Origin of the sequence: Pedobacter zeaxanthinifaciens, from assembly GCF_003313335.1 — a bacterium.
Taxonomy (GTDB): domain Bacteria; phylum Bacteroidota; class Bacteroidia; order Sphingobacteriales; family Sphingobacteriaceae; genus Pedobacter; species Pedobacter zeaxanthinifaciens.
Genome location: NZ_QMHP01000008.1, coordinates 148,725 through 201,652 on the forward strand (window position 1 = coordinate 148,725; position 52,928 = coordinate 201,652).

Here is a 52,928-nt window from a genome sequence, read left to right on the forward strand (position 1 = left end):
GGTAAGGGTTACTTGAAATTTGCTGATAGTTTTTCCCCGTTTCGCGGCCTACCATTTTATTGGGGTCATAACCTGGGCTGCTTACAAACGCCAAAATTTCGCCAGTGCTGGGCTCAATGGCAACAATACTTCCCAATTTATTGGCTAATAGTTGTTCGCCCAATTTTTGCAATTCTACATCAATTGTAGTGGTAAGTTGTTCACCTGCAACGGCTAGGGAATCAAAGCGGCCTTCGGCATAACTGCCCTGGGCAACGTTATGTACGTTGTATAAAATTCGTTTAATTCCTTTTTGACCTCTCAAATCAACTTCATATTGTTTTTCCAAGCCAGATTTTCCAATATAATCACCGGGACGGTAGTAACCTTGGTACTTTTCAATTTCACGTTGATTAACCTCTTTGATATAGCCCAAAAGCTGGCCGCTAATGCTATCTGGATAGTACCTGATTGTTCTCTTTTGTACATCAAAACCCTTATAATTAGCCATTCGCTCTTGTAGGGTAGCATAAGTTTCTACGGAAAGCAACTTTTGAAAAATCGATGCCTGATATCGGGAATAAACCTTTGCTTTTCTAAATTTCTCCCTAAATTCAGTCATATCAATGCCGATAATGCGGCAAAGTGAAAGGGTGTCAAATGGCTTCACCTCATTTGGCGTTACCATTAAGTCGTAGGTGGGTTGGTTTTGAGCCAAAACTTTACCGTTACGATCTACAATTACGCCTCGGGCGGGGTAAATGAACTGTTTTTTTAAAGCATTGTTGTTAGCATCCAAAAAATATTTATCACTGGCAACTTGGATATAAAATAGCCTGCCCAGCAGTATTAGTGCCAGCAAAACAAACAGTCCCTGAATGATATATTTTCTGTTAAACAGTTGATCCATTTATGCCGATTTTCTATTATGGAAAATAAACTCCACAAGTATTACAGTAAATAGCGTAAAAACAACACTTAATAAAGTTCTACCCAAGGTATAGCTCCACGAGCTTATTTTAAAAGCTTCAAGGAAAAATAAAATTAAGTGATGCGCAAAAATACACAATACTGCATACAAAGAAAACCATCTGAGCCCCATGTTACCTAAAGTAGGTTCCGGTTCATCAATGGAATCACGGTTTAAACTAATCGAGATAAATATGGTACGAACAAAAGCTAAGGCCACACATGCACTGGTGTGTACGCCTAAGGTATCATAAAACGCATCTAGCGTGATGCCCGTCATAAATGCAATGAGGTAGAGAAGTAGATTAGGCGTTCGGAAAGGTAACAACAAAATCACCAACACGTAGATAAAAGGGGTTGATAGATTATAGAAAGCCATGTTACGCAGTAGGAAGATTTGAATGAATAGGAGCGCCATCCATCTCAATAAATTGACAATTATGGTTCTGCTGTTCATCGTTTTACCTCCTGTTGCAAAGCCTTAATTTCATTAGCCAACTTGTCTTTCACCACGTAAACATATTGTAACGTGCTAAAATTGTTAAATAACGAAATTTCTAAGGTCATAAAGTTATCACCTGTACTAACTCCTGTTTTAGTTACTTTACCAACTTCAATTCCTCTAGGAAAACCACTTGATCCTGAGGTAACGATGGTATCTCCAACGTTAACTTTATAATGATTTGGTATTTCTTTTACAAGTGCTTTACGGTAGTCAAAATTATTATCGCCCCAAACTAAGCTTCCAAATGCGTTATCTTTTTTAAGCACTACGCTAATAAAGGTTTCTTGGTTTAATAAAGGTCTAATGGTTGCAAAATTTTCCGACACGTTTTGTACGAAACCAACTACACCTTTTCCTGGAGATATCACCGCCATTTCTTTTTCAATACCATCTTTTAAACCTTTATTGATTGTAATGATATTGTTGGTGAGTGTTACCGAATTTTTAATCACTTTGGCAGCTATTAACGTGTATTGCACTTGGTTAATGCTGTCTTTAACCTTGATGAGTTTCGTACTGTCGACATTTAAAACGGCCATTAATTGCGTTTTTAATAGCGCATTTTCAGTAGCTAGGCTATCGTTTACTTGGCCCAAATTAAGGTAACGTTTAATAACGTTCAGTCGTTTATAGGCAGTGCCCACAACTTCGTTGGTAGAATTGAATACCGTGCTGCGTTGATAGGCGTTATTTCGTATGGCTAAAATAATACCTACAGTAAAAAATATAATGAAAAAGAAAAATGCGTTGTATCTGCTAAGAAAAATCCAAAGGTTACGCATTCTGATTTACGATTTTAGAGTTACGATTTACGATTAATTTACAACTTTTGATCTTTTTTGCGAATGGTAACTATCGAAGATACCATAATGGACAGTAATTCGTTTGCTTCTCGCCAATTTTCTTGGATAACTTGCTTTCTATCCGTGTTAAACTCTGCTAATAATTCGAGAAAGAACATCGTCTCATCTAGTTCTTCTTCAACAATTTTAAGTTTATTCAAAAAATCAGCTGTAGATTTAGCTCGGCAGGCGGCTCTATAGTTTGCACCAACAGAGCTCGAGCATCTTATCAACTGATTTGAATAATTCTTATTTATTACATTATGGGGAAGTTCGATTATTAATTTTGCAATTGATATCGAATATGCTTTAGTTCTTGCTTTTAAGGTTTCGCTATTCATCAATCGTAAATCTAATATCTACATTCGTAAATCCCCTTATTGCATTAAAAATTTAAAGTTGCCGATGTTTTTTAGCGCAATGCCAGTGCCGCGTACTACAGCACGTAAAGGATCTTCAGCAACGTGAACAGGCAATTTAGTTTTAGCTGCCACACGTTTATCTAATCCTCTTAATAAGGCACCGCCACCGGTTAAATAAATACCAGTTTGGTAAATATCTGCCGAAAGTTCAGGCGGTGTAATCTCTAAAGCTTTTAAAATAGCTTCTTCAATTTTTGAGATTGATTTATCCAAGCAATGTGCAATTTCAGTATATGAAACCGTAATTTGTTTAGGTACACCAGTCATCAAATCCCTTCCTTGTACCGCAAAATCAGCAGGTGGATCGCTTAATTCAGGCAACGCAGCACCAACTTCAATCTTAATCTTCTCTGCAGTACGGTCACCAATCATAATATTGTGCTGTCTGCGGATGTAGTTTACAATATCCGAGTCAAAGTTATCACCCGCTACACGAATAGATTGATCGCAAACAATACCCGAAAGTGCAATAACGGCAATCTCGGTAGTACCACCGCCAATATCAATAATCATGTTCCCCATAGGTTCTTCCACATCAATACCAATACCTACTGCAGCAGCCATTGGCTCATGGATCAAATAAACTTCTTTGGCTCCGGCAATTTCAGCGCTATCACGTACGGCACGTTTTTCAACTTCAGTAATACCTGATGGAATGCAAATTACCATTCTCAACGAAGGGAACATCCAGCCTTTGCCACCGTTCAGCATTCTAATCATGCCTTTAATCATGGCTTCAGCAGCGTTAAAATCTGCAATTACACCGTCTTTCAAAGGTCTAACAGTTCTAATGTTATCGTGGGTTTTACCTTCCATTTGCATGGCTTGGCGCCCTATGGCAATAATTTTATTCGTTTGTCTGTCGAAAGCAACAATTGAAGGCTCATCAACAACAACTTTATCGTTATGTATAATTAGGGTATTCGCAGTGCCAAGATCAATGGCAACTTCTTGCGTAAACCAGTTAAATAATCCCATGTAAAAGGTATGTTATCGTTTGTATTAACAAATATGTCTAATATCCTAAATGTAAAATTAGGTAAATTATTATATTAAGTGTGTTTTTTCTCCTTGAAAATCACAACCTGTAGGTTTTTTTAAAGTTAGTCCCGCTTTCCGCTGCAATCTTTTTGCTGGCTTCCTGCTGTCATTCCGAGTTCCGAGGAATCTATTTTTGGCATTGCTTGTCGATAGATCCTTCTCCCGAAACTTCGGGATCCGGATGACAGGTAAGCAAAAAGTATTTCCGCTTCAATCGGGTTTAATTAACTTAGGTCTTTGCTAAAAACTCACCACTTAACAATCGCTTTAAGATTGCCTCGTCGTTCCTTCTCGCAATGACGAGACGTTTAAGCCCTCTCTGCCTGTCGGCATCTCTCCCCGAGGGAGAGAAAAGCTTTTGGGTAAGGTTGTGCGCTTTAACTGACCCCTGATGCCTGACCCCTGATACCTAATCTCTTAAAAACTCACCACTTAACAATCGCTTTAAGATTGCTTCGTCGTTCCTCCTCGCAATGACGAGAGGTTTAAGCCCTCTCTGCCTGTCGGCATCTCTCCCTCGGGAGAGAAAAGCTTTTGGGTAAGGTTGTGCGCTTTAACCGACCCCTGACTCCTGATCCCTAATCCCTAACTCCTAATCCCTAACCCCTAGCTAGTGCTTAAAATGTCTTACACCTGTAGTTACCATTGCAATGCCTTTTTCGTTAGCCTTCGCTACAGAGTCAGCATCTTTAATAGAACCACCTGGCTGCAGTACCGAAGTGATGCCAGCATCAGCGGCAATTTCCACACAGTCAGGGAACGGGAAGAAAGCATCAGAAGCCATAGCAGCGCCTTTTACGCTGAAACCAAATGATGCCGCTTTTTCAATGGCCTGTCTCAAGGCATCTACCCTTGAAGTTTGACCAACGCCACTTGCAATTAAAACATCATCCTTAACCAAAACAATGGTGTTAGATTTAGTGTGTTTCACAATTTTATTAGCGAAGTGTAGGTCTTTTAATTCTTGTGCAGTTGGCGCTTTTTCAGTTACCGTGGTCATTTGTTCAGGACCTTCAATAATTAAATCTTTGTCCTGCTCAATTACACCATTTAATAAAGTTTTGAATTGCTTTTTGTTCAATTCAACGTAGTTACGTTTTAAAATAACTCTGTTTTTCTTTGTTTTAAATAGCTCAACAGCAGCTTCCTCATAGCTTGGGGCAATTAATACCTCAAAAAACAAGTTGTTTATTTCTTGTGCTGTAGCCAAATCAATTTCCCTGTTCGCAATCAATACACCACCAAATGCCGAAACCGGATCGCAAGCCAAAGCATCAATCCAAGCTTGCTTAATGCTGCTTCTAGAAGCCACGCCGCAAGCATTGGTGTGTTTTAAAATAGCAAATGTTGGTTCCTCAAACTCATCGATTAAACTTACTGCAGCATCTACGTCAACCAAGTTGTTGTAGCTTAGTTCTTTTCCGTTTAGTTTGGTGAACATTTCGTCTAAGTTGCCGTAAAATGTTCCTTTTTGATGAGGGTTTTCGCCGTAACGTAAAGTTTGTGCCGACGCAATACTCTCTTTAAATACGTTTAAAGGTTCTTCGTTATTGAAGTAGTTAAAAATGGCGGTGTCGTAATGTGACGAAGTATGGAATGCTTTTTTAGCGTAAGCCTTACGTTGTGCTAGCGTAGTTGCACCATCTTGTGCTTGCAATTGTTCTAACAAAGTAGAATAATCGTCTTTAGAAGCGATGATTACAACATCATTAAAGTTTTTTGCTGCAGCTCTAATTAAAGAAATACCACCGATATCAATTTTTTCAATGATTTCTTCATCGGTGCCACCATTTTTTACTGTTTCCTCAAACGGATATAAATCAACAATTACCAAATCAATTTCTGGGATTTCGTATTGCGCAATCTGCTCTTGATCACCCGCCAAGTTTCTGCGGTTTAAAATGCCTCCAAAAACTTTTGGGTGCAACGTTTTTACACGTCCGCCTAAAATAGATGGGTAGCTAGTTAAGTCTTCCACAGCGGTAACTGGAACGTTCAAGTCTTTAATAAACTGTTCGGTTCCGCCGGTGCTAAATAAGGTTACACCTTGTTGGCCTAAATACTCAACCAATGGCGCTAAACCATCTTTATAATAAACTGAAATTAAGGCATTTTTGATCTTTACTGATTGGCTCATTTTGAGGGTATTGTTTTGAGCCGCAAAGGTATGAAAAAATAGAGGCTTTGTAAAAGCTTGTTTCGATTTTTTGGTTTAAAATTTAAAGGTTTAAACCAATGCAGGCAAATAGCCGCTTAAAGATAGATAAAAAGAATAAAGGGCGCTGTAAATTAGTACAGCGCCCTTGTAGTTTTAAAAGCCTAATCCAACTGTAAAAGCTCTTACAGGAGTGGCTATAATGCCCAATTGACTTGCTGCGCCGGTAGTTAAGTTTACCGTGTAAATGCGTTGGGTAGTTCCTACGGTAAATACGCCATAAGCTATGCCCGTAGCACCTCCAATATCAAAACCATTGCTGCTTTCTACGTCAATTCCCAGCGGACCAACATCAACCAAAGTCCCATTGTTAGGTGGGTCTTGTTTGTACAATCGGTTGGCGGTAGCGTCAATATCAAACAGAACAGTTGTTGTGGCACCAGCAAAATTATTGGTGTAAGCTGCGCCAGTTACTGCTGTATTGGCCAAAGTAATTGCGCCATCTACGGTTAAGGTAGCATCCATAGGGTTCACTCTTAGGTTTTGGCCCAAATTGCTAACAATCCTAATTCTGTCTACAGTTGGGTTAAAATCGAAACCAAAATGCGTTCCTGATAACAAAGTGCTTAACGGATTAGCGCTTATAGCCGTAGCTGCACCAGATGATGCATTAATAGTGTAAATCCTGCTAGTGCTACCCAATGCGTACAGTTGTCCGTTCAGTGGGCGCATGTCTAAGCCAACAATACTTTCGCCGGTTTGTATGCCGGTAATGGTTTTAACTACAATGCTAGGATTTGCACTGGTATGGTTGAAAATCAAAAGCTCATTATTGTTCGATACCGCATATGCTACCGGAGCTGTTGGAATGGCAAGTCCTATTACTTGTTGGCCAAAATCACCAATTTTACCTGCTTTGCCAGTGGTTACATCAATAGTATATAAACCATATTTGCCATTGTTTACTAAAGCGGCAAGTGCAACACCTTCTGAGCTAATGTCAAAACCTCCAGCTTCATCAATGTCGTAGCCTAAATCACCAACTTCAACTAATTTTCCGTCGTTTGGCGGATCTTGTTTGTACAGTTTGTTGGTAGTAGCATCAATATCAAAAAGTACAGTGGTAGCTGCACCAGCTTTGTTTTCTGTATAGGCTACGCTACCAATTTTTACGTTGCTTATGCCGTTAATGTTCATGTCGGTAGCGGCTACCGTTCCTGTTTCTGGATTCAAACGTAAGTTTTGGCCGTTAGCGCTTACCAACCTAATTCTATCTACCGTCGGGTTGAAATCAAAACCGAAAGCAGTGCCAGTTATAGCAGGACTAAAAGGTGTGCTGTTAATTGCTCTCGCTGTACCAGTTTTTGGGTCAATTACATAAACCCTACTGCTATTGCCTAGTCCGTAAAGTTGTCCGGTAGCGGGTCTGAAATCAATGCCAACAATTTGCTCACTCGCTTGTAGGCCGGTGATGCTCACTTGGGCATTAACAATTTGCGGGTTTTGGGCGTTAACCATCAATAATTTGTTATCATTAGTTAATAGGTAAACATTAACGTTTGGTCCCATTACCAAACTTTCGCCAGATTTGTCTTTTTTGCAGGAGGTTAGGGCGAATAAAATAGAAAGTAGCAGTGTCGCAATAAGCGAAACTTTTTTGTCGTTCATCATGATTTTAAGAGTTAAGATTAATTAAACTGGTGAGTGTTTTCCGGGCGATGTTTTGGCCCTATACAAGCGGTGGCCGTTGGGGAATTTCTAAGAAAGTATCGCAAAGCGAAGGCGTTACCGATCTAAAAACGTGTGCTAGCATTGTTTTAAAGAAAAGTACGCTGGTGGAGGCTACCATCAAATCCTCGCTCTTGCCAAGCTTAATAGAAGTATAAATTTCGTCGATGTCGCAAGCGTCAATGCTCATGGCGTATGCTGAGCTGATACTAGCTGCGGGCAGTCGCTTGCTTTGTGGTGTTGCGCTTTCTTGCGTGTAACGTGCAAAACCCAATAGCAAAAAGAAAAATACGAAATAGGTAATGGTTCTTCCCATAAGCTTGAGCCTCTGTTCGTTTTTATTGAACTAAGCTCATTTACGAGGCAGTGGGAAATTTGGTTTTATCTTTTTTTAATTTTTTTGTGGAACGGTTTATTCTTCCGCCAAAATCATTGAAAAGCTAAATAGTTAGATGGTACAAATACTTATTTTTTAATTTTTCTAATTAACATTTCTACCACTCGGGGGTAATGTAAATGCTCCAATTGCTGGCCTTTAAACTTGATCATCTCTAAGTTGTCGTCTTTTTCTATACGGTATTTGGCCTGATAAATGAACTCACCTTCGTCGTAATGTTCGTTAACATAATGTATAGTAATTCCGCCTTCCGTTTCGCCTGCCGCAATAACCGCTTTATGTACATTATCGCCATACATGCCCTTTCCGCCAAATTTAGGCAGCAAAGCTGGATGGATGTTGATGATTCTCCCAGGATATTCCTTTAACAAATTTTGTGGGATAAGCCATAAAAACCCCGCTAGTACAATTAAATCAATATCCAAATTTTTAAGCAGGTCTAATACTTCATCAGTTTGGTAAAACTCTTGCCTGTCAAAAATATGAGATGGAATTTCAAAGCTGTCGGCCCTCTGTAGCACATAAGATTCGGGATTATTAGTAAGCACTAGTGCAACTTCGGCTTCGGTACTACGTTTGAAATGCTCCATTATCTTTTGGGCGTTTGAGCCTGAACCTGAAGCAAAAATGGCGATACGTTTCTTCACAAATTTTATGTTTTTTTCAAAAATAACATTTTAGCTGTTTTTGCACTAATTTCGAGCCAAAAAACCTAAATTTGCACCGCTGGAATTACACAGTATAAATAATTAGTGTTCAAAACCTTCGGGCTTAAACCGTTGCGAGAAAATTTTTTTAAAAAGCATTTTGCAATTAAAAATATTACCTCTATATTTGCAGTCCGAAAATAAAAACAGAGAAGAAATAAAAGGCTAAACAATGGCAAATCATAAATCAGCATTAAAAAGAATTAGAGCAAACGCTGCAAAACGTTTACGTAACAGATATCAAGCTAAAACTACACGTACTTTTATTAAAAGATTGCGTGCTGCTGAAGATAAAAAAACAGGATTAGAATTGCTTCCGAAAGTAATTTCTATGTTAGATCGTTTAGCTAAGAAAAACGTAATCCACAAAAACAAAGCTTCTAACAATAAAGCTAAGTTGACGAAATTCGTTAACAACTTGAAATAGTCGCTTTTTTTAACGATATTAGGAACGGTGTCATCGAAAGATGATGCCGTTTTTTTGTTCTAAAAAAATGCGATGAAAAAAATAACTCTCTTTCTGGCTGCTTTCTTATTAAGCGGCCTTGCTTTCAGCCAATCAAAATTTGAAATTTCTGGTAAATACAAAACTCCCGTAGATGGAATGATGAAGATTTCCTATGGAGATGGAAAATCAGATTTCATACCTATCACAAATGGGAGCTTTAAATATCAGGGCAAAGTAGAAGCTCCATACGCTATAACGCTATTTGCTGAGTTGAAAAATATCCCATCGGAACTAACAGTCTCAGGTGTGAGTTTTTTTGTGGATAGTAAGCCTACAATTGTAGAGTTGGATACCCTGACAAGAAAAACCGCTAGATTTAATTATATAGAGACTAAAACAACATTTCTTCAGAGAAGTATCTTCCAAGAAAAACTTGATTTGCTTAAAAACGAATTAAGCGGTTTAAGCGCTTCCAAAGATGAGGATAAAAAGAAAGGTGAGGAAATTGTTTTGGCCAACATAGCGAAAAATAAATCTGAAAAAGAGCGGAGTATCCTTATTAACTGGAATTCAAAATTTTTATCGAATGAAAAAATTCTGGAGTTGTACAATGGCTTTAGCGATAAAGCCAAAACATCTTCTTACGGCATTCAAATCAAAAATGCGGCGCTAAAAAAGTATACCCTCAAGGTTGGGGACATGCTGCCATTGTTTTCTCAAAAAGATACTAAAGGAAACATTCTAAAAAGTTCCGACCTAAGAGGTAAATATATTTTGATTGATTTTTGGGCCTCTTGGTGTGTTCCGTGTAGAGAAGAAAATCCAAATTTGGTAAATGCATTTGCTAAATTTAAAGATAAAAACTTTGATATTTTGGGTGTTTCCCTAGATACCAAAAAAAGTAATTGGATAGAGGCAATTACGGCTGATGGTTTAGCTTGGAAGCATGTTTCCGACCTCAATGGTTGGGAAAATGAAGTTTCTCGAATGTTTAACATCAAATCGGTTCCTTCAAGTATCCTTATCGACAAAGAAGGGAAGATAATTGCCATGAATTTAAGAGGTGAGGCTTTGAATAAAAAGCTCGAAGAAATCCTCCTCTAAGTGAAAATCTACATCTATGCACCACTATGAAAACAAACTCGGCATTAAAGCTTGGGCGGAGGCCGATCGCCCCAGAGAAAAATTATTACAGCAGGGCCGCCGGCAGCTTACCGATGCAGAACTTATCGCTATTTTAATTGGTTCGGGCAGTAGAAACGAAACTGCTGTTGACCTGAGCAAGCGTATTTTGAGCTCTTGCCAAAATGATTTACAACGTTTGGCACAATTGGGCGTTAAAGAACTTTCTAAATTTAAGGGCATAGGGGGGGCTAAAGCAATTACCATTGTGGCCGCTTTGGAGTTAGGGCGACGAAGAAAAGACTCAGACAAACCCCAATTGGAAAAACTGATTTCTTCGAAAGATGCCCATGATATCATCAAGGCTGATTTGGCAGATTTGCCACATGAAGAATTTTGGATACTGTTGCTAAATAGAGCCAACATCTTAATAGGAAAGCATTTGCTGAGTAAGGGAGGGCAATCAGGAACGGTAGTTGATCCTAAAATGATTTTTAAAACGGCAATTGAACACGGTGCAGCGGCACTAATTTTGGTGCACAACCATCCCTCTGGTAGTTTAAAGCCTAGCAGCGCCGATATCAATATCACCAAAAAACTAATGGAATTGGGCAAAATGATGGAGATTGCCGTACATGATCATCTCATTGTTTACAACGATACATTTTTAAGTTTGGCCGATGAAGGGCATGTTTAAGCGCTCAAATGCTATATTCAATCGTTTCAATTCTTTACATTTGAAAACAAAAAATAGAAAATGAAAAATATCATCGTAATTCTTTTGCTTTTCGTTGCTGGCTTTCAAGCGCAGGCGCAAAAAAATCCATCTATCAATATTATTACTTACAATATCAGGTACGCAACCGAAAATGATGGTATTAATGCATGGAGTAAGCGAAAAGATAATGTAAAGGCTTTGGTGAAATTTCATGAAGCTGACATTCTTTGCACACAGGAAGCCTTAGCGGAACAGTTCGATTTTCTGTTAGAAAATTCGGATTTCGAAGCAGTTGGTGCGGGCAGGGATGATGGTAAACGTAAAGGTGAATTCTCCCCAATTTATTACAACAAAAACAGGTTCAGCAAAAAAGATGGAGGTGTTTTCTGGTTGTCGCAAACGCCAAACGTGCCTAGCAAAGGCTGGGATGCCATGTTCAATAGAGTTTGTACTTGGGTGCGCTTATACGATAAGTTGAATAAAAATGAATTTTTGGTGTTTAACACTCATTATGATCATGTTGGCGTACAGGCCAGAATAGAATCGGCTAAATTAATTAAGCAAAAAATTCAAGAAATTGCTCCTAAACTCCCAGTAGTTTATACCGGCGATTTAAACGTAACTCCAGAAACGGAAGCCATCGCAACAATTAAGTCTTTTTTGAGCGACAGTAAGGAAATAAGCAGGCAAGCGCCATACGGTCCAGATGGCACTTTTAACGGTTTCAAGTTTGATAGCCCGTTAAAAGATAGGATTGACTATATTTTCGTAAACAAGGGGTTTAAAGTACAAAAATATGCCGTGCTATCTGATAGTAAAGACCAGCGCTATTTTTCGGATCATCTCCCGGTTTTTGCACAAATAAAATTCTAAACGCTTGACTTTTCCGGTTCAATTTGAATTTGCGGGGCAACTGTATCATTGGCATTTTTTGTTAGAAACATTAGCCTTTTTGATAGGTGTGCGCTTGTATTATTTCATGCGTAAGGGTGTTGATGATCCAATATCTAGCCAAAACCGACTTTGGATTATGTTGGGCGCTATGCTTGGGGCTTTAATAGGCTCCAGGTTGTTTGCTATTTTAGAAGATCCCGCCAATGTAAGTCAACTCAATTTTCAGGTGCTCTATGCAAGTAAAACTATTGCAGGAGGTTTGTTGGGCGGCTTGTTTGGAGTGGAGCTCATTAAGAAAATAATAGGTGTACATGTTGCTTCCGGAGATATTTACGTGATCCCCATCTTGGTAGCTTTAATTATTGGCAGGTGGGGCTGTTTCTTTATGGGGGTGGCCGAGCCAACCTACGGAACGCCTACCAATTTGTTATGGGGCATGGATTTGGGCGATGGCTTACAACGTCATCCGGTTATGCTTTATGAAATATTGTTTGCATCCTGTTTGTTGTTGTTTTTTATCCTGATAAGGAAAAAGAAATTACGCAACGGCGAAAGATTCAAACTTTTTATGGTGCTATATTTTCTATTTAGGTTTTTAATTGAGTTTTTAAAGCCCTACCAGTCGTTGTTTTTAAATTTAAGTAGCATTCATTGGTCGGCAATAATTATATTTATCTATTACTATAAATTTTTATGGCGATTATTAAGCGGCAAGCTTTTTCGTCAAACAGCTTATGAAGACTAGAGATTACGTTTATTACGATTATACGAAGAGCCTTTGCCCAGAATGTTTGATGCTTTGCGATGCGAAGATTGTATTTCAGGATGCCAAAGTTTGGATGCTGAAACGTTGCGCTACGCATGGTGAAAGTAAAGTGATGATTGCCGATGATGTAGAATATTACAAGCAAATCAGGAACTACAACAAACAATCAGAAATGCCATTGAAGTTTAATACGAAAGTGCATTATGGTTGCCCTTATGATTGTGGTTTGTGTACCGACCACGAACAGCATTCATGTCTTACTGTGGTAGAAGTTACTGATCGTTGTAACTTAGCTTGCCCAACCTGCTACGCAATGTCATCGCCGCATTATGGTAGGCACCGCACGCTGGACGAAATCAATAAAATGCTGGATACCGTGGTAGCCAACGAGGGCGAACCAGATGTAGTTCAGCTTTCTGGAGGGGAGCCAACAGTACACCCCGATTTTTTTGCAATACTGGATTTGGCAAAGCAGAAACCTATCAAGCATTTGATGGTCAACACCAATGGTATTCGTATTGCTAAGGATGTGGCTTTTGTGGAACGTTTAGCATCGTACATGCCTGACTTCGAAATTTACTTGCAGTTTGATAGTTTCAGTCCGGAGGTGCTCACTAAAATGAGGGGAGAAGATTTGACTGAAGTGAGAAAGAAAGCCATCGCAAACCTGAATCAGTTTAACCTATCTACTACGTTGGTGGTAACCTTACAAAAAGGGCTTAACGACCATGAAATTGGAGATATCATTGATTTTGCGTTGAAGCAAAAATGTGTGAGAGGGGTTACTTTTCAGCCTACGCAAGTTGCTGGAAGAAACGATAATTACAGTGATCAGCAGGGAAGGATAACGTTAACGGAAGTAAGGCGCAAAATTTACGAGCAATCTATATTTACACCGCAGGATCTGATTCCGGTTCCTTGCAATCCGGATGCGCTGTGTATGGCCTACGCATTAAAGGTAGATGATGAGGTAATTCCAATGACTAACTTGATTAACCCAGAAGATTTACTGAATAATTCCAAAAACACCATTGTTTTTGAACATGATGAAAGATTAAAACAACACATGCTTAACCTTTTTAGTACAGGTGTTTCTGTAGATTGTGCTGAAGGAACTTTTGGTGAGTTGATGTGTTGTTTGCCACGGGTGCAGTCGGACGGATTGAAATACGATAACTTGTTTCGGATCATCATCATGAACTTCATGGATCCACTTGATTTTGATGTGCGTGCCGTTAAAAAATCCTGTGTTCACATTGTAAGCGATAAGATGAAGATGATTCCATTTGAAACGATGAACATCTTTTATCGAGACAGTAAAATTGATCAAATAAGAAAAAATATTCACCCAGTAAGTTAATTGTTATGGAAATAGTTGCTTTATCTGTATTGTACTGGATTGCAGTAGGAATTATGCTTTTAGTGGGCTTAATTAAACTTATTTTTGGTAAACGAACGGAGCAAAATCAAAATCCCGGACTAAAGTTGGTTATTGCTTCAGTCATCATGTTTGTTATTGGCGGCGGTGCCTGTGCGCTTATCCTTAGTGGACTGGGCAGCATGCACTAATTTTATTCATCAAACTCTTCTGCTCGTTTTTTGCTTTCCGCATTAAATAATATCTTTGCGTTTTTAAAATCGTAATGCGTATAGCAATATGCGTAGTGAAACTGTCGCAATACGCAATACGTCCTACTCAATACCCAAAATGAAAATATCATATAGCTGGCTAAAGCAAATACTAAAAACAGACAAAACTCCGCAAGAACTTTCGTTGATTTTAACCAATATTGGTTTAGAAGTAGAAAGTTTGGAGAAGGTACAAACTATTCCGGGTGGATTAGAAGGTTTAGTAATTGGCTTTGTAGAGGAGCGAACTCAACATCCAAATGCAGATAGATTGAGCGTAACAAAAGTAAATGTTGGCGGTGCTGAACTGTTGCAAATTGTTTGTGGTGCGCCAAATGTGGCAGCTGGTCAAAAAGTAGTAGTGGCTACGGTTGGTACAACGGTACATCCTAACGAGGGCGAACCTTTTAAGATCAACAAATCTAAAATTAGGGGAGAAGTTTCTGAAGGAATGATTTGTGCTGAAGATGAAATTGGCTTGGGTAATTCGCATGCCGGTATTATGGTGTTGGCCGAAGATGCACCTATTGGCTTAGAAGCGAAAAAATATTTCAACGTTGATGATGATTATTTGTTTGAGATAGGCTTAACGCCAAACCGTGCTGATGCTGCTTCGCATTTAGGGGTAGCTAGAGATTTGGCCGCATATTTACGTAGCAACTATGAACTGCCAGATGTAAGCGCATTTAAAATAGATAATGAAAAGCTGAAAGTTGAGGTACAAGTGGAAGCTGCCGATGCTTGTCCGCGTTACAGCAGTGTGAGCATTAGTGGGGTTACTGTAAAGCCATCGCCTGATTGGCTAACAGCTAAATTGAAAGTAATTGGCGTTCGTCCAATTAACAATGTGGTTGATGTTACCAATTATGTGTTGCATGAGTTGGGTCAGCCTTTACATGCTTTTGATGCTGATCAAATTGCAGGCAAGAAAATCATCGTTAAAAAATGTGCAGAAGGAACTCCTTTCGTTACTTTAGATGAGGTAGAGCGAAAGCTTTCTGCGGAAGACTTAATGATTTGCGATGCAGAGAAACCGTTGTGTATTGCTGGTGTTTTTGGTGGTATTGGCTCTGGTGTAACTGATCAAACTACCAATATATTTTTAGAAAGTGCTTATTTCAATGCAGTTTCGGTACGTAAAACTTCTAAAAGACATGGCTTAAAAACTGATGCTTCTTTCAGGTTTGAACGTGGCACTGATCCTGAAATTACAGTACTGGCTTTACAAAGGGCTGCTTTATTGATTAGAGAGGTAGCTGGTGGCGAAATTTCTTCTGCGGTATCAGATATTTATCCCGTAAAAACAAAACCATTTGAAGTATCGGTCAATTATCAAAACATTGTTGATTTAATTGGTAAAGATATCCCTTCAACTGAAATCAAAGAAATCATTACTTCTTTAGGAATTAGCGTTGCTAAAGAAACCTCAGCGGGCTTAGATTTATTAGTGCCTGCTTATAAGGTAGATGTAACTCGAGAATGCGATATAACAGAAGAAGTTTTACGTATTTACGGATACGACAACATCGAAATTCCTTCGAAAGTTAACGCTTCATTAGCTTACACGGTTAAGCCAAATAAAGAAAACATTCAAAATTTAGTGGCTGATTTGTTAACATCAAATGGTTTCGTAGAGATTTGGTGCAACTCGTTAACACGTTTGGCCAATTCAAAAAACGAAGCTGAGGCTGTGCAAATTTTAAATCCTTTAAGTTCTGATTTAAATGCCATGCGACAAACTTTGTTGCAGCCAGCTTTAGAAAGTGTAGCGTACAACATCAACCGAAAAAATAGTGATATTAAGTTTTACGAGTTTGGTAAAACCTATCACTTAATTGAGGATAAATATGTAGAACGCCCACGTTTATTGCTATTACTTAGCGGTGCAAAGCATAGTGAGCAATGGAACCAGCAATCTACACCTGCTACGTTCTATAATTTAAAGGCTGCAGTAGATGCCATTATCAAACGTTTGGGTTTAAGTGGCTTCCAAACAGCTGAGATAAACAACGAGAGTGTTCAAAACTTTGCCTATGGACTAAAGTATTTCAGAGGTGATAAAACTTTGGTGAGTTTTGGCGCAGCAACTAACGCTGATAAAAAAGCGGCAGGTTTAAAGCAAGATGTTTTTTATGCTGATTTTGATTGGGCTTTTGTGTTGGATGCGTTGAAGAAAAACAAAATCATCAATAAAGAGGTGCCTAAATATCCTTCGGTAAGGAGAGATTTATCCCTACTGGTTGATACTGCAGTTACTTTCGATGAATTGAAAACCATTGCGTTTAAAACTGATAAAAAATTGGTGAAGCAGGTACAGGTTTTTGACGTTTACCAAGGCGATAAATTGCCCGAAGGTAAAAAATCTTATGCCTTAAGCTTTACTTTGCAGGATGAGGAGCAAACCCTAACTGATAAGCAGATTGATGCGATAATGCAAAAGATTATTAGTAACTTAGCCCAAACTGCAAAAGCGGAAATAAGATAAAAAAAGTTAAAAGTAAAAAGTCAAAAGTGCCAGGTTATCAAGGTTGAAAAACTTAACACCTATAACCTTAACTTATAACCTGTTAAAAAAAAAATGGCTGCAGTAGCTGAACAACTTAATAGCGTGATGCAAAAAACAACTCGTTTAATCGAATTGTGTAATGCCTTACAAGAAGAAAATCAACTGCTACAAGCTGAAAATAAACACCAAAAACAGGCTTTAGCGCAAGCGCAAGCTACGCAAGCCGAGTTAGATGAAAAGATAAGAGTACTCAAGCTAGCCAAGAGTATTGAAGGAACAAGTGAAAAGACACTTGATATAAAGCAAAAAATTAACGAATTTGTGCGGGAAATTGATAAGTGTGTGGTATTGCTTAAAAAATAGGCAATCAGGATTAATTGAAACAAAGCTAAAATGGGAGAAATCTCGATTAAAATAACTATCGCCGACCGTATTTACCCCTTAAAGGTAAGCATGGAAGAGGAGGAAATTGTGAGACGTGCGGCAAAAATTATCAACGAACGTATAAAAGACTATCAGGAGAATTATGCGGTTAGAGATAAGCAAGATTTGTTATCAATGGCTGTTTTACACTATGCTACGGCAGTTTTAAAAACTGAGCATAAGGTGCAACACCAAGATACAACTGTTGCCGATAAAGTTGAAGAGTTGGATAGTTTATTGAACGGGTTTTTCGCTAAGTAATACGTTCTTTATTACCTCATCATCAGATGGGTATACCTAGCTATAAATTTGGCCGTGGCTAAATTTTTATGTTTCAGTTAATGGATTGTGGCAACACACATGACGCATAAAGATTTAGTTACGGTTTTTTTATACAACAAACAATGGAGATACTAGGAATAGTAGGATGCGTACTTGCCAGCTTGGTAGCTGGTATAGTAATTGGCAGATACCTGCTGCGTAACCTGTTAAAACAACAGGAAATAGCGGCTCAAGCAAAAGCAAAGAAAATTTTAAAGGATGCTGAAAATAATGCTGAGATTCTAAAAAAGAACAAGCTATTAGAAGCTAAAGAGAAGTTTTTACAGCTAAAAGCAGAGCATGAACAACAAGTGCAAACTAGAAATAGCGAGGTAGCGCAACGTGAGAATAGCATTAAACAAAAAGAACAATCTTTAAATGCTAAACTAGAAAATGCAAATAGAAAAGAGCAGGAGTTAGATAAGCATAAAGATAACTTAGAGAAGCAAACCGCTTTGGCTGTTAAGAAGCAAGAAGAGGTTGAAGTGCTTAAAAACCAACACGTAAAACAGTTGGAAACTATTGCAGGCTTAAGTGCCGAAGAAGCAAAAGCGCAATTGGTTGAAAATATGAAGTCTGAAGCTCGTTCGCAGGCATTGATGCAAGTGAAAGATATTGTGGACGAAGCTAAACTAACTGCTAGCAAAGAAGCTAAAAAAGTAGTTATCCAAACCATTCAACGTACAGCTGCGGAAGCTGCCATTGAAAACTCTGTTTCTATTTTCCATATTGATAATGACGAAATTAAAGGTCGTGTAATTGGTAGGGAAGGACGTAACATCCGAGCTTTGGAAGCGGCAACTGGCATCGAAATTATTGTTGATGACACACCTGAAGCAATTATTTTATCTGGTTTTGATCCTGTAAGAAGGGAAATTGCCCGATTGGCTTTACACCGATTGGTAACAGATGGTCGTATTCACCCAGCACGTATTGAAGAAATCGTAGCAAAAACCAAAAAGCAAATTGAAGACGAAATCATTGAAATTGGTGAACGTACAGTAATTGATTTAGGAATCCACGGTTTGCATCCAGAATTGATCAGAATGGTAGGACGTATGCGTTACCGTTCATCTTATGGACAAAATTTATTGCACCACTCTCGTGAGGTAGCAAATTTCTGTGCTACAATGGCGGCCGAGTTGGGCTTAAATGCCAAGTTGGCTAAGCGTGCTGGTTTGTTACATGATATCGGTAAAGTGCCAGATGATAATCCAGAATTGCCACACGCTATTTTGGGTATGCAATTGGCTGAAAAATATAAGGAACACCCGGATGTTTGCAATGCGATAGGTGCCCACCACGACGAAATTGAAATGACTTCGTTAATTGCGCCAATTGTTCAAGCTTGCGATTCTATTTCAGGAGCTCGTCCAGGTGCCCGTAGGGAAGTGGTGGAAAGCTACATCAAACGCTTGAAAGAGTTGGAAGAGTTAGCAATGTCATACCCAGGTGTGGAGAAAACTTTTGCTATACAGGCAGGTAGGGAATTACGCGTAGTGGTAGAAAGCGAGAGGGTAACCGACCAACAGGCGGAGTTACTAGCAGCTGATATCTCTAACCGTATCCAAACTGAAATGACCTATCCAGGCCAAATTAAGGTTACTGTAATTAGAGAAACCCGCTCAGTAGCATTTGCGAAGTAATTTAATGATTACACTGATTTCAGGATTACACTAATTAATAACTGCGTCATTGCGAGGCACGAAGCAATCTCTAGAATGAAATTAGGATACCGCTTTAAGATTGCTTGGTGACTCGCAATGACGACTTCTAATGATACTAAAACTAAAAGCGATAGATTTCTATCGCTTTTCTTATTTTTACAATCTAAAATTAACCTGCAAGGTCATAAGTTTACAAAGAGAATAGCTTAGCTTAATGTCTTTGTGGTTAAATTAAAATAACCAATATGAAACAACTAGAAAGAAAGTCTGTAGATATCTTATTTGATAAATACGCAGAAAGCCATCAAAATGGAACTAATAAATTGATCCACTGGATTTGTGTGCCTTTAATCGTTTTCAGTTTGTTGGGTTTGGTTTGGTTAATCCCATTTCCTCAGTTGTCATTTTTAGGGAAGTATCAAAGTTATTTCAACTGGGCTTCATTCTTATTGGCTTTTGCACTCTACTATTATTTTACCTTATCTCCAACTTTGTTTTTCTTAATGATTTGGGTAGTTGGAGGAATGAGCTATGGCATTGTGCAGTTAGAAATGTGGGAAAAATATCATAATGGTCCGGCAGCTTGGATGATTTTCTTAAGCATCTTTGTGCTTACTTGGGTTGGTCAATTCATTGGTCATAAAATAGAAGGAAAAAAGCCTTCATTTTTAGAAGATGTTAAGTTTTTGTTAATTGGCCCAATTTGGTTATTACACTTTATCTGTAAAAAAATCGGCTTAAAATATTAATTCAAAAGCCGTTTATAAACGCTTTAACAATTTGTTAACCTGCGGGTAAACAAATGGTAATTTCAAGCTAACATCAAGCTAACATTGTGGTAATAGTTTTGCCCTAATTAAAAATAAGGCAAATTGAAATCACAATTAACTCTAAAAAAAGCATTACTAACTTTCATTTTCTTGTTAGGTAGTGTACTTGTTTTCGCACAGGGAACCGGAAAAATTGCAGGAACTGTAACCGATAAAAAAACTGGCGAAACATTAATCGGCGTGTCGGTACGAATTGCAGGTACTACTAAAGGAGTAGGTACCGATGTAGACGGAAAATACGTTCTTCCAGGACTTACACCAGGCAAGCACATCATCGAAATCTCCTACGTAAGCTACGCCACCAAAAAAATTACCGATGTGGAGGTTAAAGCGGGTGCTGTAACTACATTGAACGTAGTGATGGAAGAAGCTTCTTCTCAAACCTTAAATCAGGTGGTTATTACTGGCAGTTACAAGCAAGAGTCAGTAAATGCATTATATGCACGTCAAAAAAATAGTGCGGTTATTTCCGATGGTGTATCATCAGAGTCTATCAAAAAATCTCCAGATAGAAATACTTCAGATGTATTAAAAAGGGTAAGCGGCGCTACAATTCAAGATAACAAATTTGTAGTGATTAGAGGGTTAAGTGATAGGTATAACAATGCTACTTTAGACGGGGCTTCTTTGCCTAGTACGGAGCCTAACCGTAAGGCTTTTTCTTTTGATATTGTTCCTTCAAATTTAGTGGACAATTTAATGGTGAGCAAAACAGCTACACCAGATTTGCCAGCAGATTTTACTGGAGGTTCCATTCAAATTATCACTAAAGACATTCCAGATAATAATTTTGTTTCCTTTGGTATTGGAGCTGGTTACAATACAGCATCAACGTTTAAAGATTTTAATACGGGAGTTAGAAATGCAACAGATTATTTAGGGTTTGATAATGGTGATAAGGCGTTGCCTGCCAATTTTCCATCGCGTAATAGAATTATTAGTGGTAACTTAACTAATGATCAGGGTATTTCGGCAATGAAAAGCTTGTCGTCTGATTGGAAAATCTATAACAATACAGCCTTGCCTACTCAAAACTATCAGTTTACTTTAGGCAGGGTTAAAAACTTTAAAGATAGCGGAAATAAATTCGGTGCATTGGTTTCGCTTACTTACAGAAATGCGCAAAATATACAACAAGATGTAATTCGTGACTACGTAAACTTCGATTATCACGATAACATTTATAAATTTTCTACCAATTTAGGTGCCATAGCCAACTTTGCTTATAGTTTCGGTAAAAGTAAAATCACCTTCAAAAATATTTATAACAGAACTTATGATGATCTTTTCTTAACAAGAAGTGGATTTAACAGCGATAGAAATCGCGATATCAGGTTCTATGCTTTTGATTTAATGCAAAAAGGCTTATTCAAGTCAACTCTTGAGGGTACTCATCCATTAGGTGAAAACAACTCGAAAATCAATTGGTCCGTGAGCTATGCCAACATTGTGAATGACCAGCCTGACCAAAAGAAAATCTCGTACCAAAGAAATCCATCTGATGCCGGTACCGCTGACTACGTTTTTGTAGGAAGTACAGGTACGGTGAGTAAGGAAAATTCAAGATTGTTTTCTAAGTTGAATGAAGATAACTTCAGCGGCGGTTTGAATTATACCTTGCCGGTTAAAATGTTCAGCCAAACATCTACTTTTAAAGCGGGATTAAACTCAATTTATCGTAACCGTACTTTTGATGCTAGGTTTATTGGTTTTAGAGCAAATACTAGTGCGCCAAATGCGGATGAAATTAGCAGAAGGCCGTTAAGTGCCATTTATGGAAGAGATGCGATCAATAGCGGAGCTTATTTCTTAGATGATATTTCTTCAGATGCTGATAGCTATACCGCACATTCTATGACTAATGCTGGATATGCAATGTTAGATAATAAGTTTGGTCAGAAATCAAGGTTAGTTTGGGGCGTTAGGGTAGAGCAATTTAATGTGGTATTGGATGCCAAGGTGCCAACAAAAGAAACCTCTGTTGACGATAACTATGTTGATGTTTTGCCTTCCGTAAACTATACCTACAGTCTTACTCCAAAAGTAAATTTGAGGGCATCTTATTACCGTACTTTAGCTCGTCCTGAATTTAGGGAATTGTCATCAGCTGCTATTTACGATTACGAATTGCTAGCATTGCAACAAGGTAATCCTAATCTAAAGGAAGCAAAAATCGACAATGCTGATATCCGTTTCGAGTTTTATCCACAAGCTGGCCAAATTTTTTCGGTATCTGCATTCTATAAAAAATTCCGTAATGCAATCGAGTCGTTCAATGCTGATGGTGGATCCTCAAGGATAATTACTTACATCAACTCTGATAATGTATCGGTTTATGGGATAGAGTTGGAGTTCCGTAAAAGCTTGGATTTCATTTCAAAAACAGATTTCTTAAAAAGAACTACATTCTACACCAACCTATCATTGATTAAATCTAATGTTGAAACTTCAAACACTGGCTTGAATTTGATTGATACGAAACGACCGTTAGTTGGACAAGCGCCTTATATTATCAACGCTGGTTTGCAACACAGTTTCTTGGGTGATAAACTAAGTTTCAATGCTTTATACAACAGAGTGGGAAGGAAATTAAACGTTGCTTCTGGTGTGTTGTTTCCATCAATTTGGGAGGCACCAAGAAACGTTGTTGATTTACAGTTGGCGTTGAAAGTGATTAAAAACAGAGGTGAGTTGAAATTCAATGCAGGCGATATTTTAAATAATCGCATTACACAATACTACGATAACAACCGCAATAAAAAATACGATACGGCAAATGGCGATGAAACTATCAGCAGCTTTAAACCGGGTAGCAATTACGGATTGTCTTTCTCTTACACTTTTTAATGTTAAATAATTGTAACTGTAAGTGGCTGATTTTTAACAATAAGTTAAAGCTTTTTTAATAGCCAAATTATATCGGTATTACACCTTTGTGGTAAGTAAAAAATAAAAAATAAAGATGAAAAAACATTTATTGCTTTACGCTCTTAGCGTACTAGTTTTCTTGGCAAGTTGTTCTAAAAGCACTGTTGATGAGGATTTAAATCCAACAACGCCAGCAAACACTGTTGAGGTTTCTGGAGATTTAACTGCAAATACAACTTGGTCTGCAGATAAAATCTATTTGTTAAAAGGAAACGTTTTCGTTACCAACAATGCAACATTAACTATCCAACCTGGTACCATTGTTAAGGGTGATAAGGCTACTAAAGGTGCATTAATTATTACTAGAGGTGCTAAAATTATGGCTGTTGGCACCGTGGAGAAGCCAATTGTATTTACTTCAAGCATTGCTGCTGGCGCACGTAAAGAAGGCGACTGGGGCGGCGTAATTTTATTAGGTAAAGCGCAAAATAACATCGGTACTTCGGTAGCTATCGAAGGTATTTCTGATGCTACTGATAAAGGCAAGCATGGTGGAAATGATAATACAGATAACTCAGGTACAATGAAATATGTGCGTATTGAGTATGCTGGTATCGCTTTAAGCCCTGATAACGAAATCAACGGTTTAACTTTTGGTTCAGTGGGTTCTGGCACTACTATCGACTACGTTGAGGTTTATCGTTCTGGTGACGATGCTTTCGAATGGTTTGGCGGTGCAGTTAACTGTTCACATTTGTTAGCTATCGATAGCTGGGATGATGATTTTGACACTGATAATGGTTTCTCAGGTAAGGTTCAGTTTGGTTTGGCTCAACGCTTAGCTAACACTGCCGACGTATCTGGCTCAAATGGTTTCGAATCTGATAATAACTCTGCGGGTAGTACTGCAACACCACAAACATCAGCTGTGTTTTCAAACATGACGATTTTAGGTCCAGTAGGTTCAGGATCGTCAAGCATCAACGCAAACTTCCAACATGGCGCTCAAATCCGTCGTAACTCAGCAATGAGCTTGTTTAACTCGGTAATTGTTGGCTATACTGAAGGTGTTTTCATTGATGATGCATTACCTAACACTACAACTTCGGTAGCAACTTCACCTAATTTAACTTCAGGTGCAATTGTAGTTGCTAATAACTTAATCTATAACAGCAACGGTAAAGGAAATCAAATCAAAGCTTCTAATGCTACTGCATTAACTGCAATAACTGCTTTATTAACTGGAACTTTAGCAGCAAATACATTTGATCCAGCTACTTTGGCTTCAGCTATTTTTACTGATCCTTACAAATATGCTGCAGATTTAGTTTCAGGTACTAGAATTGGAACACCTAACTTTACTTTAGTGGCAGGTTCTGCTGCAGCTTCAGGGGCTTCATTCACAAATTCAAAAGTTGCTACAGGTTTTACCAACGTAGCTTACAGAGGTGCATTTGGTGCTGATAACTGGGCAGCAGGTTGGGCTCATTTTGATCCTCAATCATTACCTTACACTACGCCAGGTGCTGTAAAGTAATTTCAATTTAAAAATAAAAGTCAAAGGCCCCGGAGATGATACTCTGGGGCCTTTGGTTTTACATTATATTTTATTTTTTTATAGGCTGATAAGCATAAACCACCTCATATTTTTGTTGTTTCAGGGGTTCAGCCAACTCGCCAATTTTCAATCTCTTTTTTTGTGGAGTGGGTTCGCAAACTGAGTAAACCTTGCCATTGTATAAAATGCCATCACCAACAGGCTTATCAAAAGCAACGGCCATGGTAATATGCGTTGGATACAGCAAAGCAATCATAGGTAGGTCGTAAATTTCCTTCACCAAGTAAAAAAACAAGGCTGCTCTATCATCGCAATCGCTTTGCTCATTAAGCAGAGTAAGCTCAGGCGAAAAGCGTTTTTCTTTACCCATTAATCGTTCATCGTCCTCGTACAAGAACGCATATCGTGTAAACTGCATTAAATAATCCACACCTTTTTTAGCTGTCATCCCTTTGAGGTTATCTTTCAAAATTGGAATTAATGATTGATAAGTGGCTTTGCTCAAAGGAATATTGAAATAGGTCTCAAAATCCACAACAGGGTAGTTCGCAAAAATCTGTGAAACCTCATCTGTAACCTTTACATTAAAGTGGTAGGATTTGTGTTTATAATTAAAAGCAATCTGTTTTTCTTGGTACGATTCAGGTTTAAAATCAGGCATTTTAGTCACCTTATAGCTAAAAGTATTTCTTGCTTCAGCAATTGCTAAATCAACTGGCAAGTAGGTGTCAGCTTGTTTAAATAGTTTTTGATAATCGTGGTAATTTAAACATATGTACTTTTTACCTTCAAGTACAAAATAGGGAATATCCGAAATATCTTCCTCGCATTTGACATAAAAAATGATTTGGTTATCGCCAATAGCTACTCTAGCATCATAACCCGATTTAGTCATTAAAAACCATTTGTACAACGTATAGCTATGGTAATTTTTCGCTTTGGGGCTCAGTTGTTCCGCAACTTTACGCACCAGTTGGTAATAAAGCCAATCATTAAGCTGGTGTTCCGTTTGATATGTTTTTAAGGATGAGATAAGTGCCGCTGCCTTGCTGGAATTATCAAGTTGCTGATAAAATTGCTTTACATTATTGGCGTTTAGGTCCTTGTTGAAATTTTGCTGTAGTGAGTTGTCTGCACCGAAATTAAAAGTGCCTTCATAAAAATCAATACTATATAATTGGGCCTTTGCGCTTGTAAAAGCACATAAATTGATCATCAAAAATGATAAGCAATATAAGCTGTATTTTTTGAAACGGCACATTTGTTAATATTGGCTTAACATTAAATTTAAGAAATGTTAACATAAAAGTGCAAGCTTTTCAAGATAAAAAAAGAGGAAAGTTCAGATAATACATTTTTCCTGTTAAGAAAATATAAAATAACCTAGGTTTTACATCCGCTTAACATAGCCCTGCTACATTTGTCTTGTAAATATTTGGTTAGTATTTATCATACAGTTTAGGTTAGTTGATGCAAAAAGCCCCGATGGATGTCGAGGCTTTTGCTTTTTTACCTGTGCTGTCATTTCGAACAGCGTGAGAAATCTAATTGTTAAAGTATTTACAAATTCTTTCCAATTTTTTCTAAAATATCTGCCGGAATTTTATGAGTGTCCACCACTAAGAAACCATCTAAACAGTCGGAAAACTTAGGGTCTATATTAAAACAAATGATTTTTGCATTCAAATTCATATACTGTCTTAGCAGTACTGGAATTTTAATGTGATTGTTCTCGATATCGCCAATTAGGCTATCTAAATCTTTCAAACTTTCACTTTGTTCAATTAACAAGTCGGTGTCAATAGGAGTAAGGTCGGCTTTAAATTTATTCCTCGGCTTAACATAGTGAGCTAGTTCGTAGTCAAAATGATTCTTCGTAATAAAATCCACAATCAACGATTTGCTAAACTTCGAAAAACTGTTGCTGATACTCACCGGACCAAACATGTATCGGTATTGCGGGTTCAACATCAGGTATTTCAAAATTCCCTTCCAAAGCAAAAACAGGGGTAATGGCTTTTGCTGATATTCCTTGCGTATCCACGAGCGACCCAACTCAATACCTTGACGCAACACCGGATAAAAAGGTTCCTTAATTTTGAAGAGTTCCGAGATATAAAAACCTCTTTTGCCCATCGTATTTAAAATTTCGTCACCTTTGCCAATACGATAAGCCCCTACAATCATTTGTGCCTCCTTGTCCCATATAAAAAGGTGGTTGTAGTAAATGTCGTAATTGTCAAGATCGATTTTTTTGTTTGTGCCTTCACCAACCTGCCTAAAAGTAATTTCACGCAAACGACCAATTTCTCTTAAAATATTAGGGATAGAAGAAGTGGGAACGATAAATACTTCATAATTTTTCTCCTCCCAAACTCTGAAATCTTCTAAGCCGGCAACTTCTTGCGCCATAAGCTCTTTCGAGGTTTCCTCTACAATTTCAGCTGGTTTTTTCTTGATTTTAAAAAGATTGATGGGGTTAAAGAGTTTTCTTTCCTGCTCAATGCTGGTACCTAAAGCATAAGTTCTTGCTCGTAAAAAGTCAAGCAGTTTGTTAGTGTCTTTATTGTAGTTAATGTCCTCAATTTTGATGGGCTTACCTATGCGCACCTTAATTTTTAGCCCTTGCTTATTCAAAAATTCAGAAGGTAACTTGGCCGTACGCAAAGTTGGATGTATAAAACTCAAAATGTTGAATAAAACACCGTTATTGCCGTGAAAGTAAATAGGCACCACTGGCAATTTAGCCTTTGCAACCAATTTACCTACTACCGGATGCCACAATCTGTCGGTAATTTCCTGTTTCTCTAAGTTAAAAGTAGAAACTTCCCCCGCCGGAAAAATACCAATTGGAATGCCGCTTTGTAAAAGATCAAAAGTAGTTTTTAGTCCGCTGATGCTTGATGAATGTTGTACATTTTCAAAAGGGTTTACTGCAACAAAAAACTCACTTAGGTTAGGTATTTTTTTCAAAATGAAGTTAACCATCACCTTTGCTTCGGGGCGTACGGTGCAAAGTAATTTTACCAAAGCTAAGCCCTCAACACCACCATAAGGATGGTTGGCAATGGCAATGAAACCGCCAGTTTTAGGAATGTGTTTCAAGTCGTCCTCATCAAAATCAATGGATACACCAATGGTTTCCAGTATTTTATCTACAAACTCTAATCCCTCAAAATGTTGGTTCATGGAAAATACCTTATTAATGTCGTTTAATTTCATCACTTCCATTAATAAGGCTGCCAAGCCAGGTACGCCCAACTTATCAATTTTTGTGGCTTGTGCAAATTCCTTGGTGGTAATAATCTTCATATCAAAAAGTGTAAAGCAAATTCAAAATTAAGATTTATATTTATAGTACCTATCTATTCTATGAAAAATTGGTTCATCAATAACTTCGGTTTTAGCAAACGCGAGTATAACGGACTTTTGGCGCTGCTAGTACTTTTGTTGGCACTTACGCTTACACCAACTGCTTACAGGTATTATTTCAATAAGCATGAGGCAATAAGCCAATATGAGAAGTTGGCTCTGCAAAAGTTGATCTTGACGGATAGATATGATCGAAAAAGGAATGGCAGCGGCAATGAGGATTTCGAAGATCGTTTTTCCAAAATAAATAAGAAACCCAACTATCATGTTTTTGATCCTAACACCATTGGTGAAAAGGAATGGCAGCAGTTTGGACTTTCACCAAAACAGGCGATGTCTATCGTAAATTATGTAAAAAAGGGAGGACATTTTTATAAACCCGAAGATCTGCAGAAAATGTACACCATTTCTCCCGATAAATATCAGGCCTTATTGCCTTATGTGGAAATAAAGCAATTAAATAAACCTAATGCTAAACCGCTATACACTTTTATTAAGAAGGCCCCGATAATAGTAGAAATCAATACTGCTGATACCATTGTGCTGGATGAAATTAAAGGAGTAGGGGCGGCATTTGCCAGAAGAATTGTCAAATATCGTGAGCGTTTGGGTGGTTTTTACGCTAAAGAGCAATTGTTAGAAGTTTTTGGTGTAGATACGGCTAAATTCATCGAAATTAAAGACCAAATAAAAATAGATCCAGAAGCGATCAAGAAAATCGAAATTAACTCGGCTGAATTCGACGATTTGAAAAAACATCCTTACCTAAATTTTAAACAAATGAATGCAATTGTTCAATACCGAAAACAGCATGGGCCTTACAAGTCTGTAAGCGATTTAAGTAAAGTAATGATACTGAAACCAGAGACAATAGCTAAAATAGCCCCTTACTTAGATTTTAAATAAGATGCGAGTTAGAAATCATTTTATTTTTACATTTGAACATCAGGATTATCCCATTAATTTAACTAACCCAAATGCTGTCCAACCAAATCAAACAAATTATTAGAGACGTTCCAGATTTTCCAAAGCCCGGAATTATTTTTAAAGATATTACGCCGATATTAAAAGACGCTGCACTATGTAAGGAAATCACCGCTGCGCTAGCTGAACAATTAAAAGATGTAAAAATAGATGTGGTAGCAGGCATAGAAAGTCGAGGGTTTTTGTTTGGATTGGCCTTGGCACAACAGCTTAATTTACCCTTTGTTCCTATTAGAAAGGCCGGAAAATTGCCTTACAAAACCATTCAGCAATCGTACGATTTGGAGTATGGAAGCGCTACCTTAGAAGTGCATGAAGATGCATTTGAAGCTGGCCAGCAGGTGCTAATTCACGATGATTTACTTGCCACCGGAGGAACGGTAGTGGCCGCTTCCAATTTGGTGCAAAAATTGGGTGCAGCTGTTGCGGCCTATTCTTTTTTAATCAACCTTGATTTTTTAAATGGTAAAGATCGGTTAACGCCTTATGCTGACAAAGTGTTTGCCTTAGCTACTTATTAAGATAAATTTTAGCAAAAATTTAATTTTCAAACTGGCGCTTAATTTTAAGCCATTAAAAGCATTAAGCCCAATAATTGAACTGTTTACCGATTCGTTCGCTTAGAAAAACTGTTAAATTGCTTTGAAACTATAATTAAATTTGCTTAATATTGTCCTCAACCAAATATAAATCTTACTAAACTGTTTAAGTGCGAAAGCTCCAAGCCCAAGTATTTAAGCAGTTTTTTTCTTTTAAGGGAAATATGATACAAACAGGAATCAGTTTTAACGAGGCCGAAAATAGCACTATGATCAAAAGTATGGTGCGTGATTTCGCAGAGAAAAATATTCGTAAAAATGTAATGGATTGGGATGAGGCACAGCATTTCCCAGTGCCGTTATTTAAAGAATTAGGCCAAATTGGCTTAATGGGCGTATTGGTGCCTGAAGCCTACGGCGGGTCGGGATTTGGCTATCACGACTATGTGGATGTGATTGTGGAAATAGCAAAGGTATGTGGCTCCATAGGGCTATCCGTTGCTGCTCATAATTCACTGTGTACCGGGCACATCTTAACCTTCGGAAACGAAGAACAAAAAGCCAAATGGTTGCCAAAATTAGCTACTGCCGAGTGGATAGGTGCTTGGGGATTAACAGAAGCAAATACCGGTTCCGATGCATTACGCATGCGTACCACTGCTATTTTAGACGGGGATCATTACGTAATTAATGGCGCTAAAAACTGGATAACACATGGTAAATCTGGCGATGTAGCTGTGGTAATGGTGCGCACAGGAGAGGCTGGTAGTTCCAAAGGGATATCTGCCATTGTAGTTGAACGAGGCACTCCTGGCTTTAGTGCAGGTAAAAAAGAAAATAAATTAGGCATGCGTGCATCGGAAACTACAGAAATGATTTTCGATAACTGTAGAGTGCCAAAAGAAAATTTGTTGGGTGCTGAAGGCGATGGTTTTAAGCAGGCAATGAAAATACTTGATGGCGGTAGGATTTCTATCGCAGCCCTAAGTTTGGGCATTGCTAAAGGCGCTTATGAGGCTGCTTTGGCCTACTCCAAAGAAAGGCAGCAATTTGGTCAGCCTATCGCTAATTTCCAGGGTATTAGCTTTAAACTGGCAGATATGGCTACTGAAATTGAAGCTGCCGAGTTGTTGATCCGACAAGCCTCAGATTTGAAAAATCGCCACCAATCGGTAAGTAAGGAATCTGCAATGGCCAAATATTACGCCTCGGAAGTGGCTGTAAGATGTGCCACGGAAGCAGTTCAGATTTTTGGTGGCTATGGTTATACAAAGGATTTTCCTGTAGAGAAATTTTACAGAGATGCCAAACTGTGCACCATTGGCGAAGGTACATCGGAAATTCAAAAAATTGTAATTGCTCGTGAAATCATGAAGTAGCATTGTATTAAGCGTATACGATAAGTCATTACATTTAATGAGGATGAGGTATCTAACGTGTATTTTTATTGAGAAACTGTTTAAATTTCAGTTAAACTTTTTACTTGTCAGTCTGAACTTGTCGAAGACTACTTGCTAAAAAATGTTTCGACGAGTTCAACATGACGCCTTTATGTTAGTCAACAGAATTTAAACAGTTTCTCAATAATTTAATAAAAAGATAAAAAACTTTCTGTTTTTCAAATAATTGCCTACATTTGCAGCCCCAAGCGTAAGCTGGTTTTAAAAACACGAGAGGAGGTATTTTCAACGTTATGATTATTATTAATATTAAAGATGGTGAATCGTTAGACAAAGCGTTAAAGCGTTTCAAGAAGAAATTCGAAAAAACTGGTGTATTGAGAGAACTACGTAGCCGTCAAGCATACGAGAAAAAATCTGTAGCTCGTCGTACCGAAGTTAAGAAAGCAAGATATATCCAAGGTTTACAACAAGAAGGAACAATATAGTTTATTCTGCTGGATATCATTGATATACGTGCCTCCAAGAAATTGGGGGCATTTTTTTTGTCAAAAAAACTTGTTTAGCTAAACTTTTTTCCTAAATTCACTTAACCACGTAATCAACTAAATGTAAATGCCTATCAACGATTTTCTGACATATTTGAAGCATGAAAAACGTTGCTCTCCGCATACGTTAACCTCTTATCAAAAAGATTTGATGCAGTTTACGGAATTCTTGGCTGGTGAGCAAGTGGCAAACTTAGTAGACGCAAAAACGGCAAACATTAAAAACTTCTTAGTTCACCTATTGCAACATCATTTATCGGAAGCTGCAGTAAATAGAAAACTATCTTGCATAAAGAGTTATTATCGTTTCTTGCAGCGTGAAGGCGCTATTGAAACTAACCCTGCCAGCGTAATAAAAACGCTAAAAACACCAAAAAGGCTACCTGTTTTTATTGAAGAAGTAAAAATGGATCAGTTATTGGATAACGAAAATATATTTGATGATTCGTTTTCAGGTAAAAGAAATAAGCTAATTGTAGAAGTGTTGTTTGGTACAGGGCTGCGTTTAGCAGAGCTTATCAGTCTAAAAGATAAGGATGTAAATCTCTATGAGGGTGTAATTAAAGTGCTGGGTAAGAGAAACAAAGAGCGTATCATCCCTTTGCATCAAACGTTGCTAAAAGAGATAGAAGAATTTATATCGTTGAAAACTTTGCAAAATTTCGACAACAAAAGCCCTTATTTAATCGTTACAAATAAAGGCGAACAAGCCTATCCTAAATTAATTTATAGGGTAGTTACTAGCTGTTTAAATGAAATTTCTACCAAGGAAAAGAAAAGCCCGCATGTATTGAGGCATTCTTTTGCAAGTAGTTTGTTGAACAGGGGTGCCGATTTAAATGCTATAAAGGAGCTGCTAGGGCATGCTAGTTTGGCGGCAACACAAGTTTATACGCATAGTTCAATTGAAAGATTAAAATCCATTTATAAACAAGCCCATCCAAGGGCGTAAAAAAGGAGGAAAAATGAAAATCAGAGTGCAGTCTATCCATTTCAATGCAGACAAAAAGTTGTTGGACTTTATTCAGAAGAAAGTAGATAAGTTAGATCAGTTTTTTGACCAAATCATAAGTGGCGAAGTATATTTAAAATTAGAAAATGTGGAAGACGAAGCCAATAAAATTAGTGAAGTCAAGTTGATTGTGCCGGGCGGGACGATGTTTGCGAAGGAGCAATGCAAATCATTTGAAGAAGCTACAGATTTGGCCATTGAATCATTGAGGAAACAAATCACTAAACATAAAGATAAAACTAGAGCAAAATTAAGCGAACATAAAACCATTTTAGCTAATGGTGAAGTGGCTGATTATTAGATTACTATTGTAGTACATCATTAACTAAATATGTTGGCGGGCAAAAGCTCGCCAATTTTTTTTTAAAAAATATTTGCAGCTAAAGATAATGAGTGTATATTTGCATTCCATTTCGGAAACGGGGTAGTTAGCCCAAATGAAATGGTCGTTCTGTGAAGAGTTAGAAAAAACAAAAAAATATTAATTAATGTGTGCGAAAAGATAAAAATTTCTATATTTGCGCCACGTTGAAAAAAGATAAAAGCCTCCTTAGCTCAGCTGGTAGAGTCCCGTACATACGGGATAATCAGCAGGTCAAAAAAGATCAAGACTACGGAGGTGAGAAATAAAAGCCTCCTTAGCTCAGCTGGTAGAGCAACTGACTTGTAATCAGTAGGTCATTGGTTCGATTCCGATAGGAGGCTCTTTTTATTTTGAAGCTTTGCGTTTTGAAGTAGAAGGGGGGAGATACCAGAGTGGCCAAATGGGACAGACTGTAACTCTGTTGTCGCAAGACTTCGAAGGTTCGAATCCTTCTCTCCCCACCAATCAATTTTAGGTTAAAAGATTTTAGATTGACGATTTAATAATCGTAACTCGTAATCTTCAATCGTAAATTGAAAAGCGGAAGTAGCTCAGTTGGTAGAGCGATAGCCTTCCAAGCTATAGGTCGCGAGTTCGAACCTCGTCTTCCGCTCCTAGCTTTCATTACAAGTTGTTCATTGGTTCATTAGTGGTCGATGAATAAATAACGGATGGACTAGTGAGCTAAGGGTAAAAGCCGAAGTAGCTCAGCGGTAGAGCACTTCCTTGGTAAGGAAGAGGTCGTGGGTTCAAGTCCCATCTTTGGCTCAAAACAACTAAATAACTTTGTTTAGTCTGTTAACACAGAAAAAACAAGGTTTTTTGTATTGAAATTGTATCAAAACAATAATAAATAAAAAATTTAACCTACTAATAAGTATAAAAAATGGCAAAAGAAAAGTTTGACCGCAGTAAGCCGCACTTAAACATCGGTACAATCGGTCACGTTGACCACGGTAAAACAACCTTAACAGCAGCAATTACTAAAGTATTGGCTGATGCTGGTTTATCTGAGGCACGTTCATTCGATTCAATTGACTCTGCTCCAGAGGAAAAAGAAAGAGGTATCACTATCAATACTGCTCACGTTGAGTATTCAACTGCTAACCGTCACTATGCACACGTTGACTGTCCAGGTCACGCGGATTACGTGAAAAACATGGTTACTGGTGCTGCTCAAATGGACGGTGCTATCATCGTAGTAGCTGCAACTGATGGTCCTATGCCTCAAACTCGTGAGCACATCCTTTTGGCTCGTCAAGTAGGTGTACCTGCGTTAGTAGTATTCATGAACAAAGTTGACATGGTTGATGACCCTGAGTTATTAGAGCTTGTTGAAATGGAAGTTCGTGAATTATTATCATTCTATGAATTCCCTGGTGATGATATCCCTGTAATCCAAGGTTCTGCACTAGGTGGTTTAAATGGTGATGCTAAATGGGTTGGTAAAATCCTTGAGTTAATGGAAGCTGTAGATAACTACATTCCAATCCCTCCACGTTTGACAGATCTTCCTTTCTTGATGCCTGTTGAAGACGTATTCTCAATTACTGGTCGTGGTACTGTTGCTACTGGTCGTATTGAGCGTGGTGTAATCAACTCTGGTGATCCAGTTGAAATCTTAGGTATGGGTGCTGAGAACTTAAAATCTACAGTAACTGGTGTTGAGATGTTCCGTAAAATCTTAGATTACGGTGAAGCTGGTGATAACGTAGGTTTATTGTTACGTGGTATTGAGAAAACTGATATCCGTCGTGGTATGGTAATCTGTAAACCAGGTTCAGTAACTCCTCACACTGATTTCAAAGCAGAGGTTTACGTATTGTCAAAAGCAGAAGGTGGTCGTCACACTCCATTCTTCAACAAATATCGTCCTCAGTTCTATTTCCGTACTACAGACGTAACTGGTGAAATTTCACTAGCTGAAGGTACTGAAATGGTGATGCCAGGTGATAACGTTACAATCACTGTGAAGTTGATCAACGCTATCGCAATGGAAAAAGGTCTACGTTTCGCTATCCGTGAAGGTGGTAGAACTGTAGGTGCTGGTCAGGTAACTGAAATCTTAGCTTAATTATAGCTATAATATAAAAATTAGCTAATTGGCTCACACGCCGATTAGCTAATTTCATCCACGGGAATAGTTCAATGGTAGAATAGAGGTCTCCAAAACCTTTGATCAGGGTTCGAATCCTTGTTCCCGTGCCAATTACTCAAATGATAAAATGATTGAGTTATTGAATGATTAAATACGAAGTATTATTTTCGAGAAGATTTTCATTCAATCATTCACTCATTTCTTCATTCAATCATTAAAAATATGGCTAAGCTAGTTCAATTTATAAAAGAATCGTACGAAGAAATGACCCAAAAGGTAACTTGGCCTACATGGGGAGAGTTGCAAAACTCTGCTGTGCTGGTTTTGGTTGCTTCTGCTATCATTTCCTTGGTGATTTTAGCGATGGATAAAGGCGCTAATTTCATTCTTGAGACTTTTTACAATTCACTTTAAAAATTAGATTATTAGATGAACGATCAGCTAAAATGGTACGTTGTTAGAGCGGTAAGTGGTAAAGAGAAGAAGGTAAAACAGTACATCGATGCGGAAATTAGCCGCTTAGGTGTATCTCATCTAGTTCCTCAGGTTTTGATTCCTACCGAGAAGTATTATCAAATGAAAGATGGTAAGAAAATCGCTAAGGAACGTAACTATTATCCTGGATACGTATTAATGGAAGCTGCTTTGGATGGTGAGTTAGAGCACGTTATTAAAGGTATCAATAGTGTAATTGGATTTTTAGGTGATAAAGCAGGAAATCCAATTCCAATGAGGCAGGCTGAAGTTAACCGTATTTTAGGTAAGGTTGATGAAATGAGCCAACAGAGCGAAACTATGAACGTTGCTTACTACGTTGGCGAAAATGTAAAAGTAATGGATGGTCCTTTCAATGGTTTTACTGGTGTAATTGAAGAGGTAAACGAAGAGAAGAAAAAATTGAAAGTAATGGTTAAAATCTTCGGACGTAAAACTCCACTTGAGCTTAACTACATGCAAGTTGAAAAAGAGTAAAATTCATAAAAAGTATTTCGAAGCTGTTCAAATTGAGCAGCTTTTTTTTTGGTCTAATTTAAGCGAGTTGATAAAGTATTTTATTTAATCTTAGTTTGCTTAGTTCCTCTAGTAATTCTCTTGTTAGATATAAACTTGATTTCTTTTTAACGGATATTTAGATCATCACCGAAATTTTGAAATATTCAGTTTGTACTAATAAATTTGTATATTGTACCTTATTATTCTACCTAATGATAAGTAACCATGAAAAACAACATTTGTCACCCACTTTGTACCCAAGCATCAAATCAGCTGCCGGTCAATCGAGTTATCTGTTCCATCAAGTTAATATACCCATCTATTTCTTAAACGTAAAGTAGTTATTGTTTACAACTAGTTTTTGCGAGTTTAATTTGTGCGATAATTTGAAGTCTTATTCAGGATTTTAGCAATATATTTTTCGTCACTTTTTGCTGCGCTCTAACGGCTAACCACTTTATGTAGTTTGTTTATGCTTTTTTATTGCTGATTAGCAGTTATGCTGAAGTGATAGGAGGCTATATGCAAGGTGCAATGTTATTGAAGTTGTTGTTAGCTATAAGTTAAATAATTGCGATAGATATACTGCGCTATATGAGACGCCTTACGATATTGTTTTTGCTTTTGCATGTCATAGCTTTTGTACATGCTGAAATTCCTTTAACCACGAAACAGCAACTTGACGATGAAATTACAGTTTTGAGAAATGAACTGGGAGATTTGCCGGCAGTTGATTATATTAAAAATGCTTATAGAATAAATCAATTGGAGGCCCGTGTTTTATCTACCAAAAATGAGTCGTTAATCATCTATTTCTATTGTTATTATAATCAAATGTGCTTTTATGGTGGCTATAATTCAGGAGATGTCGAGAGGATCCAGTATGGGTTATCCAAGTTGAAGAAATATATTAAAAAAAACAAAGTAGCATTAGGTTATTATTATATCACATTAGGAGGTATACATGGCTTGCAAGGCAGATACAATGATAGAGATAAGGAAACGATCAAAGCCCATAACGTCTTTTTAAAATATGGCGCAAACCAAGATTTAGTAAGATCATATTATCTTCTATCTTATATTTATTTGGGAAAAAATAAATTGGAAGAAGGTTTATCCTTGGCTAAAAATGCCATTGCTTGTTATAATGCCATCCCCCCAAATCAACAACGAAAATCACTTTATGTAATCTATTCTCTTGCTAACCTTTTGTGTTTCAGGTCATATGTTGATCTTAAGCAGTATGATAAGGCCACGCCATTTTTACATATTTTAGAAAACAATACCTTTTTCAGCCCACAAAAGAAAACACGCTACCATCTTAATTACTACATGGCGCTGTATTTCAACCACTACAATAATCGCAAGCAAACAGAAAAGCTGTTGAACATGTCCTATACGCTTTGGAAAGATATGCTTAAAGAAGTGGAAATGTTTGGGAATGAAAAGGCAGAATTGAAAAGGAAGACAATAGAGGGGCTTAAAATTTCTCAAAAATATGAGATACAACGAAAAGATGCTGAAAATAAAAACATAATGTTGGCATTCGGGTGTTTTATCATCTTGGTTTTAAGTGTGTTGGTATATTATCAAAACTGGATACAAAAGAAGATTAAGAAATTAAATGACGCCCTATCAGATAAAAATACAGTGCTTTCGGAAGCCTTAAATTCGAGGTCTGTTTTCTTTAATACAGTATCTCATGAGTTTAAAACACCGCTGCATACTATAAAGAACGTTTTACAAGATACTTCATTGGCCGTAAATATACCGGCGGAACTTTTGGAAACGCTTCACAGCTCAATAAATAGCCTTAATAATTTAATTAATAATGTAATTCATGTTCACAAATTAGAAGATGGATCTCACAATGTTACCAATGAGCACAGCTATGATTTAAAGCGTTGTATCGTTGAGGCATTTGAATCTAAATTTTTGTCGGATAGCAATTTTATAAAGCTGACCATTGACGCAAATATTGATTCTAGCTTGTTTCTCGACTATCTAAAAATTACTCAACTTTTTGAGAATATTTTTTTGATTCCGCAAATGTTTCCAAATTTGGGAGATGTGGGTGTAAAGGTAACCATCAAAAAAGATACTTTTGAATCACAGGAAATACAGATAGCCTGTTCTTGTGAACGAAACATAGAACGGCTAGTAAATCTCAATGAAAGCTACCTTTCTGCATTTAATACACCTATAAACGAGAGTCTCCAGTTTGAAAGTGGGAAAAAACTAGGTTTATCAGTAATCAAAAAAATCGTCAGCCAATACCGCGGCAATGTCATTTTAAAAGAGAATACGATGCTGATATCCATGGTTTTTAAAAAGGCCGTAAAATATAAATTTGAAATAGAGTTAAAGGACGGGAATCAATCGAAGCACCTTTTGTTAGTTGAAGATGAAAAGTTAAACCAAATGTTAACTAAAAAACTGATTGAGGAGAATGGATTTATATGTGATGTAGCCAATAATGGAAAGGAGGCCGTAGAAAAAGCTTTGTCCTTTAATTATGATCTCATATTAATGGATATTATGATGCCGGTAATGGATGGTTTTGAGGCTTCGAAAATTATAAAAGAGAAAACTAAAAATCCGCTAATTGTCGCTTTATCTGCTATTGATCAAGCGTTAAATAATGAAAAAATCGTGTCTTCTGGAATCAAGTACTTTATGGGCAAGCCTATAGAAAAGGGTGATTTCATTAAAAAAATCAACACCTATATCTCAGAGGCAAATTTGAATGTGGGCTAAGATATCTTGCATTGCTTACAATTATTATGTTTTAAATAGTAATTTTTTTATTACAAACCGTATGGTGAAAATCGTATATTGTTGCCTATTATTCTGAAACCTAATGATAAACAACAATTATGAAGAGAAAAATTCTATTTTTCATCCTGCACTTATGTGTAGGCCTCGGTGCTTATGCTCAAAGCATTAAAGGTAAAGTGGCGGATGCCACTGGAGCAGGTTTACCAGGGGTGGTAGTATCGCTAGTAAACGCAAACAAAAGTGTTACCACAGATGCAAATGGTAACTACACCATTAATTCGGGCAAGGGCCAATTCAATGTTAAAACAAGCTTTGTAGGCTTTGAATCCCAAACGCTACCGGTTACAGTTGGCGACAATGGGGCGGTGTTGAATTTTACACTGAAAGAATCGGTAGGGGCACTTACCGAAATCGTGGTAACTGGTACGAGAAGTAGTGGCAGATCTAAAATCGACACTCCGGTTCCTGTGGATTTAATCCCGCTGGCGCAAGTAACCAATAATGTCGGGCAAGTGGATATTAACCAAATCCTTACTTTTGTAGCACCATCTTTCCAATCTTCACGTCAAGCTATTTCAGATGGAACTGACCACGTTGACCCAGCACAGTTGAGAGGTTTAGGGCCAGATCAGGTATTGGTTTTGGTGAACGGAAAACGTAGGCATCAATCGGCTTTGGTTAACGTAAATGGCACAGTTAACAGAGGTACAGTTGGAACAGACATGAACGCTATTCCGGCTACGGCAGTTGAGAAAATTGAAATTCTTAGGGATGGCGCTGCAGCCCAATATGGTTCAGACGCAATTGCTGGTGTAATCAATATTGTGCTGAAACGTAAAGAAGGACTGAGCGGAAACGTATCTACTGGCGAGTATATCACTTCGTACGATAAAAACTATGCAGTAAACTTCTCCAACGGCAAGGAGAAAAGTGTAAACGTACATGATGGTTTAACAGCACAATTCGGTCTTAATTATGGGGTTAAACTTGGTGGAAAAGGATTTTTGAATGTAACAGGAGAATTCGTTTCTAGAGGTCAAACTAACCGTACTGGAACCTACACTGGTCAGGTTTTTCCTGCCGTTTTAGGTCAAACCGATGATCAAGTAATAGCGAGTAAAGGACTTACCCGTAACGATTTTGACATGCGCATTGGAAACTCGAAGGTTAAAGGAGGTGGCTTAGTGGTAAATGCTGCCTATCCTGTAAACGATAACTTAGAGATTTATGCGTTTGGTGGCTGGAACAACAAAAAAGGAAATTCTGCGGGTGTATACAGATATCCCAACGTGGTTCCACTTTTAAGTGCTGCCGCTTCTACTGCTACTGGCTTAGCAACGACTGCCGTTAGAGATAACGTTTTCAAAGTATATCCAAATGGTTTCCTGCCAGAAATTAATACTAACGTAACTGACATTTCTTTTGCTACTGGTATCAGAGGTAAAATGTTTAACAATTGGCATTACGATTTGAGCAATGTTTACGGAAAGAATATTTTTGATTACGGAGTTGATAACTCGGTGAACTATAATCAGGCTGTTACCACATCAAATTTTCAACGCAAGTTCGATGCCGGAGGAAATTCATTCGCTCAAAACACGACAAATTTTGATGTTAGCAGAAAATACGAGAACGTATTTAGCGGTTTGAATTTAGCTTTTGGTGCTGAATTTAAAATAGACAATTTTGGAACGAAAGCTGGAGAAGAAGCTTCTTGGAAAAATTATAATCCGCAATCAGCCATCCAAGTTGGCTCTCAAGTTTTTCCAGGCTTTCTTCCTAAGGATGCTGGTAATTTTAACCGCAATAGCTATGCGTTTTATGCAGATGCAGAGCTCGATTTCACTAAAGCTTGGGTCGTGTCTGGAGCAGTTCGTTTAGAGAAATATTCGAACTTTAGTCAAACTCCAGTTAATTTTAAATTAGCATCCAGATATAAAATTACTGATAAAATAGCAATTCGCGGTGCGGTAAGTACGGGTTTTAGGGCTCCATCATTACAACAGAGTCACTATTCTAAAACAGCTACGCAGTTTGTTACAGAAGGAGGAGTTTTGGTTCCTAAAGAAATTGCTACATTGCCTAATGATAGTCAAGCAGCGAAAGTGTTAGGGATACCAGAATTAAAACCTGAAACATCAACTAACTATAGTTTGGGAGCCACCGCACAGTTGGGAAGACTCGAGCTGACCGTTGATGCTTACCAAATTGATATTAAGGATAGGATCATATTGACAAATAGTTTCAACTCAGCTAATGATGCCTTTCTCATTGCGCAATTTGCATTAATTGGCGCTGACCAAGTGACCTTTTTCACTAATGCGGTAGATACTCGCTCCAAAGGATTAGAAGCTGTTGCTTCCTATGGGGAAAGTTTTGGTAAACATAGCCTGAAGTTTACAATTGCTGGCGCATTCATTGATAACGAAGTAATCAAGGGAGCTGATGGAAAGCCGGCAATTAAAGCATCTCAAACATTAATCAACAGCGGACAATTAGGTAGATACTTCAATCGTGAAGATCAAAGCCGTATTGAAGTGGCAAGTCCAAAAAGTAAAATTACAGGAACTATCAACTATAAAATGAACAAGTTTGGTGCTATGGTACGTGTAGTACGTTTTGGCAAAGTTGTGTACTTAGATCCTAGCATTAACAGTTCGGCTAATTTTGTAGCCAATGCGTTTAATGGTGGTGCTTTGGAAACTCTAGATCAAACTTTCTCGCCAAAAGTAGTAACAGATGTAACTGTAAACTACCAGTTAACAAAACAGTTTAATTTAGCAGTAGGCGCCAACAACTTGTTTGATGTTTATCAGGATGTGCATACTCATTCGGGAAATATGTCATCAGGCAGGTTTGTATATTCTCGTAGGGTACAGCAAATGGGCTTCAATGGCCGATATATTTTTGGTCGTGTTAATTTTAACTTTTAATATTTAAACAGATTAGGTTTCAGATTTATGAAAAATCTAAATCATAACGTTTCTATTTGATATGCGAATAGCAGTATTTGATATGCGAATAGCAGTCAATTTAAAATTATAAGGAGCGGCAATTTCTAAGGAGATTGTCGCTTTTTTAATTGCCTAGTATCTGCACACTCTTTACACTGCAAATTTTTTATAAAAACTATTGTAATACTGTAAGTTAATTTATATCTTTGCAGTCCTTTTTGCATTTAATGCATCCCAAAGGAAATCTAAATGTTACATTGCTTCCAAAATTTAACATTGAGTTTTAATTAAACAAAAACAAAAAATGGCAAAAGAAGTCAGTGCACTGATCAAATTACAGATCAAAGGTGGAGCTGCAAACCCATCGCCACCAGTAGGACCTGCATTAGGTGCTAAAGGTGTGAATATCATGGAGTTTTGTAAACAGTTCAATGCTCGTACCCAAGATAAGCCAGGTAAAGTATTACCAGTTGTAATTACTGTATATGCTGACAAGTCTTTCGATTTCATCATCAAAACCCCTCCGGTTGCTATCCAGTTGTTGGATGCTACCAAATTACAGAGTGGTTCTGCTGAGCCTAACCGTAAAAAAGTTGGATCGGTGACTTGGGATCAAGTTAAGGCAATTGCTGAAGATAAAATGCCTGATTTAAATGCATTCACTATCGAATCAGCAATGAGTATGGTTGCTGGTACAGCACGTAGCATGGGTATCACTGTTTCAGGTGATGCGCCTTTTAACTAATTATTTAACATTAACAGTTTACACTAGTGGCTAAGTTAACAAAAAATCAAAAAATAGCACACGCTAAACTAGAAGCCGGTAAATCGTATTCTTTAAAAGAAGCAGCTGCTTTGGTAAAAGAAATCACGACTACTAAATTTGATGCATCAGTTGATATTGATGTAGCTTTAGGGGTAGATCCTCGTAAAGCAAATCAAATGGTACGTGGTATCGCTACTTTACCTCACGGTACCGGTAAAACTGTTCGCGTTTTAGTACTTTGTACTCCTGATAAGGAAGAGGAAGCTAAAGCGGCTGGAGCAGATTTCGTAGGTTTAGACGAGTATGTTGCTAAAATTGAAGGTGGTTGGACAGATGTTGACATTATTATCACTACGCCTGCGTGTATGGCAAAAGTAGGTAAGTTGGGCCGTGTTTTAGGTCCACGTAACTTAATGCCAAACCCTAAATCAGGTACAGTAACTAACGAAGTTGGTAAAGCTGTAACTGATGTAAAAGGTGGTAAGATCGATTTTAAAGTTGACAAAACTGGTATTATCCACGCTTCAATCGGTAAAGTATCATTCTCACCAGAGAAAATATACGAGAACGCGTTAGAGGTACTTCAAACGCTTTCTAAATTAAAACCTTCTGCGGCTAAAGGAACTTATTTCAAGAGCATTCACGTGTCATCTACAATGAGTCCTGGTATTTCGGTAGAAACTAAATCAGTAGCGGGGATCTAATTATGAACAGAGAAGAAAAACAAGAAGTAGTTTTAGCACTACAGGAAAAAATGCAAGAGTACGGCAATTTTTACATTGCTGATACCTCAGGCTTATCTGTTGAAAAAGTAAATAGCATCCGTCGTAAATGTTTCGAAAGTGGTATCGAAATGAAGGTTGCTAAAAATACCTTGATCAAAAAAGCAATCGAAGGATTGGAAGGTGATTCATCTGACATCTTCACTGCTTTGAAAGGTCAATCAGCTTTATTATTTTCTAAAGTAGGTAACGGTCCAGCTAAGCTGATCAAATCACTAAGAAAAGGTAAAGGCGAAGATAAACCTCAACTTAAAGCTGCGTACGTAGATACAGCAATTTTTGTTGGAGATAACCAATTAGATGCATTAGTAAGCTTGAAATCAAGAGAAGAGCTTATCGGCGAAATCGTTGGTCTATTACAATCTCCTGCTAAAAACGTTGTTTCTGCTCTACAATCAGGCGGAGGTAAAATTGCAGGTATTGTTAAAACATTACAAGAAAGAGGTTAACGAACACCTTATAAGTTCGTATTTGAACAAACAACAATTTTGTAAAATTTTTTAAAATCTTAAATAAAATGGCAGATTTAAAAGCGTTTGCTGAGCAATTAGTAAACTTAACAGTTAAAGAAGTTAATGAGTTAGCTCAAATCTTAAAAGACGAGTATGGTATCGAGCCTGCTGCTGCTGCAGTAGCTGTTGCTGCTCCTGCTGCTGGTGGCGATGCTCCTGCAGCTGAAGAGAAAACATCTTTTGATGTAATCTTGAAAGATGCTGGTGGTCAAAAATTAGCAGTTGTAAAATTAGTTAAAGACTTAACTGGTCTAGGTTTGAAAGAAGCTAAAGATTTAGTTGATGGTGCACCTAAAGAATTAAAAGCTGGTGTTGCTAAAGACGAAGCAGAAGCTCTTAAAAAACAATTAGAAGAAGCTGGAGCTGTAGTTGAAATTAAGTAATCACTTAATTTAACGAAACTCATAAGAAAAGACTCCGACTGCAAAGTCGGAGTCTATTCCCGTTTATAAACGTTTCATTTGTTTGGTTGATGAAATGTTCCCTTTTTAAAACCAAAAAATAGTTTATTCTTAAACTAAATTAAATTTAGTCCCTTGGCAAATAAAGTCGACCAAAGAGTAAATTTTGCACGTAGTAAGCACGTAATCGATTATCCAGACTTTCTGGATGTGCAGTTGCAATCATTTAGAGAATTTTTTCAGATCGAAACTACATCAGACAACCGTCATACTGAAGGTTTGTTTAAAGTGTTTGCTGAAAACTTCCCAATCACTGATTCTAGAAACATCTTTGTTTTAGAGTTTTTAGATTATTTTATTGACCCACCTCGTTATGACATCCCTGAATGTATTGACCGTGGGCTAACTTACAGCGTTCCTTTGAAAGCGAAATTGAAGCTTTCTTGTAACGATGCTGAGCACGAAGATTTTGAAACCATTATACAAGATGTATACTTAGGAACCATCCCTTATATGACTCCTAAAGGTACATTCGTAATTAACGGTGCAGAGCGTGTAATTGTATCGCAGTTACATAGGTCGCCAGGTGTGTTTTTTGGCCAAAGCCGCCACACTAACGGTACCAAGTTATACTCGGCCCGTGTAATTCCATTTAAAGGTTCTTGGATTGAGTTCGCTACAGACGTTAACAACGTAATGTACGCTTACATCGATCGTAAAAAGAAATTCCCTGTAACCACGTTATTGCGTGCTATTGGTTACGATTCTGATAAAGACATTTTGGAACTTTTTGATTTAGCTGATGAAGTAAAAGTTAGCAAGTCAGGATTGAAAAAATACATCGGACGTAAATTGGCCGCTAGGGTTCTTAGAAAATGGGTGGAGGATTTTGTAGATGAAGATACCGGAGAGGTAGTTTCTATTGACCGTAATGAAGTTATTTTAGACAGGGATACTGTTTTAGAAGACGAGCATATTGACTTAATCATCGATGCTGGTGTTAAAACAATCATCTTATCTAAAGATGATGGTGCATCGCAAGCTGATTATACCATTATATATAATACTTTACAAAAAGATACTTCAAACTCTGAAAAAGAGGCTGTGGAGAACATCTATCGTGCTTTGCGTAACGCAGAACCGCCTGATGAGGAAACAGCAAGAGGTATCATTGAGCGTTTGTTCTTCTCGGATAAACGTTATGACTTAGGTGATGTAGGTAGATACCGTATTAACCGTAAGTTAAAAATGGATACCCCTGATGATGTGAAAGTATTGACAAAAGCAGATATCATTGCTATTGTTAAATATTTGATCAAATTGATCAACTCTAAAGAAGAGGTGGATGATATTGACCACTTATCAAACCGTCGTGTACGTACGGTAGGTGAGCAATTATACGCACAATTTGGTGTAGGTTTAGCTCGTATGGCTAGAACTATCCGTGAGCGTATGAATATCCGTGATAACGAGGTATTCACTCCAACTGATTTGATCAATGCTCGTACATTGTCATCGGTAATCAACTCTTTCTTTGGTACCAACCAGCTATCACAGTTCATGGATCAAACCAACCCATTGGCGGAGATCACGCACAAGCGTCGTCTTTCAGCTTTAGGTCCAGGTGGTCTTTCTCGTGAGCGTGCAGGTTTCGAGGTTCGTGACGTTCACTATACGCACTACGGTCGTTTGTGTACTATCGAAACTCCTGAGGGACCAAATATCGGTTTGATTTCATCACTTTGTGTACACGCTAAAATTAACAGCTTAGGTTTTATCGAAACTCCATACAAACGTGTAGTTGATGGTAAGGTTGCTGTTGATGAGCAAGTAATTTACTTATCTGCAGAAGATGAAGATGGTAAAACTATTGCTCAAGCTAATGCGCAGTATGATGATAAAGGCACCTTTGCTACTCCACGTGTTAAAGCACGTTACGAAGGTGACTTCCCAATTATCGAGCCTGAGAAATTAGACTTGATGGATATTGCACCAAACCAGATTACGTCAATCGCTGCATCGTTAATTCCTTTCTTGGAGCATGATGATGCGAACAGGGCGTTGATGGGATCAAACATGCAACGTCAGGCCGTACCATTGTTGCGTCCTGAAGCTCCAATTGTAGGTACAGGTTTGGAAGGTCGTGTAGCTCGAGACTCAAGAACTTTGATCAACGCAGAAGGCGACGGTGTGGTTGAGTACGTTGATGCTAACGAAATCGTAATTAAATACGTAAGAAATGATGACGATCGTTTAGTTTCTTTCGAAGGCGATAGCAAAACTTACAAATTAACCAAGTTCAAAAAAACCAACCAAAATACTTGTATCAACTTGAAACCAATTGTTAAAAAAGGTCAGAAAGTTACTAAAGGACAAGTACTTTGCGAAGGTTATGCTACACAAGATGGTGAGTTGGCATTAGGAAGAAACTTAAAAGTAGCTTTCATGCCTTGGCAAGGATATAACTTTGAGGATGCGATCGTAATTAACGAGCGTATCGTTAGAGAAGACATCTTTACTTCGTTACACATCGAAGAGTTTGAACTTGAAGTACGTGATACTAAACGTGGTGAGGAAGAATTAACACCGGATATTCCTAACGTTTCTGAAGAGGCTACAAAAGACCTTGATGAAAACGGTATTATCCGCATTGGTGCTGAGGTTAAAGAAGGTGATATCCTTATTGGTAAAATTACACCAAAAGGTGAGTCTGATCCTTCACCAGAAGAGAAATTATTGCGTGCCATCTTTGGTGACAAAGCTGGTGATGTAAAAGATGCTTCGTTAAAAACCCCTCCTTCAATTAAAGGTGTAGTAATCGATACTAAATTATTCTCTAGAGCTAAGAAAACTTCTAAAGCAGAAGAAAAATCAGCTATTGAGAAATTAGATAAAAAATACAACATCGCTGTTGAGAACCTTAAAAACGAATTAGTAGATAAGTTGTTCCAAATTGTAAATGGTAAAACATCGCAAGGCGTTTTCAACGTTTACAAAGAGCTTCTAATTGCTAAAGGCGCTAAGTTCACTCAAAAAATGTTGGCTGATTTAGAGTATGCTCACATTAATCCATACAAATGGACTACTGATGAAGATAAAAATGAGCAAATCAAAATGTTGTTGCACAACTACGGCATTCGTGTTAACGAAGAGTTAGGTGCTTACAAACGTGATAAATTTGCGATCAGCGTTGGTGATGAACTTCCATCAGGCATTGTACAGATGGCCAAAGTTTATGTAGCCAAAAAACGTAAGCTAAAAGTAGGTGATAAGATGGCGGGTCGTCACGGTAATAAGGGTATTGTTGCTCGTATTGTACGTGATGAAGATATGCCTTTCTTAGATGATGGAACTCCAGTTGATATTGTGTTGAACCCACTAGGTGTACCTTCACGTATGAACTTGGGCCAGATCTACGAAACCGTATTGGCTTGGGCTGGTAAAGAATTGGGCGTGAAATTCGCTACTCCAATTTTTGACGGTGCTAAGAGCGATGAGGTAGAAGATTGGATTGCTAAAGCAGGTTTGCCAGCTTCTGGTAGAACTTACTTAAATAATGGTTTAACAGGCGAGAAATTTGACCAACCAACTACAGTAGGTATTATTTATATGCTGAAATTAGGTCACATGGTTGATGATAAGATGCACGCCCGTTCAATTGGACCATACTCATTAATTACACAACAGCCATTGGGTGGTAAAGCTCAATTTGGTGGTCAGCGTTTTGGTGAGATGGAGGTTTGGGCATTAGAGGCATTTGGTGCTGCTAATATCCTTCAAGAGATCTTAACCGTAAAATCGGATGATGTTATTGGAAGGGCCAAAACTTACGAAGCCATTGTTAAAGGCGAAAACCTACCAACTCCAGGTGTACCAGAATCGTTCAACGTATTGGTACATGAGCTACGCGGCTTAGGTTTAGATATTACGTTAGACTAATAGAATGAAAGAATGAGTGAATGAGTGAATGATGGTTAATCTATTATTTACTCATTCAATCACTCAATCCTTCAATCATTAAAGAAAGAGATATGTCTTACAAAAAGGATAATAAATTAAAAAGTAACTTCACCTCAATTACCATTAGCTTGGCTTCTCCAGAAAATATTTTGGAGCGTTCAAGTGGTGAAGTTTTAAAGCCTGAAACCATTAACTATCGTACTTACAAACCAGAACGTGATGGTTTGTTCTGCGAGCGTATTTTTGGTCCGGTAAAAGATTACGAGTGCCATTGCGGTAAATACAAACGTATCCGTTATAAAGGTATTGTTTGCGATCGTTGTGGTGTTGAAGTAACTGAAAAGAAAGTACGTAGAGAGCGTATGGGTCACATTAACTTAGTGGTTCCTGTGGCGCACATCTGGTATTTCCGTTCGTTGCCTAACAAAATCGGTTACCTTTTGGGCTTACCAACCAAAAAGCTAGACTTGATCATTTACTATGAGCGTTATGTAGTAATTCAGGCTGGTTTAATGGGCGAGCAAGGTATTCAGTTCATGGATTTCTTAACTGAGGAAGAATATCTTGACATTTTAGATAAATTACCTAAAGAAAACCAATACTTAGACGATAAAGATCCAAATAAATTTGTAGCCAAAATGGGTGCAGAGGCTTTGGAAGATTTATTGAAACGTATTGATTTAGATAGTTTATCTTACAACTTACGTCACCAAGCTGCTAATGAAACATCTCAGCAACGTAAAAATGAGGCTTTAAAACGTCTTCAAGTTGTTGAAGCTTTCCGTAGCTCAAGATCAAATATTGAGAATAACCCTGAGTGGATGATCATCAAGATTGTTCCAGTTATTCCACCAGAGTTACGTCCATTAGTTCCATTGGAAGGTGGTCGTTTTGCTACTTCAGATTTGAACGATTTATACCGTCGTGTAATTATCCGTAACAACCGTTTAAAACGTTTGATCGAGATTAAAGCACCAGAGGTAATTTTACGTAACGAGAAACGTATGTTACAGGAAGCTGTAGATTCGTTGTTCGATAACTCACGTAAAGTAAATGCTGTTAAAACTGAAGGTAACCGTGCCTTAAAATCACTTTCAGATATCTTGAAAGGTAAACAAGGTCGTTTCCGTCAAAACTTATTAGGTAAACGTGTGGATTATTCTGCTCGTTCGGTAATTGTTGTAGGTCCAAACCTTAAATTACACGAATGCGGTCTACCAAAAGATATGGCTGCTGAGCTTTACAAACCGTTCATCATTCGTAAGATGATTGAAAGAGGTGTGGTAAAAACAGTAAAATCAGCTAAAAAAATAGTTGATAGAAAAGATCCACTAGTTTGGGACATCCTTGAAAACGTATTGAAAGGACACCCAGTGTTGTTAAACAGGGCACCTACACTTCACCGTTTAGGTATCCAAGCTTTTCAACCAAAATTAGTAGAAGGTAAAGCTATCCAATTACACCCATTAGTTTGTACCGCATTCAACGCCGATTTTGACGGTGACCAGATGGCAGTTCACTTACCTTTAGGTAATGCTGCAATTTTGGAAGCCCAAGTATTGATGTTGGCAGCACATAACATCCTTAACCCAGCTAACGGTACACCTATTACTGTACCTTCTCAGGATATGGTTTTGGGTCTTTACTACATTACTAAAGGCCGCAGAACTGATGAGAAGAGAGTGGTAAAAGGACAAGATATGAGTTTTTACTCGGCAGAAGAGGTAATTATTGCCTACAATGAGAAAAGAGTAGACTTACATGCTTGGATCAAAGTAAAAGCTAACGTTAAAGAATCTGATGGTACTATCGTTAACAAACTGATTGAAACTACGGTAGGTCGTGTGTTGTTTAACCAAATGGTGCCAGAAGAGGTAGGTTATATCAATGAGCTATTAACCAAGAAGTCTTTAAGAGATATCATTGGTGAAGTAGTAAAAATGACTGGTATGGCTCGCTCTGCTAAATTCTTGGATGATATCAAAGAATTAGGTTTCCAAAGTGCGTTCCGCGGAGGTTTATCGTTCAACTTACAAGACGTAAACATTCCAGTTGAGAAACATACTTTATTAGAGCAAGCAGCTGCTGAAGTTGAAGAGGTAAGAAACAACTATAACATGGGTTTCATTACCAACAACGAGCGTTACAACCAAATCATCGATATCTGGACTCGTATCAACAACCGTTTAACTACGTTTGTGATGAACCAATTATCATCGGATAACCAAGGTTTCAACTCTGTTTACATGATGCTTGACTCTGGAGCCCGTGGTTCTAAAGAGCAGATTCGTCAGTTAGCAGGTATGAGGGGCTTAATGGCTAAACCTCAAAAATCAGGTTCTGGTGGTGAGATTATCGAAAACCCTATTCTTTCAAACTTTAAAGAAGGTTTATCTGTATTAGAGTACTTTATCTCTACCCACGGTGCCCGTAAAGGTTTGGCGGATACGGCGTTAAAAACTGCGGATGCGGGTTACTTAACACGTCGTTTGCATGACGTAGCGCAAGATATGATTGTTAATGATGAGGATTGTGGTACTTTAAGAGGTATGTACACAACTGCATTAAAAGATAATGAGGATATTGTTGAACCATTATACGAGCGTATTTTGGGACGTACTTCATTACATGATGTATACCATCCATTAACAGGCGAATTATTGGTAGGTGCTGGTCAGGATATTGAAGAAGATATTGCAAGAGCAATCGAAGAATCACCGTTGGAAGGTATCGAAATTCGTTCGGTATTAACCTGCGAGAACAAGCGTGGTGTGTGTGCTTTATGTTACGGACGTAACTTAGCCTCAGGTAAACGTGTTCAAAAAGGTGAGGCTGTTGGTGTAATTGCAGCGCAGTCAATTGGTGAGCCAGGTACACAGTTAACACTTCGTACTTTCCACGTGGGTGGTACGGCGTCTAACATTGCCAATGAGTCGCAAATCAACGCTAAGTTTGATGGTGTTATCGAATTTGAAAACTTACGTACGGTTCAAACTACTACCGAAGATGGTGTTGTGGATATTGTACTTGGTCGTTCAGGTGAGTTCAGAATTGTTGAGCCAAACACTAAAAAGGTAATCGTTAACAACAACATCCCTTACGGTGCATTTTTATATGTGAAAGAAGGTGATACTGTTGCTAAAGGTGATAAAATTTGTTCATGGGATCCATATAATGCCGTTATCATCTCTGAGTTTGGAGGTAAAATCGAATTCGATGCTATTATCGAAGGAGTAACCTTCCGCGAAGAAAGTGACGAGCAAACTGGTCACCGCGAAAAAGTAATTATAGATACTCGTGATAAAACGAAAAACCCGTCTATCAAAGTATTGGATAAAAAAGGTGAGTTGATTAGAACTTACAACATTCCAGTAGGTGCCCACATTGCTGTTGATGACGGTGATGCAGTACAAACTGGTGAGGTGTTAGTGAAAATCCCTCGTGCAACTGGTAAAACCCGAGATATTACAGGTGGTTTACCTCGTGTAACTGAGTTATTCGAGGCTCGTAACCCATCTAATCCAGCGGTTGTAACCGAAATTGATGGTGTGGTAACTTTAGGCGGTATCAAACGTGGTAACCGTGAAATTACCATCGAGTCAAGAGATGGCGAAGTTAAAAAATACCTTGTTCCACTTTCGAAACACATTTTGGTACAGGATAACGACTTCGTGAAAGCAGGTATGCCATTGTCAGATGGTTCTATTTCTCCAGCGGATATCTTAGCGATCAAAGGTCCAGCAGCGGTGCAAGAGTATTTAGTAAATGGTATCCAAGAGGTTTACCGTTTACAAGGTGTGAAAATCAACGATAAGCACTTTGAGGTAATTGTACATCAGATGATGCAGAAAGTTCACATTGAGGATCCTGGAGATACCCGTTTCTTAGAAAACGATTCTGTAGACCGTTGGGACTTTATGGTGGAAAACGACGAAATTTTCGATAAGAAAGTTGTTGTAGAAGCTGGTGATTCAACGACAGTGAAACCTGGACAGATTATCTCTGTACGTAAATTAAGAGATGAAAATTCTCAATTGAAACGTCAGGATATGAAACAGATTGAAGTGAGAGATGCTAAACCAGCTACTGCTAGTTCAGTACTGCAAGGTATTACCCGTGCTTCATTAGGTACTAAGTCGTTTATCTCTGCGGCATCATTCCAGGAAACTACAAAAGTGTTGAACGAAGCTGCAATTGCAGGTAAGAAAGACAGCATGTTAGGCTTGAAAGAGAACGTAATTGTTGGTCACTTGATTCCTTCAGGTACTGGTTTACGTGGCTACGAGCGTATCATTGTAGGTTCTCAAGAAGAATACGATAAATTATTAGCTTCTAAACAAGAAGAAGTAGAAGCGTAATAGTTGTTTCATCTTATAACAGCCCCCTTTCAGAAATGATTGGGGGCTTTTTGTTTTATGTGGAGTCCTAAAAAGATTGACCAATAAAAAGTCAATGACATTAATTATTTTCTCATACTGAGAAGAGTTGACCAATTCTTAAGAAATATGGTCAAAAAAAGTTAAAAGAGATGCTAGTTCTCCTACGATTTAATATGAGAGCTCTCGGAAACTTTTTGTTACCGCGTAATGTATTAGTGATGGGGCTTTAACAATGTATGAAAGTTGGATTTGACGCTTTAGCTACTCTGATGTTTAAAGAAAGCACAGCCAAATCACCGGTTATAGACTTTAGCTACGCAAATATCCAAAAGAGTGTTACATCTATAAATAGGCATCAGGCCTGAAATCCAATTTTTTCCATAGTGTTTAAGCGGTCGAAATTATAGTTGTCTAAGTATGATAAAGCCTTATAGATGTAGGTAACGGGTGCTGTAAACACTTTTCCTGGCATATTGTTCATTTGTTTTTTCAATTTTTATAGCTGTATTCCAGTGGGTTGTGTGCCCTGGTGCAGAAAATACCCGTTCGGGCATTGCGGGCGACCTGAATTTTGCTACCTTTGCACTCCGC

Annotated in this window: 42 protein-coding genes and 5 tRNA genes (1 of these 47 only partly in view); 36 read left to right on the forward strand and 11 right to left on the reverse strand. The window is 37.9% G+C overall.

All coding sequences use genetic code 11. From position 1 onward, the window contains the following. The 9 genes from mrdA to purN all read right to left on the reverse strand — a co-directional run. Nucleotides 1-889, reverse strand: partial view of a penicillin-binding protein 2 gene (gene mrdA / locus DUT68_RS13440; protein WP_113638728.1) — the 5' portion only. It extends 1,094 nt beyond the left edge of the window; the window shows 889 of its 1,983 coding nt (coding positions 1-889); the start codon lies at nt 887-889; the stop codon falls past the left edge of the window. After that, the gene (locus DUT68_RS13445) at nt 890-1,405 is read right to left on the reverse strand and encodes a rod shape-determining protein MreD (protein ID WP_113638729.1); all 516 of its coding nucleotides are present in this window, start codon (nt 1,403-1,405) and stop codon (nt 890-892) included. It lies immediately after the preceding gene. Next, complete coding sequence (gene mreC, locus DUT68_RS13450) at nt 1,402-2,235, reverse strand: rod shape-determining protein MreC (protein WP_113638730.1); 834 nt, start codon at nt 2,233-2,235, stop codon at nt 1,402-1,404. Before mreC ends, DUT68_RS13445 begins: the two co-directional genes overlap by 4 nt. A 38-nt stretch (nt 2,236-2,273) precedes the next feature. Next, a complete protein-coding gene (locus tag DUT68_RS13455) occupies nt 2,274-2,636 on the reverse strand; it encodes a four helix bundle protein (RefSeq protein WP_113638731.1) in 363 nt (120 codons plus the stop codon). A 36-nt stretch (nt 2,637-2,672) separates the two neighbouring features. Beyond that, complete coding sequence (locus tag DUT68_RS13460) at nt 2,673-3,695, reverse strand: rod shape-determining protein (RefSeq protein ID WP_055132282.1); 1,023 nt, start codon at nt 3,693-3,695, stop codon at nt 2,673-2,675. Nucleotides 3,696-4,368: 673 nt separating this feature from the next. Beyond that, nucleotides 4,369-5,895: a bifunctional phosphoribosylaminoimidazolecarboxamide formyltransferase/IMP cyclohydrolase gene (purH, locus tag DUT68_RS13465; protein WP_113638732.1), complete on the reverse strand. Its 1,527-nt coding sequence runs from the start codon at nt 5,893-5,895 to the stop codon at nt 4,369-4,371. A gap of 174 nt (nt 5,896-6,069) precedes the next feature. After that, nucleotides 6,070-7,584, reverse strand: coding sequence for a DUF4394 domain-containing protein (locus DUT68_RS13470; RefSeq protein WP_198659597.1), 1,515 nt, complete (start codon nt 7,582-7,584; stop codon nt 6,070-6,072). Between the two features lie 58 nt (nt 7,585-7,642). After that, nucleotides 7,643-7,957 (reverse strand): hypothetical protein, encoded by a 315-nt coding sequence (locus DUT68_RS13475; RefSeq protein WP_113638733.1) that lies wholly within the window; start codon nt 7,955-7,957, stop codon nt 7,643-7,645. A 149-nt stretch (nt 7,958-8,106) separates the two neighbouring features. After that, nucleotides 8,107-8,685, reverse strand: a complete 579-nt coding sequence (gene purN / locus DUT68_RS13480) for a phosphoribosylglycinamide formyltransferase (protein ID WP_113638734.1) — start codon at nt 8,683-8,685, stop codon at nt 8,107-8,109. A 232-nt stretch (nt 8,686-8,917) separates the two neighbouring features. Between purN and rpsT the strand changes: the two genes are divergently transcribed. The 14 genes from rpsT (at nt 8,918) to DUT68_RS13550 (ending at nt 24,474) form a co-directional block, all read left to right on the forward strand. Further along, entirely contained in the window at nt 8,918-9,172 is a 255-nt protein-coding gene (gene rpsT, locus DUT68_RS13485; protein ID WP_113638735.1) for a 30S ribosomal protein S20, read from the forward strand. Between the two features lie 72 nt (nt 9,173-9,244). Beyond that, nucleotides 9,245-10,297 carry a TlpA family protein disulfide reductase gene (locus DUT68_RS13490; protein WP_113638736.1) on the forward strand — a complete coding sequence of 351 codons (1,053 nt, stop codon included), beginning with the start codon at nt 9,245-9,247 and terminating at the stop codon, nt 10,295-10,297. Between the two features lie 16 nt (nt 10,298-10,313). Next, complete coding sequence (radC, locus tag DUT68_RS13495) at nt 10,314-11,012, forward strand: RadC family protein (RefSeq protein WP_113638737.1); 699 nt, start codon at nt 10,314-10,316, stop codon at nt 11,010-11,012. Nucleotides 11,013-11,072: 60 nt separating this feature from the next. Next, the gene (locus tag DUT68_RS13500; protein WP_113638738.1) at nt 11,073-11,906 is read left to right on the forward strand and encodes an endonuclease/exonuclease/phosphatase family protein; all 834 of its coding nucleotides are present in this window, start codon (nt 11,073-11,075) and stop codon (nt 11,904-11,906) included. A gap of 4 nt (nt 11,907-11,910) precedes the next feature. After that, nucleotides 11,911-12,672 (forward strand): prolipoprotein diacylglyceryl transferase, encoded by a 762-nt coding sequence (locus DUT68_RS13505; protein WP_113638739.1) that lies wholly within the window; start codon nt 11,911-11,913, stop codon nt 12,670-12,672. Next, nucleotides 12,662-14,053, forward strand: a complete 1,392-nt coding sequence (locus tag DUT68_RS13510) for a radical SAM protein (RefSeq protein ID WP_113638740.1) — start codon at nt 12,662-12,664, stop codon at nt 14,051-14,053. The genes DUT68_RS13505 and DUT68_RS13510 overlap by 11 nt, the downstream gene beginning before the upstream one ends. A gap of 5 nt (nt 14,054-14,058) precedes the next feature. Beyond that, on the forward strand, nt 14,059-14,262 hold the full coding sequence (locus tag DUT68_RS13515) for a hypothetical protein (RefSeq protein ID WP_113638741.1): 204 nt from the start codon (nt 14,059-14,061) through the stop codon (nt 14,260-14,262). A gap of 139 nt (nt 14,263-14,401) precedes the next feature. After that, nucleotides 14,402-16,807 carry a phenylalanine--tRNA ligase subunit beta gene (gene pheT, locus DUT68_RS13520; RefSeq protein WP_113638742.1) on the forward strand — a complete coding sequence of 802 codons (2,406 nt, stop codon included), beginning with the start codon at nt 14,402-14,404 and terminating at the stop codon, nt 16,805-16,807. A gap of 93 nt (nt 16,808-16,900) precedes the next feature. Continuing rightward, complete coding sequence (locus DUT68_RS13525) at nt 16,901-17,191, forward strand: hypothetical protein (RefSeq protein WP_113638743.1); 291 nt, start codon at nt 16,901-16,903, stop codon at nt 17,189-17,191. 30 nt (nt 17,192-17,221) lie between these two features. Beyond that, nucleotides 17,222-17,512 (forward strand): cell division protein ZapA, encoded by a 291-nt coding sequence (locus DUT68_RS13530; RefSeq protein WP_113638744.1) that lies wholly within the window; start codon nt 17,222-17,224, stop codon nt 17,510-17,512. A 143-nt stretch (nt 17,513-17,655) separates the two neighbouring features. Beyond that, nucleotides 17,656-19,218 carry a ribonuclease Y gene (gene rny / locus DUT68_RS13535; RefSeq protein ID WP_113638745.1) on the forward strand — a complete coding sequence of 521 codons (1,563 nt, stop codon included), beginning with the start codon at nt 17,656-17,658 and terminating at the stop codon, nt 19,216-19,218. 266 nt (nt 19,219-19,484) lie between these two features. Beyond that, on the forward strand, nt 19,485-19,988 hold the full coding sequence (locus tag DUT68_RS13540; RefSeq protein ID WP_113638746.1) for an Mpo1 family 2-hydroxy fatty acid dioxygenase: 504 nt from the start codon (nt 19,485-19,487) through the stop codon (nt 19,986-19,988). Between the two features lie 123 nt (nt 19,989-20,111). After that, complete coding sequence (locus DUT68_RS13545; RefSeq protein ID WP_113638747.1) at nt 20,112-22,916, forward strand: TonB-dependent receptor; 2,805 nt, start codon at nt 20,112-20,114, stop codon at nt 22,914-22,916. 115 nt (nt 22,917-23,031) lie between these two features. Further along, nucleotides 23,032-24,474 (forward strand): hypothetical protein, encoded by a 1,443-nt coding sequence (locus DUT68_RS13550; RefSeq protein WP_113638748.1) that lies wholly within the window; start codon nt 23,032-23,034, stop codon nt 24,472-24,474. Between the two features lie 70 nt (nt 24,475-24,544). On the opposite strand, the gene DUT68_RS13555 is transcribed toward DUT68_RS13550, so the two are convergent. Continuing rightward, complete coding sequence (locus DUT68_RS13555; protein ID WP_113638775.1) at nt 24,545-25,711, reverse strand: hypothetical protein; 1,167 nt, start codon at nt 25,709-25,711, stop codon at nt 24,545-24,547. Between the two features lie 344 nt (nt 25,712-26,055). After that, nucleotides 26,056-27,807 (reverse strand): lysophospholipid acyltransferase family protein, encoded by a 1,752-nt coding sequence (locus DUT68_RS13560; protein ID WP_113638749.1) that lies wholly within the window; start codon nt 27,805-27,807, stop codon nt 26,056-26,058. Nucleotides 27,808-27,867: 60 nt separating this feature from the next. On the opposite strand from DUT68_RS13560, the gene DUT68_RS13565 reads away from it, so the two are divergent. From DUT68_RS13565 to rpoC, 22 genes are all read left to right on the forward strand, one after another. After that, the gene (locus DUT68_RS13565; protein WP_113638750.1) at nt 27,868-28,773 is read left to right on the forward strand and encodes a ComEA family DNA-binding protein; all 906 of its coding nucleotides are present in this window, start codon (nt 27,868-27,870) and stop codon (nt 28,771-28,773) included. A 71-nt stretch (nt 28,774-28,844) separates the two neighbouring features. Further along, nucleotides 28,845-29,372 carry an adenine phosphoribosyltransferase gene (locus DUT68_RS13570; RefSeq protein WP_113638751.1) on the forward strand — a complete coding sequence of 176 codons (528 nt, stop codon included), beginning with the start codon at nt 28,845-28,847 and terminating at the stop codon, nt 29,370-29,372. A gap of 242 nt (nt 29,373-29,614) precedes the next feature. Beyond that, on the forward strand, nt 29,615-30,769 hold the full coding sequence (locus DUT68_RS13575; protein ID WP_113638752.1) for an acyl-CoA dehydrogenase family protein: 1,155 nt from the start codon (nt 29,615-29,617) through the stop codon (nt 30,767-30,769). Nucleotides 30,770-31,083: 314 nt separating this feature from the next. Further along, nucleotides 31,084-31,278, forward strand: coding sequence for a 30S ribosomal protein S21 (rpsU, locus tag DUT68_RS13580; protein ID WP_113638753.1), 195 nt, complete (start codon nt 31,084-31,086; stop codon nt 31,276-31,278). Between the two features lie 127 nt (nt 31,279-31,405). Beyond that, on the forward strand, nt 31,406-32,290 hold the full coding sequence (locus DUT68_RS13585; RefSeq protein WP_113638754.1) for a tyrosine-type recombinase/integrase: 885 nt from the start codon (nt 31,406-31,408) through the stop codon (nt 32,288-32,290). Between the two features lie 13 nt (nt 32,291-32,303). Further along, complete coding sequence (gene hpf / locus DUT68_RS13590; protein ID WP_113638755.1) at nt 32,304-32,651, forward strand: ribosome hibernation-promoting factor, HPF/YfiA family; 348 nt, start codon at nt 32,304-32,306, stop codon at nt 32,649-32,651. A 331-nt stretch (nt 32,652-32,982) separates the two neighbouring features. Further along, nucleotides 32,983-33,055, forward strand: a tRNA-Thr gene (locus tag DUT68_RS13595). 37 nt (nt 33,056-33,092) lie between these two features. Further along, nucleotides 33,093-33,178 (forward strand) — tRNA-Tyr (locus tag DUT68_RS13600). 76 nt (nt 33,179-33,254) lie between these two features. Then, nucleotides 33,255-33,327: transfer RNA gene (locus DUT68_RS13605), tRNA-Gly, on the forward strand. 83 nt (nt 33,328-33,410) lie between these two features. Then, a tRNA-Thr gene (locus DUT68_RS13610) sits at nt 33,411-33,482 on the forward strand. 118 nt (nt 33,483-33,600) lie between these two features. Next, entirely contained in the window at nt 33,601-34,788 is a 1,188-nt protein-coding gene (gene tuf, locus DUT68_RS13615; protein ID WP_113638756.1) for an elongation factor Tu, read from the forward strand. A gap of 60 nt (nt 34,789-34,848) precedes the next feature. After that, a tRNA-Trp gene (locus DUT68_RS13620) sits at nt 34,849-34,922 on the forward strand. 112 nt (nt 34,923-35,034) lie between these two features. Beyond that, nucleotides 35,035-35,226 carry a preprotein translocase subunit SecE gene (gene secE / locus DUT68_RS13625; RefSeq protein ID WP_113638757.1) on the forward strand — a complete coding sequence of 64 codons (192 nt, stop codon included), beginning with the start codon at nt 35,035-35,037 and terminating at the stop codon, nt 35,224-35,226. 15 nt (nt 35,227-35,241) lie between these two features. Next, nucleotides 35,242-35,784: a transcription termination/antitermination protein NusG gene (nusG, locus tag DUT68_RS13630; protein ID WP_113638758.1), complete on the forward strand. Its 543-nt coding sequence runs from the start codon at nt 35,242-35,244 to the stop codon at nt 35,782-35,784. 615 nt (nt 35,785-36,399) lie between these two features. Then, nucleotides 36,400-38,562 carry a response regulator gene (locus DUT68_RS13635; protein WP_113638759.1) on the forward strand — a complete coding sequence of 721 codons (2,163 nt, stop codon included), beginning with the start codon at nt 36,400-36,402 and terminating at the stop codon, nt 38,560-38,562. 119 nt (nt 38,563-38,681) lie between these two features. Then, nucleotides 38,682-41,516 (forward strand): TonB-dependent receptor, encoded by a 2,835-nt coding sequence (locus DUT68_RS13640; protein ID WP_113638760.1) that lies wholly within the window; start codon nt 38,682-38,684, stop codon nt 41,514-41,516. Between the two features lie 325 nt (nt 41,517-41,841). After that, nucleotides 41,842-42,282, forward strand: a complete 441-nt coding sequence (gene rplK / locus DUT68_RS13645; RefSeq protein WP_113638761.1) for a 50S ribosomal protein L11 — start codon at nt 41,842-41,844, stop codon at nt 42,280-42,282. Nucleotides 42,283-42,308: 26 nt separating this feature from the next. Beyond that, a complete protein-coding gene (gene rplA / locus DUT68_RS13650) occupies nt 42,309-43,007 on the forward strand; it encodes a 50S ribosomal protein L1 (protein WP_113638762.1) in 699 nt (232 codons plus the stop codon). Nucleotides 43,008-43,009: 2 nt separating this feature from the next. Beyond that, on the forward strand, nt 43,010-43,534 hold the full coding sequence (gene rplJ, locus DUT68_RS13655; RefSeq protein ID WP_113638763.1) for a 50S ribosomal protein L10: 525 nt from the start codon (nt 43,010-43,012) through the stop codon (nt 43,532-43,534). 68 nt (nt 43,535-43,602) lie between these two features. Continuing rightward, complete coding sequence (gene rplL / locus DUT68_RS13660; RefSeq protein ID WP_113638764.1) at nt 43,603-43,980, forward strand: 50S ribosomal protein L7/L12; 378 nt, start codon at nt 43,603-43,605, stop codon at nt 43,978-43,980. A 153-nt stretch (nt 43,981-44,133) separates the two neighbouring features. After that, on the forward strand, nt 44,134-47,937 hold the full coding sequence (gene rpoB / locus DUT68_RS13665) for a DNA-directed RNA polymerase subunit beta (protein ID WP_113638765.1): 3,804 nt from the start codon (nt 44,134-44,136) through the stop codon (nt 47,935-47,937). Nucleotides 47,938-48,029: 92 nt separating this feature from the next. After that, complete coding sequence (gene rpoC / locus DUT68_RS13670) at nt 48,030-52,316, forward strand: DNA-directed RNA polymerase subunit beta' (RefSeq protein WP_113638766.1); 4,287 nt, start codon at nt 48,030-48,032, stop codon at nt 52,314-52,316. Nucleotides 52,317-52,928 lie beyond the last annotated feature (612 nt).

What these genes read in the sequence shown, in the direction of transcription:
- nusG (WP_113638758.1), top strand. Translation starts at nt 35,242, where the DNA reads ATGAACGATCAGCTAAAATGGTACGTTGTTAGAGCGGTAAGTGGTAAA.
- DUT68_RS13555 (WP_113638775.1), bottom strand. Translation starts at nt 25,711, where the DNA reads ATGATCAATTTATGTGCTTTTACAAGCGCAAAGGCCCAATTATATAGT.
- DUT68_RS13490 (WP_113638736.1), top strand. Translation starts at nt 9,245, where the DNA reads ATGAAAAAAATAACTCTCTTTCTGGCTGCTTTCTTATTAAGCGGCCTT.
- DUT68_RS13460 (WP_055132282.1), bottom strand. Translation starts at nt 3,695, where the DNA reads ATGGGATTATTTAACTGGTTTACGCAAGAAGTTGCCATTGATCTTGGC.
- DUT68_RS13560 (WP_113638749.1), bottom strand. Translation starts at nt 27,807, where the DNA reads ATGAAGATTATTACCACCAAGGAATTTGCACAAGCCACAAAAATTGAT.
- rplL (WP_113638764.1), top strand. Translation starts at nt 43,603, where the DNA reads ATGGCAGATTTAAAAGCGTTTGCTGAGCAATTAGTAAACTTAACAGTT.
- DUT68_RS13475 (WP_113638733.1), bottom strand. Translation starts at nt 7,957, where the DNA reads ATGGGAAGAACCATTACCTATTTCGTATTTTTCTTTTTGCTATTGGGT.
- DUT68_RS13510 (WP_113638740.1), top strand. Translation starts at nt 12,662, where the DNA reads ATGAAGACTAGAGATTACGTTTATTACGATTATACGAAGAGCCTTTGC.
- rplJ (WP_113638763.1), top strand. Translation starts at nt 43,010, where the DNA reads ATGAACAGAGAAGAAAAACAAGAAGTAGTTTTAGCACTACAGGAAAAA.
- DUT68_RS13575 (WP_113638752.1), top strand. Translation starts at nt 29,615, where the DNA reads ATGATACAAACAGGAATCAGTTTTAACGAGGCCGAAAATAGCACTATG.
- DUT68_RS13565 (WP_113638750.1), top strand. Translation starts at nt 27,868, where the DNA reads ATGAAAAATTGGTTCATCAATAACTTCGGTTTTAGCAAACGCGAGTAT.
- DUT68_RS13445 (WP_113638729.1), bottom strand. Translation starts at nt 1,405, where the DNA reads ATGAACAGCAGAACCATAATTGTCAATTTATTGAGATGGATGGCGCTC.
- radC (WP_113638737.1), top strand. Translation starts at nt 10,314, where the DNA reads ATGCACCACTATGAAAACAAACTCGGCATTAAAGCTTGGGCGGAGGCC.
- DUT68_RS13540 (WP_113638746.1), top strand. Translation starts at nt 19,485, where the DNA reads ATGAAACAACTAGAAAGAAAGTCTGTAGATATCTTATTTGATAAATAC.
- DUT68_RS13570 (WP_113638751.1), top strand. Translation starts at nt 28,845, where the DNA reads ATGCTGTCCAACCAAATCAAACAAATTATTAGAGACGTTCCAGATTTT.
- DUT68_RS13515 (WP_113638741.1), top strand. Translation starts at nt 14,059, where the DNA reads ATGGAAATAGTTGCTTTATCTGTATTGTACTGGATTGCAGTAGGAATT.
- rpsT (WP_113638735.1), top strand. Translation starts at nt 8,918, where the DNA reads ATGGCAAATCATAAATCAGCATTAAAAAGAATTAGAGCAAACGCTGCA.
- pheT (WP_113638742.1), top strand. Translation starts at nt 14,402, where the DNA reads ATGAAAATATCATATAGCTGGCTAAAGCAAATACTAAAAACAGACAAA.
- purH (WP_113638732.1), bottom strand. Translation starts at nt 5,895, where the DNA reads ATGAGCCAATCAGTAAAGATCAAAAATGCCTTAATTTCAGTTTATTAT.
- rplK (WP_113638761.1), top strand. Translation starts at nt 41,842, where the DNA reads ATGGCAAAAGAAGTCAGTGCACTGATCAAATTACAGATCAAAGGTGGA.
- DUT68_RS13550 (WP_113638748.1), top strand. Translation starts at nt 23,032, where the DNA reads ATGAAAAAACATTTATTGCTTTACGCTCTTAGCGTACTAGTTTTCTTG.
- DUT68_RS13640 (WP_113638760.1), top strand. Translation starts at nt 38,682, where the DNA reads ATGAAGAGAAAAATTCTATTTTTCATCCTGCACTTATGTGTAGGCCTC.
- DUT68_RS13500 (WP_113638738.1), top strand. Translation starts at nt 11,073, where the DNA reads ATGAAAAATATCATCGTAATTCTTTTGCTTTTCGTTGCTGGCTTTCAA.
- secE (WP_113638757.1), top strand. Translation starts at nt 35,035, where the DNA reads ATGGCTAAGCTAGTTCAATTTATAAAAGAATCGTACGAAGAAATGACC.
- hpf (WP_113638755.1), top strand. Translation starts at nt 32,304, where the DNA reads ATGAAAATCAGAGTGCAGTCTATCCATTTCAATGCAGACAAAAAGTTG.
- DUT68_RS13635 (WP_113638759.1), top strand. Translation starts at nt 36,400, where the DNA reads ATGAGACGCCTTACGATATTGTTTTTGCTTTTGCATGTCATAGCTTTT.
- rny (WP_113638745.1), top strand. Translation starts at nt 17,656, where the DNA reads ATGGAGATACTAGGAATAGTAGGATGCGTACTTGCCAGCTTGGTAGCT.
- DUT68_RS13525 (WP_113638743.1), top strand. Translation starts at nt 16,901, where the DNA reads ATGGCTGCAGTAGCTGAACAACTTAATAGCGTGATGCAAAAAACAACT.
- mreC (WP_113638730.1), bottom strand. Translation starts at nt 2,235, where the DNA reads ATGCGTAACCTTTGGATTTTTCTTAGCAGATACAACGCATTTTTCTTT.
- rpsU (WP_113638753.1), top strand. Translation starts at nt 31,084, where the DNA reads ATGATTATTATTAATATTAAAGATGGTGAATCGTTAGACAAAGCGTTA.
- DUT68_RS13455 (WP_113638731.1), bottom strand. Translation starts at nt 2,636, where the DNA reads ATGAATAGCGAAACCTTAAAAGCAAGAACTAAAGCATATTCGATATCA.
- DUT68_RS13470 (WP_198659597.1), bottom strand. Translation starts at nt 7,584, where the DNA reads ATGATGAACGACAAAAAAGTTTCGCTTATTGCGACACTGCTACTTTCT.
- tuf (WP_113638756.1), top strand. Translation starts at nt 33,601, where the DNA reads ATGGCAAAAGAAAAGTTTGACCGCAGTAAGCCGCACTTAAACATCGGT.
- rpoC (WP_113638766.1), top strand. Translation starts at nt 48,030, where the DNA reads ATGTCTTACAAAAAGGATAATAAATTAAAAAGTAACTTCACCTCAATT.
- DUT68_RS13585 (WP_113638754.1), top strand. Translation starts at nt 31,406, where the DNA reads ATGCCTATCAACGATTTTCTGACATATTTGAAGCATGAAAAACGTTGC.
- DUT68_RS13530 (WP_113638744.1), top strand. Translation starts at nt 17,222, where the DNA reads ATGGGAGAAATCTCGATTAAAATAACTATCGCCGACCGTATTTACCCC.